A 45,529-nucleotide genomic window follows, 5' to 3' on the forward strand; every position below is an offset into this window, starting at 1 on the left:
GGGAGCTTTTGGGGTTCTTAAAGAGGACATGGGCTTTCGGCGATTTTTGATGCGTAGTCAAGTTAAAGTGCATACTGAATTTCTATTGCTGTGCATGGCATACAACCTAAAGAAACTCCACAACAAAATCCAAAACGGTCGTTGTGGAAGTTATTTGCATATTCCCAAAGCGTCCTGATAACGGTATATAATTTTTTTGAAGGGAAGTCGATTCCTCTGTTTTGTTATGCCCATAATCTAGCTACGACTTCTTTTTTTCTTCCGATCAACAAGAGATTTCTGCTTTTTTATTAAAAAAGAGGCGTACCGCAAAACGATTTCAATAAACGTTTTGCGACACGCCCTTTTAGCATCATATAATATGAGTTACAATCCTCTAGCAGCCAATTCATGTTCTGTGCTAACTAGCTTCACGCAAAGTACAACCAATTCCATTGCCAGCCTTAACTCTGACAATGGAGGGAAGGTAGGTGAAAGGCGGATATTTTTATCCTCAGGATCTCTGCCATAAGGGTAGGTAGCACCAGCAGGAGTGAGTAAAACGCCAGCAGCTTCAGCTTTTGCTACAATTTCTTTTGCACATCCTGGAAGAGTATCTAGACTAATAAAGTAGCCACCTTGGGGCTTACTCCAGGAAGCAATGTATTTACCTCCTAGTTCGGATTCCAAAATATCCAAGACTAAATTAAATTTCGGCTTAATAATTGCTGCATGCTGTTTCATAAGTGCTTTTATACCAGCCTCATTTTTAAAGAAACGGACATGACGCAACTGGTTTAATTTATCAGGTCCAATCGTTTGTATATTGAGTTGTTTTTTTAGCCAATTAATATTTTTGGGACTACTGGCTAGCATGGCAATTCCAGCACCTGGGAATGTGATTTTGGACGTTGAGGCAAATTCGAATACGCGATCAGGATGACCCGCAGCATCGCAAGTTGGCAGAATATTGAGCAAGGTGTCTGGAGTATCTGTAAGGTGATGGACGGAATAGGCATTATCCCAAAAAATACGAAAATCAGGTGCCTTAGTCGGCATTGCCGCCAAACGTTTTACTACTGCGTCTGAGTAGATAATTCCAGTTGGGTTGCTATATTTAGGTACGCACCAGATTCCTTTAATTGCGGAATCGGCAGCTACGAGACTTTCAACTTGATCCATATCAGGACCATCATCCTGATAGTTGACTCTAATCATTTCAATCCCTAAGTGTTGACAGATCGCAAAGTGGCGATCGTAACCAGGACTTGGGCAGAGAAATTTTACCTTTGGCAGTTTACACCAGGGCATTTCACTTTCTGGCAGACCGTGCAGCATAGCTCGAGAAAGTAAATCATGCATCAAGTTTAAGCTGGAATTACCTCCAATAATGATTTCCTCAGGCTTTGCATCTAAAATCCAGGAAAGAAGTTTCTTTGCTTCGGGGATACCGTCGATTCCTCCATAGTTTCGGCAATCTGTTCCATTTGAGGCTTTATAATCACTTTTACTGAGACAATCTAAAAGATCAGCAGAAAGATCTAATTGCTCAGTGCAAGGTTTTCCCCTAGACATATCTAATTTAAGGTTTTGAGCCTGAAAATCTTGATAGCTCTTAGATAATTCAGCATAATACTCCTGTAATGCTGTGTTACTCATGTCTTTTAATTTACTCATTTTTACATCGCTCCTTCACATTCTTTCATTATATTGGAATTAGTAAGTCAAAGGCAATAGGTTTTCACAAAACGAGAGAATGTATTCTGAATACGTTAGGAGGGGAAATTTTATTCCTGGTATTAAAAGCAAAAAAAAACTTACTAGTGTAAGTAAGCAGTCTAACATTCAGTTTGATATTTTTCTTTATATACCTGTTTATTTTGGGCAATTTCACTTAATAAATCAATGAAGAGATCAATTTCATTGCTATTATTATATAAACCTAGGCTTAGCCGTACTAATCCAGGGAAAGGAAGCTCAGGTTTCTGGTGATAATAGGCTAACTTTTGAGGGGTTAACCCCAAAAGCTTTTCTACATAAGGATGAGCACAGAATAAGCCGCTTCTCACTGCGATACCCCCTTCATAGGAGAGTATCTTTGCTAATAATTCATGATGGAGACCTGGAAGATCAAATGAAATGATGCCTAGTCTATCTTCATTCTTTGCAGCGCAGCAATATAATTTTAGATCCGGAACGGAGGTTAGTTTATGAATGGTGTAGTGGATCAGCTCTTGTTCGTATTGATCAATGACATTCATGCCGATCGACATTAAGGTTTTGATTGCCGCTGTTAATGCGACTACACCCATAACATTTGGAGTGCCTGCCTCCTCTTTATGGGGAGAAAGAGACCATTCAATAAATTGGTGGGAAACTAATTCTACTGCGCCCCCGCCTTTACAGAAAGGCTCTTGCTTTTGGAAGGTTTCCTGTGGGCCAATGAGGACTCCAATACCAAAAGGGGCGTACATTTTATGAGCAGAAAATACTAAATAGTCAATGTGCTCTGGAGATTCATGGCCTTTCATATCAATAGGGCAATGAGGTGCTAATTGTGCTCCATCTACAAGAATTTTTGCACCATGTTGATGCGATAATCGGGCAATTTGATGAATTGGATTTTTATAGCCAGTTACATTGGAGGCTCCAGCAACGGCTACCGTTTTTACCCTTCCATTATAATGTTTTAACTTCATTTCTAAATCTTCTAAAGAAAACATGCCGTATTTATCGATAGTTACATAATCAATAGCAAATTTATCTCTCCAGGGCAGATCATTCGCTAAATGTTCCATATCGGAAGCGAGAATGACCTGCTTATCGTCTTTTTCTGCTAAAACATAAGACAGCAAATTGATAGATTCAGTAGTATTCTTTGTATAAATAACAACATCTTTCTGCTCATCTGCATTCACGAATTTTTTAATTATGTCTCTTCCTTCTTCATAGATATCAGATGAAAGCAGAGATTTGTATCCTGTACCGCGGTGAATGGATGAATACCAGGGAGAAAAATTTATGATTTCATCCATGACTGCATGCATAGGAGGAGTAGTTGCTGCATTATCAAGATTAATATAAGTAACACTGTTGCCGTTACTCAAGGGGACTTTTTCTTGTACTCCGACTATCAAATTTCTAAAAGCTGAGTGTAGTATCATCTTGTGTCCTCCAATCTGATATTGGATATTCTTCATAAAGTATTTACACTATATTTTATTCTATGCATAATCCAAAAGGTTTTACACAAGAGAGTAGACAAAAAACTAAAAAAAGTGATAAATTTTTCTGGAGAATAGAGGAAAATGATTGAAAAGAAAGAATAGTGTCTTTACGTAAAATGATTAGAATGTAAAGGGGGCTGTTACGGTCATGGTAAAATGGGAAGACAAATATAGTCTGGGAGTGGAATCAATTGATGCACAGCATCAAGAACTATTTCATATAGCAAATCGAATATATGAGCTTTTAAAAAATGAAATGATCTTGGATAAATTTGATCATATTATGGAAATTATTGATGAGTTAAAAAACTATACAGTCGATCACTTTAAAGATGAAGAAGAGTATATGAAAAGTATCGGCTATAAAAAGTTTCTGTCCCACAAGGTTGCTCATACTGACTTTTTAGATAAAATGGAAAGTATCGACGTTAATAAAATTGATAATGGACATAATGAATATTTGCTAGGCATATTAGATTTTGTTTGTGTTTGGCTTGTAGAGCACATTATGAAAGAAGACAAATTAATCGTAGCCTAGTTAATTTAAAAAATTCCTAGAAGAACAGCGTTCTTCTAGGAATTTTTTAAATTATGGATTATGTAAAAGCCGCATATTAGTCTTCTCATTTCAAGCTATTTTACGATTGTAATTACACCCGATTTTCTTGGTGAGGGTTTAGGATTGCTTCTTCCCGGGAAGCCTAAAGCTGCAGAACCATAGATCTTATGATCGAGGGGAACACCTAGTGCAGTCAAATGATCTTTAATTTCCGGTAAATCCGAAATGAGTACTAGTAAATGAATCCAGCAGGAGCCAATACCTAAAGAGTGAGCTGCTAAAAATATATTTTGCAAAGCTGCTGTACAATCTGATTGTGGGGCAGCAGAAGCAGAATTGATGGAGTTAGTAGCGATAACAAGAGTCGGAGCATGGTAAAAAAAATTAAAGTTTGGTGCCTCAGCCATATTCTTCAAGAAATCGATATAGGGCATGCCCGGATCAGCACCCGGATGTGTTACCAGCACTTTTTGTACAAGCGAATTGAGTTCTGCTAATTTTTCTTTACTATGTATTGCAGTAAAGTGCCAAGATTGTGCATTCATACCTGTAGGAGCAAAGGTTGCCGCTTCTAAGATTATGTTTAAATCAGATTCAGGGATTTGTTCCTCCTTAAAGACTCTGATACTTCTTCTGGTCAAGATGTTGTTGATGATCTCATTCATTCAGCATTCCTCCTAATAATCGAGCAGTAATCTTTCAAAAATAAGTATATCTAGTCATAAGCACTAAGCGTTCCATTTCACGCATCTCTTAACGTCATCATATACCATTAATTAACATTATAATAGGCAATCGGTTTTTCGCAAACCCTAAATCATAAGATTGCTGCCATGACCACAAAAGTTTTTGCAGGATTTCTGCTTTTTAGTGGTAAATACGATATAAATAACGAGGATTGTCTGTTCATTCAATTTTAAATGAAATGAGAGGTTATGGAAATGATAGAAAAACTAGAGTTTGCACAGGAACTTATTGAATTTATTTATGAAAGTCCAACGGCTTTTCATGCTGTGGAAACAGTAAAAAAACGACTGCTCCAATGTGGTTTCATAGAAATTCAGGAAGAGGAAACGTGGAACCTTAAAAAAGGCGGAAAGTATTTTGTAACTAAAAATGATTCAGCAATAGCTGCTTTTGTTCTTGGAATGGGAAATCCAGAGGAGTGGGGCTTTAAAATTATAGGAGCGCATACAGATTCGCCAACGTTTAGAATTAAACCAGCACCGGAAATGATTAGCGAAGGAAACTATGTTAGGCTTAATACAGAAGTATATGGCGGTCCTATATTAAGTACCTGGCTTGATCGGCCGTTAAGCGCAGCAGGTAGAATTACGGTAAGAAGTGAAAATATCCTATATCCAGAAACTAAGTTTGTAAATATAAAAAGACCGATTCTTATCATTCCCAATCTTGCAATACATATGAACAGAGAAGTAAATAAAGGGATTGAATTAAACCCGCAAAAAGACACATTACCGCTTTTATCTCATATAAATGAAAGCTTAGAAGCGGGAAATTATCTGCTGAATGAGATCGCAAAGGAGTTAGAGGTAGATCTATCTAGTATTATTGACTTTGATTTATACCTTTATGAATACGAAAAGGGAAGTATTATAGGTCTTGCTAGTGAGTTTATATCTTCAGGAAGATTAGATGATTTAGCTATGGTTCATGCAGGTATGGAGGCACTCTTAAGAGTTGATGCAGTACAAGCAACAAATATACTGATTGCCTTTGATAATGAAGAGATCGGCAGCAGAACCAAGCAAGGAGGGGATTCTCCATTTCTTGCTAGTGTGTTAGAAAGGATTCTAATTTCTCAGGAAAAAGGACGAGAAGAGTTTTTCCGTTCCCTGGCAAAATCCTTCATGATTTCAGCAGACCTTGCCCATGCTGTACATCCCAATATAGGAGAGAAGCATGATCCGGTAAATAGACCGATATTGAATAAAGGACCTGTGATTAAGATTAGCGCTAAGCAAAGCTACACCACGGATAGTAATTCTGATGCAGTATATGAGGAAATATGCAAACAAGCAGGTGTACCTGTGCAAAAGTTTGTGAACCGATCTGACTTAGCAGGCGGATCTACTATTGGACCTATTTCATCGTCTCATTTAGCGATACGCTCTGTAGATATGGGAACCCCTATACTTGCGATGCATTCAATACGAGAATTAGGCGGGGTCTTAGATCATACGTATGTAACAGCATCATTTGAAGAGTTTTATAAATTGTAAGAATCAAAAGAAGGATGCTATTGTGTTCTGATAACAATAAAATCTTCTAAATCATAAAGCAGCCTATCACTTACATATGAGAAGTGATAGGCTGCTTTGGTTATTTTATTTAAATCGAGCTGTAAATAAGTAAAAGAAAAAGCAGCTATAGTTCGAAGAAAAATTGACATAATAAAAGCCTTTGATATCTGCATAATTTTTGATTTATTATGGATATTGTCAAAGTAGCAATTGGCAATATCCTTTTCCTTGATTATTACCTTGCAAAGAGCAACTGTTTTAGGAATATCGGAAGATCATATTATCTATGAGGAAGCTAGTATTAAGGCACAAGCGGATCAATTGGCTTTATGTAGGATGGCTAGCTGAAGGAGTGAAGAGGTTTGGGTTATGAGACATCTAGTAGCGGGCCTTTTTTGCGAGAAGAGGTAATTTACTGCATCACTAAATTGTGGCTCTTATAACTTATAATTTAATACCTACACATAATTCAGCTTGTATGTACGGATAAAGAATGAGAAATAAATTCACATTTGGTAGTTTAATTTATAAGTTGCTACGGAATGTAAGTTAGTGAAAACCGATATACAGGATACACGCATTGGAAATAAGAGGTTCTTGGCTATGTCGATTTTAAAATATTATTAATTGGAGGAGTATAACATGGCAACTATAGGAAATCAATTATTGCAGCCCGAGAATGGCTGGAAAAGGTACAGTAATATGGATTCCAATATACTCTATATTGGAAGTTGGATCACGTTAGCAGATGATGCTAATTTCTGGTCCAGGGAACATCATGATTTAGAATCTTCAAGTGGTGGTCAGATACAGTTTAAATTTAAAGGAACTAAAATAAGGTTAATCGATCATCGGCATCCTAATCGTTGCTCAACATTAAAGGCGATAATTGATGGAGAATTATTTGATTTTTCGGAGTATGGAACCTCACAACATCGAACAATTGTATTTGAAAAGATAGGATTGGAAAATACAATTCATACAGTTGAATTGATTCAACTGCCGAATTCCACAGGGATCTTTGTTCTTGATGCAATCGATATTGATGATACCGGTGAACTCCTTCCATACGCACCGACAGCACCTATCAATCTAATAGCAATCGCAGGTGATTCTCAAGTTGCTCTTTCATGGACTGCAATTACCGGAGCAACCGGCTACAATGTAAAACGTTCTACAGCTGCGGGTGGTCCATATACAGCTATTGCTACCAATATAACTGGCACAAGTTATGTTGATACTACAGTAACCAATAGAACTACTTATTATTACGTTGTAACTGCAGTAGATAGTAATGGTAACGAAAGTTCAAATTCAAATGAAGCTTCTGCAACTCCAAAGGCTACAAGTGGGCATGGGTTGTTACGAGTTACCATGAACGATTCAAGCGAACGCGAATATGAATTATCAGATGATGCAATTAACCAATTTATAGAATGGTGCAACCGTACTGTTGGTACTGGCAGTTCTCTGTATACTTTCAATAAAACATATAACGTTGGTGAGTTCAAAAGCAGAAAAGAATATTTACTGTTTGAGAAGATTATTAGCTTCGAGGTTATGGAACTTACGAAGTAGAACTGCAACCGTCTTACCTTAAATAGATTGAGGCAGGTTTAATACCTGCCTTTTTTATATGTTGATGTGCAATTATTAGTATTGGTTTTTAACTATTTGAAAACAAGTGTCACTAAATTGGCATAAGAAAAGCCTTTGCATAGTTGCAAAGGCTTAATTTACATGGTGACCCCGGAGGGATTCGAACCCCCGACTATTGATTCGAAGTCTGGATTTATGAGTTTGTTAACATTTTATTATGTTTGCAAAGCATTGTATTTAAAGGATTTATAAGTTTTAGCCTTGGTAGTCGTTGGTGAATAATAAGGGACATTTGCAAGTGATAAGGGACAATTTAAGGGACAACTTTTAAACGTCAAAGTATTGGTTTTCCTATAATTATTAAACCTATAAGGGACAAAATATAATTGTCCCTTATTTCTTCGATATTATGTATCTAAATGGCAGTGCGTCATATCATTATATACCTTCATATTAACCATGTACGCTTCTTTAATTTATTCTTGAAGGTAATCATTACCATAACTATTAAGATGCTTTAAAATGCGAATATAGAGGTAATATAAAGAAGCAGGTGCTAATTCGCCTGCTTCTTTTGTTTCTGTTTTGCTTTTTCTTTACTGGTTTGAATAAATGTTTCCATCATATCAGCCGTTTCATTTTCAGCAGATTTCACAAGATGGCTATATATTAATTGGGTAGTAGTCGAATTAGCATGACCTAATTTTCCTGCTACAGTACGTAGATCGACACCACCAACGATTAAATAAGTTGCAGCCATGTGTCTAAAGCTGTGTGGCGTAATATGTGGTAGATCATTCTTTATAGTGAATTTTCGTAACCATGTATAAAAACTGTCGGGGTGTGCTGGTTTTCCGTCCCATGTAGTAAAAAGTCTATTGCTATCTTGCCACTTACTACCCAGTTTGAGCCGTTCTTCATTCTGTTGAATTTTGTATTGCCTTAATAATTCTATTACCGACAATGGGATTGTGATAGTCCTATTACTATCTTCTGTTTTAGTTGATGTTGTGAATATGCCGACTTTAGGTAGATATTGACTTGATTGACAAATATGAACGGTATTAGCTGTAAAGTCAACATGTGACCATTCTAGACCGTATAATTCGCCTTTCCTCATGCCAGTGGATAGTGCCAGCATAGCTAATAAACGATATTTTAATTCTTCATTTTGTAGGAGTAGAAGAAATTTACCTGTGGTTTCTTCATCATATATTTTCTTATGGGTCTTTTGTGCTTTAGGCGGTTCTACTTTGTCAGCAGGGTTATAGGCTATTAATTGCCACTGTGTAGCCTTCTCTAAGAGTGTATGTAGTAATACGTGATATTTGCGAACAGTGTTAGGTGAAAGAGTGCTTTTTAATGGTTTATTTTCGGTAGTGGTGATTATTTTACGTCTGGTAGCATTGGGGTCTTGACGAATACCAACTTCCGCAAGGTTAGCGTAAAAGCTTAGTAGGTGTTTAGGAAGAATTTTATCAAGCCTCATATGTCCCATCGTTTCACTTATTCTCTTGAATAGGTTTTTATTATATACAAGAGTCTTTTCTTTATGTTGCCCTTTGGCATAATTGTCTTCCCAGTATTCGAAAAATTGTTTCAAGGTCATTTTGCCAGAAGTGGAAATTTGACCTTTTTCTATTTCTGCTAAGAATAAGCCATATTGTTTTTCAGCTTCGCGGGGGCTATTGGCGGTGACTGTCTTAGTATGACAAATTTGCTTACCTTGTCCATCATAACCAGAGGCAACGGTTAATAAGTAGGAATTTTCTCCACGTTTCTTAATCTTTGATGGCATGTTATTTTCCTCCTATTTCTTGTAGGATGTATTTCTTTATTGATTCATATTTTGGATATGAATTTGTTTTTTTAGCATCATTACATTCGACTTTGGCTAATTCAAGTGCTTTTTCGTACTGCTCCTTAGAAATTTTTTGGTTGTAATACTTACTCCTAAAGTATGACGATAACTTCGGATATGTTTTTTTGCAATATTCTCTTTGATATTCTTTTTTATCGTACTTACTAGTGTTTGGTTTCAAGCATAAAAGCTGATATGCTGTGGGTGAATTAATAATTCCAATAAAATGTATTTTTGCTCCATCAGTAACAGTTTTTAGTTTAATTTTACGTTCAATGTTTCTGACTATGCTTTGTACGGCAGATATCCTTAAATCGTCTATAAACATATCATAAGGTTCATGGGTATCTTCTGCTTCTTCATATTCTTCTCTAATGTATTTAAGCATTTGCATTGTTACTGGGAATGTAAAGTATAATCCCAGTTTCTCAATGTCTAATTCTTTAGTCCCTGCGACAACCATGCGATTGTTTTGAAATAAACAATAGTAGGTTGAATCTTTTTTACATGAAGTATAGTTTTTTACTGCATTAACAAGGTTGTTGTATATGCTAGGGAAAGTAACCTTATCTTTTATATTTTTTGACATTATATCACTGATGATCATTGCAGTATTAATGTGGTCTATTAGCAAGTTAAGTGAAGAGCAATTTTTAGCGTCATGATTAATCCATTTCTCTGCAATCATTCCGTATGTACTAGCGAAATCAAACAATGGTTCTAAATTAACGTTTTTACCTATTGTAAGATTATTGCCTAACTTGTAATAATTAATTAAATCAGCTATAGCTTTTTGTATTTCGGAATCTGTGACTTTGCAGTTTTCTTCCCCTGTGTATTCCCAAGAAATATTTACAAATTCGGCAGCTATATTGCTTGGCAAGTCAGATAAATTTTCCTTATCTGAAAGATATATTGCTGGTGCCCCTAATAGTGTTTTGCTATTAGTATAATCATAATAGTAAACTTTAAAATTTGTACAAGGTTTAGCTATAAATTGAATGTTTAAATCTGAATGAATCATTTTTTTGCCTCTTTTATACTCGTTTAAATATACTCGTTAATTTATTTTAGCATTACAATAACGATAGATCAAGAAGAACAATAATGCAAATAAATTTTATTCCTATTAGATTGCTCTTTGAAAATTTAATATTCTGCTGTCGAGCGTTAAAACGTTGTGTGGTATTAAAGGACACGTAAAGGCTGGGGCAAGAGCGAATCATAGAATTTGCGAAGAGGGCAGTCCTGGCGCGGGGAAACCGCCACGCAGGTAATCAAAAATGAAAGAAGGAAAAATAAAATGGCTAATTCAGATATTCGAGAAAGAATACAGAAGTATAAAGGTACGGTCAAGAATTGGCAAATTGCTGATCATTTAGGAATAGCTGATACTACTTTCTCAAGGTGGCTTCGTAAGGAACTAACGATGGAAAAGAAAGAATTAATCATGTCAGCTATTGAAAGGTTGGCGAAAGGCGAGTGCCGATAATGAACAAACAACGAATTGAAAATTGGAATGGTTTTAATATAAGGTTTATAGAAAAAGAAATTGGCGACTGGTGGGCGGTAGCTAATGATATTGCTCATGCTTTGGGATATAGAGATTCTTTTAATATGACAAGAATTTTAGAACATAGTGAAAAGGATACTCTTAATGTGAGTACCCTTGGCGGCGTTCAAACTATGGCAATTGTATCAGAAATTGGGATATATGATGCTGTTTTTAATAGTCGTAAATCAGAAGCCAAGAATTTTAAAAGATGGGTATATGAAATTATTAAGAATATACGTACTGCATCAGGGTTAGAAGGCTTTCAGATATTCACTATGTTAGATAAAACACATCAACGTGAAGCAATGACAAAATTAAGAGACGGATTAACAATACCTACTCGTATAAATTTTATTAAGGCTAATACTATCGCAAATAAAGCTGTTTCTACAATAAATGGTTACGGTAAAATGCTTAAAAAAGGCGATATGTACCCTGAAATGCTAATACAACGCCAAGCGATACTGGATAAAACAGTTGAACTAATGACTGTTAAAGAAGAATTTGGGTTAGAGGTTTCTGTTTCAAAATTGATCAATAATAAATTTGTGAACAGGGGTGTAGAACATGGCTGATGCACAGACACAAAGACAGCTTGAAAAGCAAAATACGGTTTTAAATGATAAAGAACTTGCAAAAGTATTAGATCCAACAGGGAAGATTGTTACACCTTGGAGCATACGAAATTGGCGTTTGCAGGGCGGGTTACCAAGTTTCAGAGTAGGTAATAGAATATTTTTTCGATTGGAATCAGTTCTTACTTGGATGGATAACAAGGAAACAGGCATACAAAAAACAGAGACCATGCAATATGGCACGTTAAGAAAAATTGATTGAAAATTCAAAGATAACATTAATAGGGGGTGCTAACTTATATGTCGCAGGGTAAAAATATAACGGTTTGTAGCAGGTGAAATAATGGGATATTGTACAGATATATGGTGTATTGAAGGGATTAGCTTCCATGCAAAAGGAATTTATTGTTTACTTGCAAAGTTCGTCAACAAAGAAGGTACTTGTTGGCCGACTATAGATACAATGCAAAAAATATCAGGTTTATCAAGACCGACAATAATAAAATCAATTAAAGAGTTAGAAACAAATGGAGATATAAAGGTAACAAAAAGATTCATTAATGGGATGAAATTTAAAAGTTTGTACTATCTTGTAAATCTAGATAAAAGAGAAGTAAAAGAGATTTACAACGTAGTAAATGACGTTGACCATGGTAGTAAAGGGGATTTACCTACCGTAGTAAATGACGTTTACTCTAACTTATCCAATAATAACTTATCCATTAATAATGAGGAACAAGTAATAATTGATTTCTTACAAGAGGTTCAAGGATATCCTTTCAAAATAGAAACGGACTTAAATTTTATTAGAGAACTTAAGAAAGACTTTCCTATGATAAGCATCATTGAAAAACTTAAAGATTGGAAAGTGTGGCTAATAAAAAAACCATTGACTAAGAAATCAAATGCACGTTCTCAAATTAGAAACTGGATGAAGCCTAAAAAGTGGGAAGGAACACAGGTTAAAAATGCGCATTCAGCATTTAAGAAGGAGGAATGGGGTTATTAATGATAGATTTAGAACTCGAAAAGAATCTTTTAGGTAGCATGTGTCAGAAAGAAGAATGCTTAATTGCTGGCATGGCACGAATTAAAGAGGAATATTTTAGTGATTCATTTAATAAAAAGGTCTTTAATTTGATTAGTGATATGTATAACAACGATCAGCATGTAAGCGTGGTGACAGTAGCACAGGAAGGCAAGGCAATGTTCACTCATAATAGCTTTTCATGGTTAGCGATTAAAGATAGTTATATGCCAATTGCTGCCTTTGAACATTTAGTAGATAGATTGATTTCTACGTATCAGTCAAGAAAGTTGCATAGTATTGCTAGTAAAATTGTTTCTATGATTAATGAGAAAGATGATCCAGAAGAAGTAATCAAGCGAGTTGAGCAGGACTTATATACTGTGCTCGGTGATTCAAAATTAAATGTAATAACTCCAAAAGATCATGCCTCTAGAATGTTGGATACTATGTATAAGCGTATAGAGAATAAACATAATGGCGGTATAAGAACAGCATATGGAGAGTTAAATAAGGCGTTAAATGGAGGATTTGAAGCGGGACAGTTAATTATAGCTGCTGCTAAGACTGGTAAGGGTAAAACGGCTTTTGCTATGAATTTAATGAGAGATATAACGATTGCTCAAAAGATACCAGGACTATACATAAATACTGAAATGAATGAAGAACAAATGGATATTCGATGGATGACTATGTTGAGTCAAATAGATCATTATTTAATAGCAATCGGCACAACTACAGAAGAACAGCAAAATAAAATAGTCAGTAACATGAATAACATGCACACAGGCGGGTTTTATTCTGTGACTGAGCCTAGTCTAACAATGAATAAATTAATAAGCATTTGCCGAAGGTTCACAGCGCAAAAGAAATGTAAATTTATAGTAGTTGATTATATTGGTAGGATGGATACACTGGATCCTAAATTGCAAGAATGGCAAGTACTTAAAGTAGCAGCTAAAAAACTTAAGACGTTAGCGCAGCAATTAGGCGTAACAATACTGATGCTTGCGCAAGTGAATGATGAAGATAAACTAGAAGGCTCTAAGGGAATGAAAAATGAGTGTGATATGTATGCATATCTTAGACCTTTAAATGATACAGAAAGAACAGAAATAATAGGATTTAATTATTGTTTAGATGTTGAAAAAAATAGATCAGGGCCAACAAAAAAAATCCCATTAAGTTTTCATGGTGAGATATTGACCTTTAAAGGGCGGGACATTAATGGATAATATTGAATGTAAAGTGTATATGGGATGGCTTGACAGTAATAAAAATAGAGCTGCGATAACTAGAATACACAAACTTCGCTTTAGGATGGTGGTAGATGCTTTAGAAGGAAAAAGAGATAGGCAGTTATGTGGTCATATCATTGCAAGGTCTAATAAGCTAATTACAAAGCTCTACCATAAAGGGGTGTAAGGGGAGTTTATGCGATCGGTAATACTGAAACGTAAAAGCAACAATCAATTTGTAATTATCATTGAAGCTGATGGTTATAGGAGGGAATATGTTGAAGGTAATTTTGAAACAGCTAAAGCTAGGGCGATACGATTAAAGCTGATATTAGGTATTAAGTAAAATGTAAAGGAGATTAATACATGGGTAAGACTATAAATTTTCCATCAACCAATATAGCAGAGGAAGAGGCTACGATAGAAACTCAACGTTCAGAAAAATTTCACGCATCGACTAGGATTATTAGTGACTTTATCTGCAATCTTTCTTTGAGTGTGGATGATAATAATCATTTGATTGCCTTATTAGTTGAGCAATTACAAGAAGCGGAAAGGACAGCATTTTTACAAGGCTTTGATATGGGATGCAAGACAACAAAGGCCTATCTTTAAAGGGGTGGCATATGGAATTACTAAATCAGCAAGTTATTAAATGGTTAAGAGAAGTAAAAGAGAACGGTGAAAAACCTGAGATATTAACGGAGGAAATAGTTCGAAAATTGATGGAACAATTACAAGCCAATAATTCTCGAATAAAAGAACTTAGCAACAAGCAGCGAGAAACTGATAAACGACTTGAAGAATTTATTGAACATTGACATGGTAATTATTGAAAAAAATAATGTGTTGGCTATCTCTTTAATTAGACATTACTATCGATATATATTTTTTGTATTTGCCCCACTAGTGTTGGTTATTCAGTTTTGGCAACTAACATTTTTTGTTGTATGGCTTTAAAAATAAGGGGGTGGGGGTGGGGCGTACCCCAAAATTTTGAGTCTGGAGATTTTATGTATACCCACACACAAATTTTTTCATAAAACGCGAGGTTGTTTCCAAATTATAACATTCTAATATTCTATCTAACAATGAGAAGAAGACCAAAGAAAAAGAGAGACGCTTAACAGTCTCTCTTTTTACCAGTTTTCTCGGTTCGCCCCACATAATAATACAATTACCAAGCATGAAAAATATATCCATGTACTAATTTCCCACGTACGAGGATCATAGTAATATTTTGCTTGTAAATAAAAATATCGTAATCTTTCTTTAATTGATACTTCCGCTCCACTTATAGTATCTTTATATTTAATTCCATAACGATGTAATGTTATAACATCATCACTGGTGAATTCCGTTCTTAATATAAATAAAATAAGACCAATGTTAAAGACAATAAATATAGAAAAGATGCTTTCGAATAAAAACAATACTCTATCCAAAATACAACACCTCCCGACTTTTAACTATATTATACCAGAATCTAACAACATTATTAACAAGAGAATACATTTGTACAGTTTCTATTTTATTTAAGAAGGCATTCACATAGGTAAATTAGATGTAAATTATATTGAACTTATAGAGGAATATATTACCCGATCAATAAAGCACAGGCATTTAATATAAAGGCCATGCTCAATTCAATCAAGAGAAAGAATCAAGCATGGCTATTTTTATAAGATTATATCAGTAAGAATCCTAATAAATCTATGAGAGAACGTCATGTACAGTTATAGTTTGCCAAGGTGAAGTTAAGAATACGTAGCTAGAGCCGATTGTACTTTCTCTATTAGAGCATCAAATTTGTTTATCTGTTTTTCTTGCTTAGTCAATTCTTCTTTATGTTTATTTATTTCAGCACTCAAAGTATCTATTTTAGCATCAGTTCTTTTTCCGATTTTTTCCACCGTTAAAATTCGGATAATTTCTTTCTTGGCATCATCTAGCTGTTTCTTTTCCTGATATACAAGCATTAGATATATTTGTTTAGCTTGCCTAAGAGAATCTTCTATTAAGGTTAGTTCTTCTTTTGATAATTGCATAATATTCACCCTCCAATACAGCTACTCTAACAGATCGTCTTCCTGGGCGGGTACATATTCGATCATATCCGACAACTTACACCTAAAAGTATCACATAATTTAAATAATGTTTCTAATTTTAGTGTTTCGATATCGGTTTCCCTGTAGAGCTTATTAATTGAATTACGGCTAATACCAGACAGTTTCATGAGCTCTGTAATATCATCGATTTTATGATCTGCCATTAATCTACGTAGATTACAACGTATCAAACTAATCACACTCCTTATAGTTAATATGTTATCATGCAAGGTTATTTGTTTCAATAATAATAGCAAAAAATAATTTTATAGAGTTAAAGAATACTTGACCAATACAATTGTAAAGTAATATAATGACCTTGTAGAGTTAATTTGTAACTTTTAAGGAGGTCGATGTCATGCTTAAATCAACAACAACGCCTATCAAAAGCATTATTTCAGGTCAGACAATTCCAGCAGGTGATTTTGAAGAAGGATGGCAAGAGCTTGTTTTAAAACGACAGGTTATGATTAATGAAAAGTTAGATGCTGTAGGCTTGTCTACTGACTGCTTAGTGGAAATGTTAGAGAAATCAGCAAGTAAAGAATTAGCGGAAGATATCAAGGATACTATATTCCATCTGCAAACTAGCGTTACTTATACGCACTACAATAAAGGCTTTCTTGATGGCATAAAGTTTGCAATGATGGCGGGACAGTTATAAGTTTAATCGTTCTATGTATTATGTGAAGAAATAGTTAAAGGGGTGTATTTTAATGACAATCCATGATCAAATAAAAGAGCAGCGAAGTAGTGAATGTTTTACGCTTATGGATTCGATTAATAATTTAACTGCTAGCCAAGCTGATAATATAGTACTGAAAATAGTTTCTTTCATAAACAAGCAAGCTGAACCTGATGATCTCTTAAGTGGTGAATAATATTTTATTGTAAGAGGTAAATTATAGAAAATAATATTATAGGAGTTGTTATATATGAAAGGCTATGAAAGACTTCAAACAATAATTGGTCGTGAAATTAATGGTGATGAATTATCTATGGTGGCTACAATTTTTAAGACAAGTATGGAATTCTTCTGCCAGGAAGAGTCTATAAGTCCTTGGATAGTTGAACCAGAACCGATTGGTGATGCTGAACATTTTAGCCCCATTGAAATGATCAATTGCGCGATTAAAAAGTATGTGGATTTAGTACCTCTATTTATAACAAGTGATGAGCAGCAAATATTTGATATGCCTAATAGTGGAGAAACAAGAGAATATCAGATTGTAGATTTTAAAGGATATGTTGAATGGGCTAGACGTGATGATGGTAAATATGCCGTTGATCCAGAATTTATAGATAAGTTTTTAAAACTTTATCCTGATGCTATGAAGATGAAGCTCATTGAGATATCCTGAGAAGGTACAGGATAATTGTAGGTGAATTAATATTCCATAGTAAATTCTAAGGGGGATAACTATGGACGAATATTTAACACCAGACGAAGTAGGCAAGATACTAAAGGTAAATGAAAAGGTTATAGGAGATTTATTGAACTCGGGTGATATTCCAGGAATTAAGATCGGACATTTATGGCGAATACCTAAAGCTAAATTTGAAAAATGTTTCGAATCAAATATAAAGCCTATTAAGGCTATAAATAATAATTTATTTGTGCAATCAGAAAAGTTTGATATAGAAAAGACTTATGATTGTGATGAAGTTGCCGAAAGATACAGAGTCAAGAAGCTTACTGTATGGCAATGGATTCGAGACAAAAAACTGAATGCGGTTCAGACAGGCAAAAATTATCGTATTCGACAAGAAGATTTGAAAGAGTTTGAAGATGCAAGGAGTACTAAGTGGTAATCCCCTGTCATTAAATTAATGGCAGGAGGAAGAAGTTTTAAAAAATTATGAGTTAAAAAGCAGGGGTTAATACTCCTGCTTCCTTATTTGTTGAAGTTATGGTATAGATTTGCTGTTATATTATTGTGACTTATATGTAGAATGGTGAGCAGGAAATGCAGGCGGCGGTGGAGAAGTTAAGTTTTACATAGTTATCAGAGGAGATACAATTTTATGGCATCTGTTGTTTTAGAGTTACAGGCTGAATTGATTAAATCTGATTCTCGGCTTAGCGATTTATTGCGTAAGGGTTTGCTTATTTCTAAGAAACTTCACTTGAAAGATTTTGAAACATGGATTTTGAATGAGTTGGAAGGCTATAATGTTTCGACACCTCTTCCCGAATATAGGATTCTTTATGGAAAGTTATATACATTTAACGCATTAGTAGGAAAACGAATAATGTCAATTTCTGATAAATCCTTTGAAGAACTACTTTCAAAACGACCAATGCATTATCCTATGCCCGAATTAGAAAAAATGATTGAAGATAGCACTAATCAAAATACTTTAGAGTTTGTCTTTTCTGGTGAATTTCAATCTAAGTTGCAAAATCTCTGGGGGCGTGAATATCGATTTTCTTTGCACCTTGAACAATATCAATTAGAAGGAATTGTTGGTGCGGTTAAAACTGCTCTTCTTAAATGGGTACTTCAACTAGAATCTGATGGTATTTTAGGAGATGGTATAGTGTTCTCAGATAAAGAAAAAGAATCTGCAGCCTTGCGGCACCACACTGTTAATAATTTCTATGCACCTGTCCAAAACTCTCAGATCCAGCAGCACACGCAAGGATCTACACAGTCATTGACTGTAGAACAGGTGGATTTCGGAAAAATTAAAGAGACGGTTCAAGATATACTGACTAAACTCGATACTATAGATGTAGTGGACAATCAGAGAGAAGATTTAGGGGTTGAACTGCAAACGATGATTTCTCAACTTAAGTCTTCTAATCCCAAAATTGGTGTTTTGAAGGAATGTTGGGCGAGTGCAAGAAATATATTAGAAGGAACAACCGGAAGTTTAATAGCAAGTGGACTTGCAGCTAAGATTCAATTTTTATCTGAATTACTTAAATAATTTAGAGCCGTAAGTCTCTTATCTTTTTCACCTTTATTTTATTTATACTATCTAAATTTTCTCTTTTATGTACGGATAGAGAATAAGAAATATATTACGCTCAGTAGTTTAATTTATAGTTGCTACGGAATGTAAATTAGTGAAAGCAAAATTCTTAAATGGTAATTTTAAAATATTTATACAATGCAAATATATAACTTATGAGTATTCCGATTTATAAAAAAACTAAATAATTAGCTAGTTCTTAGCAGGAATTTATTAATTTTAATAGAAGAAATTAGTAAAGAAAAAAGTATGCTTTTCGGAATAGAATGGAAAAATTTGTTGACAATTATTTATAATGTGATATTGTTAGTTAAGATCATTCCTGATTTTAGAGGAAGGGGAGTTGGGTTTATGGCAGCTAGTTTACGTGAGTATCCCACAATCAGCGGGAAGGATGCTAAGAAGTTTATGATAAAAGTAGAGAAAAATCAATATAATATGCAGAGGGTAGTATCACTAAAATCTCCTAACCCTATAAAGCATGGTAGAAGTTAACTTTAACCCTTCAAAATTAAGTTTGAGGGGTATTTCTTTTTCTGATTTTAATTGTACTAAGCAATTTAGGTGTAGCAATACTACAATGGATGATTTTCTAATATATGAAGCATATGTTGCTCATCTGCAAAGAGATGCAAGTACTACACTTGTTTTTTATGATAATAATTTAGCGGCGTATTTTACTTTACAAAGAAATGATATAACAATATTAACTGAGAATTCCGAAGCTATAAAAGTCCAAGCATTGGCGTTAGCTAGGCTGGCTGTTTCTAAACAATATCAATGTAAAGGTATTGGTACTTTTATAATTGAACGAATTAAAGAAATTGCTTACATGACGAATGAACGATTTATAAAGACTGATGCAGTATTTGAGAAATGGAAATGGTATGAAAAGAGAGGATTTCAATATGCTATTGAGGACGAAATTAACCCTGAGACAACCGAAGGGTTAGTATATATGATAATGGACTTGTATGATGAAGAGCTAATTAGTCAATATTTTGAAGAGTAATAAAAAAATAGTTATTTATAAGTCTAAGCAAAAATGGGCATGAATATAATAGACTACAGTGAGGTGATATTTTTATGCCTGTGAAGTTTCGTGAATATCCAATTATTAGAGGCAAGGATGCAAAACGATTTATTAAACGGCGGGAAAAAACTGACCGACATATTGAATTTAGGAAAAGCAAATTCTTAGAAAAAATGATTATTACGATTAATGTAAAAAAATAATTATAGTTTAACACTTTTATTACGTGTTGAATATAATAAAGGGTCAACAAAAGTACAAGCTACTAACGCCTGTACTTTTGTTGTTTATTGGCGTTGGTTTCTAAGTCTTAAGGGACAAAATAAGGGACAGTTGACATAAGAAAAGCCTTCGCATACCTGCGAAGGCTTAATTTACATGGTGACCCCGGAGGGATTCGAACCCCCGACCTATTGATTCGAAGTCAAGTGCTCTATCCAGCTGAGCTACGGAGCCACTTAAGTCACATATTCTATTGTAGCGAATGATAGGTGAAATGTCAAATCTTTATAAGTATATGAGAAGTATCTGATGATTAACTATTTTAATAAGTCCCATATGAAAAGTAGTACTGCAAAGAAATGAACTAAGACTGATAATGAATTTAAAACTCGATTTGAATCGTAGTCGTCTTTTAGGATTTTTTTAGCGAATCAAAGAAATAATAATAATGTTGCATCTGATTACTAAGAGATTCATTATAGTATGTTTCTTTCGAGGATGAAGTACCAGATGATATCAGAAAGCGAGGCGATATAATGGATGGACGCGGACCGATGATTATATCTACTGAAGATTTATGGTTAATCATTATTGCAATCGCAATGGGAACAATGGCAAGGCTGCTTGTATTAAAAGTCGATTATAAACAATATCCTTCTTACCCCAATGGAGTTCTTATCCATATAGTGCTGGCGTTTGTAGCAGCATCAATCGGAGCTGTTGCCATTCCAGCTATTAAGTCCAATAATTATACCGCTGTAACTTTTCTTGCATTGGCTGTGCAAAATTTTCGTGATGTGAGAAAGACGGAGCGCGAGAGCTTAAAAGATTTGGAAGAGACCGAATATACCCCTCGTGGAAATGCGTACATAGATGGAATCGCCAAGACTTTTGAAGCAAGAAATTATTTTGCATTAGTTGTTTCTCTAGCGTCGGCGGCTTCGATGGAGATTGTTGCAGCATTGCACATCGGTATCATGTTCCAAGTGGTGGCAGGGGTGATTGCCGGATCTATTGTTTATCAGGTAATTAGCAGATTTTCCAAGGGGAAAAGTGTTGGGGATGTTGCAGAGGTTCGTCTTGCCGAAATAAAAGTAGAAGGTTGTGAAGTTTTTGTTGAAGGTACCTTCGTAACCAATCTTGCAGGAACCGAGAACGCTCAGAAGATGATTGAGAAGGAAGGCGTAGCGGTTATTATTGAGCCCAGCCAGAAGCATTCTGCTATTGCACTTCATAATTTTGGGCAGCGAAAGGCAATTCTTTTTGAAGCGACTCGGACACTTGGGGCTAAGCGGTATAATTTCACACGCAAAGACTATGAAACTGGAAGAATCATCATATTATTTGTACCTATCGTTAGAGATCTTGAGAAACTGATTGATGTTGTTAAAAATACACCACTATTAGAATCTGTTAAAAAGAGTCATGCTGTACTACGGTCAAAAGCAGTGGAGGATTAATTATGGGAAATGAAAGGTCACAAAGGCAGACCGCAGCAATCATTGCTGTTGTCACTCTCTCAAATCATAAAATAGTAAGTGCAGGTGAAGCATTCGTCCTAGAGGCTAAGAATGAAGAAGAACAGCAAAAACTAACACTTGAGATCGCAAAGACGGTTAAAGGTGATGTAACACAATTAAGCAATGGGATCTATTTAATTCTTAGAAGTTAAAAATAGTACAGCATAAAATGGGTTTATGCTGTACTATTTTTTTTATCATTAGCAACTAATTTTTTAAAAACGTCATCTTCTGAGCGGGAATCTTCAACTTTGTTTTCAATCGGTACTGGAGGGGGTTCAGCGGGAGACTCATTTGAATGACCGTTTATAGACTTTTCGATGCTTGCCAAGCGATCCAGCAGGCGTTCAAATTCCCAGCGGTCAACAGGCTGTAGTTCATCCTTGAGTATAAATCCAAATCGGCCGTTAGGTTCAATGGTTCCCCATTTTACATCCGATACTTTCGATATACTTGCTTGACGAAGTTCCATTTCTAGTTGTTGAATTGTCATTCGAACTTGTTTGAGCCTTTCGCGCTTCATTTCTCCATTTTCAATGAGCACTACAGGATGTCCAGTGAAAATTTTCTTTAAAAATGGAAATCTGATTTCAGAGTATTCAATTGCGATAAGAGTAAATACTGCAACTGCAACTAACACAAAGGTATCGATTAGCTCAGATCCTACAAGCGGCTCAATTAAAACAGTGCCTACTGCTAACATGACTACTGTTTGCGCCACTGTCATTTGTGCCAGAGATTTACGTCCTGCAATGCGTAAGATAAGTGTACCGTAAAGTATGGTAAGCAAGGTTTTCCAAATAAGGGAAAAATCAAGAGAACCCACTAGTAAAAGGGCCTTACACTAAATTTGTAGCTCTGCAAAATAGAAATGCTAAGCTGGCGCCAAGCATAGGACCTACGATGGGAATCCAGGCATATCCCCAGTTGGAGCTGCCCTTACTGGCGATAGGCAATATCGCATGAGCAATCCGGGGACCTAGGTCGCGGGCAGGATTGATGGCATAGCCCGTGGTTCCGCCCATGCTCAGACCAATACCCCATATTATCATCGCAATGATATAGATATTAAGGCCAGTACCGAAACCTGGATTACCTTGTACGGCTTTACTCGCAGTTGTGAAAAATGCGATTAGTAAGAAAGCAGTCGCTAAAAGCTCAGAAAGGAGGTTTGCCATAGGACTATTGATAGCAGGACCCGTGGCGAATACGCTTAGTTTCCCTTCTTTGCTATCTGTAGCTCCCCAATGAGGAAGAAACATCAGCCAAGTGACAGTTGCACCTGCAATACCGCCAAGTATTTGAACAAGCATAGTAGGAATGGCTTGTGCAAAGGTGTATGTACCTGCAAAGGTCTTGAAAAGAGTAACAGCTGGATTGAGATCTGCTTGAGGAGCACCTAAGGAAATGGCAGTAAATGCACCAATCATAACACCGAAAGCCCAGCCAGCACTTGTGCAGATCCAGCCAGCTCCATTGGCGTAAGATTTTGCTAAGGTTAGATTTGCATTTACGCCGCAGCCAAAAGAAATTAGAACTAAAGTACCAAAAAACTCGCCAAATAAATTTGTCATAATGTCCTCCTTAAGATAATGTGATGATTTTTTTAGTAATCTGCAAAAATACGCATTAATATACGCATTACTTTATTTGCTATACAGATTAACTCGTAATGTGTGTCAAGGAAGGGCAAACTGTTTAGCAGAGCTTTGGTAGACAAGTAGTTTAAAGTGTATATAATGAATAATAAGGGAGGTGTTTTTTTTGTGAGGCAAAAATTGAACTTAATTACCTTAGGTGTTAAAGATCTAGCCGTATCCCTTGCGTTTTATCGGGATGGACTAGGCTGGAAACCTTCCAATGCGAGTCAAAATGATATTGTTTTTTTTGATTTAGGCGGGGTAGGATTAGCCTTGTTTCCTCGAAAATTACTTGCAGAAGATGTAACGGTAAATGCTGAAGGAACAGGGTTTTCTGGTATTACGTTAGCACATAATGCGAAGAGTGTGGAAGAGGTTGATGCAGTTTTATCGAAAGCCGAAAAAGCAGGTGCAACGATTGTCAAAGAAGCCCAGAATGTTTTCTGGGGTGGTTATAGCGGTTACTTCTCTGATCCGGATGGTCATTTATGGGAAGTAGCTTGGAATCCTATGATCGGCTTTGATGAGAAAGATGCCTTACTCTTGTAGCATACCTTGGAAACTGTGCTAATACAGTTTAACTTATTGTAATTGAGAAATAGGATGCATTACGATATAATGATAAAAAGATTTTACTATCAAAAAAATTGATGGGGAAGAGTACATGTGCTTCTAACTCATTTCTAGTAGGTGATAATTTGTGAAACTAATTGTATCTGATTTAGATGGCACATTTCTGGATTCAAATCATGAGGTGATTGAAGAAAATGTTGCAGCCCTTAAGATGGCTCAAAGTAAGGGGATAGAAATTGCGATTGCAACAGGCAGGAATTATGGAAATGTCTTGGCACTATGTAAGCGGGCGAATCTTAAGCCTCATGTAATTTCAAATAATGGTGCGTTTGTATATGATAACAATGGAAAACAGATCAAAGCGATTGGTTTGGATAAAGATCATGTAAGAGAAGCACTTGAGTGGCTTAACTATCGTAATTATTTTTATACGTTATGTACGGATCACTCTGCATACATGCCGGCTAATGCACATACGATCTTAACCCGTGATTATGAAAATGCAGTTAACCATGTTAGAAAAATGACACCTGAGAAGCTTAAGGAAGGCATTGATGTGTTCTTAACCTTAGATAGTGCAGTATTTGTTAGTAATTTTAATGAAGTTTTAGAGCAGGATTTTGTTTTTGGTAATATTTCAGCGATTACTTTAGATGATGATAAGTTACGTCATGGGCGAGAATATTTTAGTAATTATGCAGGGATGTCAATGACCATAGCGGGGAAGGATATTTTTGAAATGATTCATCCCTTGGCATCAAAAGGTAATGCATTAGAGGCTTTGACAGCACATTTAGATATTTCATTAGATCAGGTAATGGCATTCGGTGATAACTATAATGATATTTCTATGCTGCAAAGAGTTGGTGTGAGTGTAGCAGTAGAAAATGCAGAAGATGACGTTAAAGAAATTTGTAAGCATGTATCTCTTTCAAATGATGATAAGGGTGTTGCTTATATGATTCACAAGCTTTTGGGCTAACGATTATTTTGCTGCTGCAAAGACGCAATGCCGTTATAGCAGCATTGCGTCTTTGTAGTTCAAATTTTAAGGTTTTATTGTAATCGTATATGGTTCTAATCATAAAATAAAAGCCTTGCACAATTCTAACAAAGAATTAGCGAGGCTTTATAAGAGAAGCAACCATACTACAGTCCCCATTTAGTGATGTCGATTTTTTAAAAACAGATTATGAGCGGCTTCGATTACTGCACAAAGTAAGAAAAAGATACAGACAATAGTTCCCGAAAATTTGAGGACATCCACTGCAATGGAGCAAAACAGATGCCATGAGCCAATAATTGGTGCAATAAGATAAATACCTAAGAAGATTGTTGAGGATAATAGTAATAAATAAGCTGATGGATAGTTATTAAACATATTATCATCTCCTTGGTTTTATTATATCACTCGGAATTGCCAGAGTCTACATATTAAGCTGAATATTTAGAAAATTTGGAGAAAAATAGTTAAGCTTTCGTTACAGTATAGTATGACTTAGAATCTAAAAAAGGTAGGAAAGAAGAAAGTATACATGAAAAATAGAGGGCACTAAAGGATATTGAGAAACCTTAGTGTCCTCTATTTTTTTTTATGGACTAAGATCCTATGATTTTATGAAGAATTTACCTTAGTCGAAAGGAAACTGGCAATGATGTATAGCATGAGACTGTTTTGCCACTATCGCGATCTTTCGCAGGTATAAATCTCCATTTTGCAACTGCAGCTACGGCCGCATCATCTAAGGAGGAATGCCCAGTTGATTTGCTTACAGAAATTTCTCCGGGACGGCCATTTGCTAGAATTTGTACTCTTAGCTCGGCAGTGCCTTCCAAGCCAGCCTGTCGGGCCTCTGCCGGGTAAGATGGATCTACTCTTGATAAGATACCTGGTGCCGCGATACCGCCGCGTGAACCGCCGCCACTTACCGCAGCGGGCGCTGCAGAACTACTGGAACTGCTAGCTTCACTGGAGGAAGATGAGGCGGAGGAGCTTGGGGCTTCCGCTTCTGTCATGGTCAAATCACTGGTTGTAACAACAGCCTCTGAGTTGACAACAGGAGTACTTGTTTTTATTTGTTCTAGTGGCGTTGTTTGCGTGGGAATTGGTTTGGGTACATCAGGGAAATGTTGAGGATCAGGTAAAGAGGGACTATTGCCAGCCCGATCTGCCGGGTCACTCATTAAATCCATTTCCAGAATGACCTCTTCTTGTATTGGCAATTTAGCTGTAAATCCTGAAGCGATATAACCTGCTGTCACTAATAGGATCATATGAAGAAAAAAGGATACAGCCATGGCTTTACGCCAATGAAATGCATAGGACATAGCCGATTTACCTCGCTTTCTCTGCCGCTACCGATACTCGGTGAGCTCCGGCTAACTTAAGTTCATCCAAAACAGCGATTACTTGACCGTATGGTACTTGTTTATCGCCTCTCAAGACAAAAATATTATCCGGCTGTTTCCCCAATTCTAGACTGACTCGCTTAGCCAGTAAGTTCAGCGGTATTTCTTCCTGATTAAACATTACACTGCCATTATCCATAACTGTAATGTTTATACTGCTAGGTTTATCCTGCTGAACAGATGCTGCCTGAGGCAGATTTACAGGAATGGTGTGCTGCTCTACCATATACAAAGTGCTCATCATAAAAAATACTAATAAAAAAAACATAATATCAATTAGAGGGATAACCATCAATTGTGGCTGATTCGCTACTCGTAAACTACGCAATCTCATGTGTTTCTCTCCGTGCTGCTTTTTTTAATGGCATATAGCTGATAATTAATGCAGCTGTTTGCTCAATATCACTGATCATACGATTAACTCTTCGAGAAAAGTAACTGTGAGAGACAAGAGCCAAAGTTGCAACACTAAGACCGGTTGCAGTCGCAACAAGTGCTTCTCCAACACCGCCTGTAATAGCCATAGGCTGTCCGGATTGTACATTAAATACGCTAAACGAATCGATCATGCCAATAACAGTTCCTAATAATCCAAGCAGTGGGGCTAGCGTAACAATTGTGCTCAAATCATCAAGGCGTTCTCGCAATCGATCTGCTGCCAAAGTGGCACTGCTTTCTAAAGCATTTTCTACTTGACCATTTCTTTGAGAAGCCAATAGACCAGCTAAGGCTACTTGTGAAAGAGTATGGGGTTTCTGCTCACATAATTGAATGGCATCATTTAAACGCTGCTTTTCCAATAAAGGCTGTAATGCTTGATGAAAAGCTTGTGTGTTGGCAAATGCATTTTTGTAATATAAAACGCGCTCAACGGCAATTGCTACCACGGATAGAGAGCAAATTGCTAAAAGATACATAACAGGTCCACCCTTGTGAAACAAGTCAATTGAATGATTTAAAAATTCCATAGTTATATTAGCTCCTTATAAATAATTTTGATAAGTTTTTTACATTTAAAATTTATTGCAATAGTAAAGCAGTGGTGTAAGACTGCTTACCATGTAACAGGAAGCATACCAGTAACTCGCAGCAGATGTACCCGGCATTTGTGGTAATCATAGAGAGTATTGATATGATTTGTTTTAGCTTCCGTTAGTGTGCTATAGGAATTTAGCAAATCTTCGTTGGTGGTTTTGCCAGATTGAAATTCCAAAACAGCCACTTCATAGTCCTCTGTAGATTTAGCGAGGAATTGAGCAGCTTCTTTCATTACAATATCAGCTTGTTGAAAGTAATAAAAGGCTTCTCTGGTTTCTTGAGTAATCTTCTCAATTTTCTGTTCTAAGTATTCTTGTGATCTCGCTTCTTCTAAACTGGCCTGGCGGACTTGTATGTTAGACCGGCCAGCATCAAACAAATTGGTGGATACACTAACAGTGGTGTACCAATACTGCTCTGGCAGCCAGAGGTCGCTGGCAACAAAAAGTAAATAAATATTAGGACGCTTATTGCTGGCTGCGACTTTTATACCCCATTGAGCCACGGCTTGTTCCTTACGGGCTTGCTTTAAATCATTACGCTGCTGTAGAGCAGTCTGAATAGCAAGATCTAATGTTTCAGGGGTAGACTGTCCAGGTATTTCCGACAAAATCAATTCCTGATCTGGCTGAATCTGCAAGAGACTTGTTAGCTGGCTTGTGACCAGTTGGCGCTCATTATGTATGCGAATGTAATTTTGCCGGGCTTGCGCCAATTTGCTTTCGATTCTCAGCACATTTTTCTTAGAATCTGCCTTGGCAGGATCTTGAAGTTTAGCTTGTGCTAAATGCTGATTTAGGTTTTCTACAATTTGGTTTGCTAGATCCTCACGACTTTTAGCTTGCAATACATTATAATAAGCCAGCATCGTATTGGCAGTTACCTGCTGTTTGGTGTGTTCCAGATTATCAGCGGCTCCCTCATAGAACTCTTGTGACTGCATCACCAAGCTTTTAGTCCGGCCTCCATCAGACAAGGGAAGTTTAGCCGTCAAATAGTTGCCATACTCCGGTTTGGGTGATTTTTCAATTTGAGTATGCTCATGTGTCATACTGACGGTAGGCCAATAAGTAGCCTTATTTCTCTTAATTTCCAAGGAGGCTTTGGCCGCATCTAGCTCCGCTATTTTTACTGCATGACTGCGGGTTAGCGCCAAATGTATGCTCTCAGGAAGGGTGAGGGCAAGAGGAGCAGCATAGCCCCAATTTGGTGCGCCCCAGCAAAGAAGAGTGATGCCGGCACAAAAAAAAGTCCGACGAAAGTTCATACATTGCTGTCTCCTTACATTTTAATATGCCACCAGTACCAGATGCACCCACTGGATGGCATAGATAGCAGGGGAGCAAACATGCCAAATGGTGATCAAGTTTAAAATACCTACATCTGACCAAATGACTGATGATCTGCTTAATATTGCGGTATATGACTAACCACAGTGGGCGCATCTGCACTTGTCTATGGTGCAGATGCCGATACAACCGTCTCATTCAACTCCTTTATGTTTTTTAAAAATTGTTAGATGTGAGAAGAATGATATAAATAATCATTCTCGATACAGCTAAATGGCAAATCGTAAGCACGAGTTAAGCGATGCTTTCTAAAATGATATTAACTTGTGTTGAAAACCATTATAGCAAGAAATTTTAATAGATGTCAATCATTATAGAACGTAATTATGAGAGGTCTGAAAAAAATTTAGATTGTCATAGCGTGAGAACGAATCTCACGTTTTAAGGTATTTAAGTAGTATTTTCTTTGCTAAAAAGGAGCATTTTTAAATCAATTTGGGTTAGTATACAAATTACAAAATGTAGACGGAGCATTATATAGAAGGATTTTGCAATTTTAAGCTTCTATAACTATTTTTGTTTGCAATAGGTTCGTACAAGAGATTCTGTCTATTATAGTTATTGATAAAATAAATTGGACAGATAGTCAATGGCTTCATCTACCCGGCTGCCGGGATTAACAGCAAACAGGCAGTATGGCAGCTGGTAGACCCGATTTTCTTGTACGGCTTTTAGCTTTCTCCAGCTAGGGTGAAGTGCCAATTCATTGCGAATTTGATCACCGACCGTAGTGTCGTAGCTATGAGTAATTAGCAAGATCAAGTCGGGGCTGGTCTGAAGCGCAATGTTGAGGCTAAGGGGGGCATATCCCATGGCATTGCCGCCTGCGTCTTGAACAATATTTTTTGCATTAAGGCGATGGAGCAGGTCACCAATAAAACTGTTTGGCAGTGCCATATGAAAACTTTCAGCAGATCCCCAGACAACGAGAACCTTTGGTGAGGGCTTATTCTTGCTTTTTGCTTGAACCTGCTGCAATTTGCTGTCCAAACGATGAATCACCTGAGAAGCTTGCTGAGAATGATCTGTCAATTCACCATAAAAGCGCAGGGTTTGGCTAATCTGCTGGTAATTATTTAATCTTTGAAGGTATACTAAGATCCCTGCTTTTTCTAGTGAGGTGAGGATTGGCTGACGCAAATGAATATCAGTAGTTAATACTAAGTCGGGTTTCAAAGCTATAATCTGATCAATGTTGGGAGCTGGTGTTTCGCCTATAGATGGTACGTCTTTAATTCGCTCCATCAGATCCGACGATAGTGCCATAGTACTGGGGCGGCCGATTAATTCTCCGCCAACGGCATAATATAAATCAACATTAGAAGCATTGAGAGCAATAAGCCGCAGCGCTCGCCCCTTTTTAATTGTTTGTATTAAACTGCATTTTGGACACTGAATTTCAATATACTTTACCTGTCCTTTGAATAGTAGTCTGTTGCATTTTGAGCAGCGACATTCATTTGAACTAGTGTTGTTTATCATCGTATGACATGCTTTCATGATATTCCTCCATTAACAGGAATTTAAGATATAAATAAAAAACTCCGTGCGAAATTATGATTTCATCACGGAGCTCTAGGCCCTCTAGTATATAGTTCTTATAATGATAACTATTATCATTATAAGAATGAGATGCAATCTTGTCAAGAAGAACTCATGCAAGAGTAAGGGGCAGATGACTATCGATACCATTTTATAAAATTAAATTGACTTTGATAATGATTATCAATATACTAAGTAGTAAAAGTTAATCCTTCCTTATTTTACTATGGGGAAAAAATCATGCGCCACTATGGCAGTTGATGTTTAAGATCGATAATTTGGAGTGATGCACATGGAAATAAGGGATAAAGAATTGCGGCATGCAAGACCAAAATGGCCGGAAGTACGCTGTATTCAATGTAATCGTTTATTATTTCGTGGAATTGTTGAAGATATGGAGATTAAATGCTCGCGGTGCGGCACAATTCAGCATATCGGTGAGTGCAAACAAGAAGAAAAAATGAACGTTTGTAATCGATAAGCTGGTTTACAAAAAAGGTGTTGACTTTGAGAATTGTTATCAATATACTAAGGATCAATACTAGTATTTGTAAGCCGATGCTGGCTTTGCGCTAAATTGAATAGAATGGTTAGCAAAATAACCGATTAGAGAGCCTAGAGCTCCGTGCCAATAGTATTATGCACGGAGTTTTTATTTATTTTAAGAAAATTGCAGCTACGCGCAGCTGCTTTATTACTGGCTTAAGTAGTCTTGATGTAAGAGCCGTACGTGTGAAAATAAGAAGTGAGGTGTAAATATGAATAGAGTAACAAGTATACTAATCGTTTTATTATTGGCTGTCAGTAGTATTTTCTTGTTTAGAGGGCAGTCAGAACCGGTAGTAAATCAGTCAAATCGCTATAGTGTAACTGACAGTGCCGGCAGACAAGTGGAAATCCCACGGCAGCCTCAACGGGTGATTGTGTTAAATGCTTCGAATCTGGAATTATTCTATGCAGTCGGTGGAAAGGTAATTGGACGTCCTACTACAGAGGCTTTGCCACAGGCTGTTAAGGATGCTGTTCAGCAAGTGCCGACTGTTGGCATTACACCTAACCCTAACATTGAACAGATAATAGGACTAAAACCTGACTTGATTTTAGGAGTTAACATGCCGTTTCATCATAATTTGATTCCAGTGTTAGACAAAGCGGGCGTTCCCATTTTGCTGCAATCCCTTGAAAACTATCAACAAATTATTGATACGCTGCATTTTTATGGCGAATTAACTGGAAAACCGGATCAGGCAGATGCGCAAATCAAGCAGATTCAGTCCTGCTACGAAGAGATAATGAGTCAGAATAAAGATCGTATGGCTCCTAAAGTGGTAATTGTATGGGGATCATCGGAGAGCTTCCATATGGCAACATCCCGCAGCTTTAGCGGCGACTTGCTGAAACGCCTAGGGGCAGTTAATATTGCTGACCAGGGAGATGACGGTGGTGGGCAAATGGGCTATGTACCATTAAGCATGGAATATGTTGCGAAGCAAAATCCGGATATGATTTTTTTGATTACCCATAGTTCTGATGAGAAAATTAATGAGAAGTTTCGCAATGAATTGGCTAATCATCCTGCATGGCAGGGACTAAAAGCTGTCAAATCCAATCAAGTTCATCAGTTGCCTTATCGTTTATTTGCTGTCAACCCTGGTACACAGGTAGGAGAGGCCTTGACCGTTTTAGCTGGTTTTTTATATCCGGAGGTGGCAAAGCAATGAGAGAAATTGTAATTGATCCTCGCGGGGCTTGGCGAACGGGAATCAGTATAACCGGACTAGTTGCACTGGTGGCGGCCTTATTTTGGGGGATCAGAGTGGGAGCTGTACCCTTTAGTACTTATGATATATGGAATGTTTTTATTGCTCCGTCCGCCAATGAAGCCTATCAAATTATCTATAATATCAGGGTGCCCAGGGTATTGGTTGGTGCGTTAACCGGGATCAATTTAGCCTTAGCCGGCTGCATCCTGCAAGGGGTGTTGCGCAATCCTTTAGCCGATCCTGGAATTATTGGAGTCTCAGCGGGAGCTGGTCTGGCAGCTATGTCCGTAATGATTTTGTGGCCTGGGCCTATGGCATTAGTACCGGCCGCTGCTTTCCTTGGAGCTCTGCTGGCTGCTGGAATTGTATTTTTATTGTCCTGGGATCGGGGAATTCAGCCTCTGAGACTGATCTTGGCTGGTGTAGCTCTGGCTGCCTTCTTTGGCGGCGGCATGAGTGCTCTTATGGTCTTTCATTCCGATAAAGTACAGGGGACGGTCAACTGGATGGCTGGAGGATTTCAGGGGCGCAGCTGGAATCATGTGCAGATGATTCTGCCTTACAGCTTGATCGGAGTTTTAGGGGCTATGCTTTCTTACCGTCAGTTAAATGCATTGCAGCTGGGTGATGAAGTTGCCAAAGGTTTGGGGATAAGAGTGGAAAAAGCACGTTTTTTCCTGGTTATTTTGGCAGCCTTGCTGGCAGCTTCGGCAGTCAGTGTGGCGGGTCTCCTAGGTTTTGTTGGACTTATTATCCCCCATATTGCCCGCATGCTGGTCGGTTCGGATTTTGAATATCTGATGCCCTGTGCAGCCGTACTGGGAGCTACGATTGTAGTGGCCGCAGACACCGTCTCACGTACTATATTCAGTCCGGTGGAAGTACCAGTAGGAATTTTTATGGCCTTTTTAGGAGCTCCGTTCTTTCTTTATTTACTGCGAAAGGGGATGCAGCGATGAATCATACCATTAAAGCCCAATCCATTACACTTGGCTATGGCGGTAAAGTGATCATTCCTAAAATGGATATTGTAATCGACAAACCGGAAATCATCTCCATTATTGGACCCAACGGGTCAGGAAAATCCACCTTATTGAAAGCATTAAGCCGTTTATTGGTTCCTTTGGCTGGCTGCGCTTTACTGGATGGAAAGGATATTTATCAATTACAGCCAGGGCAAGTAGCTAAAATCATGGCAATCTTGCCTCAGACCGTACATGCGCCGGGAGACATGACAGTTTGTGATTTGGTGGCTTACGGGCGTATGCCTTATAAAAAAATCTTTGAGAAATTGGCTAGTGATGATCAAGAGTGTATAACAGCAGCAATGGAAGCCACTGGTATTCAGCAAATGCTGCACCGACGTCTAGACAGCTTGTCAGGAGGGGAAAGACAGCGGGCTTGGCTGGCTATGGCCTTGGCCCAGGAGCCTCGTATCCTTTTATTAGATGAACCGACAACCTATCTGGATATTCATCACCAGCTGGAATTAATGAAGCTGGTTCGCAAACTGCATCAGGATATGCAGATTACTATTATTATGGTTCTGCATGATTTAAACCATGCAGCGCGCTTTAGCCACCGTGTGATTGCGGTCAAAGATGGTCTGTTATTTGCGGATGGGCCAGTGGAAGAAGTATTTACGGTAGAAAACTTACGGGCTTTATACGGAGTCGAAACAACGATTATGACCATTGACCAAGGAGGAAGTTCACATCTTGTCTGTTTTCCTCACGACAGCTGCCTGAAAAAGGAGGATGGCTGTGCACCGGCTGTACGATGAATAATAGCAGAGTGGTAAAATTAGATTTTTTAAATAGGAGGTATTTCAATGCAAACGCTAATTGTTTATTCCAGTCTTACGGGCAATACCAAGAAGGTGGCGGAGGCGATCTATAAAGTCTTTGGTGAAAAGGCTGACTTGTTACCAGTTGAGATGGCACCGGCACCGACAGACTATGATTTTATAATAGTCGGCTTTTGGGTTGACAAAGGAACAGCTGATAAAAAGACCCAGGAGTATCTCAAAATCATTCAGGATAAACCTGTTGCTTTATTTGCTACATTAGGAGCCTATCCTGATTCAGAACATGCTGCCAGCAGTCTCAAAAATGCAGCTGCATTTCTGAATAGTAGCAATCAATTGGCGGGAACTTTTATATGTCAGGGGAAAATAGATCCGAAGCTAATTGAACAATTTAGAAACATGCCGGGAAATCATCCTCATGCTGCTACCCCAGAAAGGATGGAACGCTATAAGAAAGCTGCCAGCCATCCTGATGCCAGCGATCTAAATGCAGCTCAGGCTGTTTTTACCGATATAAAAAATAACTTCGATCAAATTGCGAGGCAAGGGAAAGGTAAGGTGACGACCTCTTGAAGGGAAGTAGATTAAAACAAATTCTGACCAACATGAGTCCAGAGCAATATGCCTTGACCGTCGGCACGGCAGCTGAAGAGTCACTGGTAGAAGCCTTTGTAAAACGCCGAGTTGTTCATGCCGGAGTTAGAGGAAAACCGATCATGCCGGGAGATTGGCAAGTGACATGGCAGTCTTTACAGGGACAAAGCCAAGAAAATGAACAACGTGTGGCATATATCCATATTCCCTTTTGCCGGCATCGTTGTCTATATTGCGGCTTTTTTCAAAACTACTCAGAAGAAGAGTCAGAAGCGGTTTACATTGATCATTTAATTAAAGAACTGCAGATGAGCAGAGATAGTCCTTATTTATCCAGTGGACCGGTTAATGCCGTATTTATCGGCGGCGGGACTCCCAGTACTCTGGCACCTCAGCAGGTTGCCAGGCTGCTTGATGCCATCCGGGACTGTTTGCCCCTAGCCAATGATTATGAATTAACGTTAGAAGGGAGGGTTAATGACTTAGTTCCATCTAAAATAGAAGCTTGGCTGGATCATGGGGTAAACCGTGTATCGATTGGTGTGCAGTCCTTCAATCCTGAAGTACGGCGAGGGGTTGGCCGGCTGGATGATACACAGACCATTCTTAAAAGGCTGGAATTATTGACAAGTTATAACCAGGCTGCCGTTATTATTGATTTGATTTATGGTCTGCCGAACCAGACGAATCAAATTTGGGCCAATGATATCAGCCTATTGAAAACGGCAGCCATTGATGGAATGGATTTGTATCAGTTAAACATTTTTGAAAACAGTGCCTTGCAGCAGGCGATCCATGCCGGTAAGCTGTCGCCAGCTGCTACAACGGCCCAGCAAGCTCGAATGTTTGCTGCAGCCGAAGCGGAACTGTCCGCTCCTATATTTTCTCGGCTCAGTATTTGCCATTGGAGGAAGACCAACCGTGAGAGAAGTATATACAATACCCTAACGAAAGCAGGTCACAGTGTAATTCCCTTTGGTGCCGGTGCCGGCGGTAGTATTGGCGGTGTGGCTATGTTTTTAAATCGGGATGTCGATAACTATATGAAAAGTGTTGAGCAAGGTCAGAAACCATTGGCTGGCATGATGATGCAGCCAGCTGACAGCGGATTGCACAATATGGTTATTGGGCAACTCGAACGGGGTTATTTACAACTTAGTGTCTTGGCAGCCTGCTATGGACCTGCTGCTTTGGAATTAGAATCATTGCTAGAAATTTGGCAAGGACGTGGTCTTCTTGAAATTGGTCCGGCAGCTGCTCGCCTGACAGTAGCTGGTCAGTTTTGGTATATGAATATCGCCCAATCAATATTAGAATGCTTGCATGCTCTGCTAGATGGTGAACATTCAGTGGAAGTGCAGCCTATAGCGGCCCAAGGCTAATTGCCGGGCCATTTTAGAGAGCCTGTGAGCTCCATGACGGTCTATTGCCGCATGGAGTTTTGTTATTTTCTGTTTCTAATCACGCAAGGTAGTGAAAGGCGTCGATTATGAACCCCAGTTAGCTCTTAGATCAAGGTATCGATTTTACTACAATATAAGAAAGGAAGATCGTATATGAAAATAAGACAATATCGGACGAAAAGCAAAGTCGCGTTATTAAGTCTTGGTATTATGGCGGCATCGATTCTGCCAGCTTACGCCGAGGAGGAACCTTACCAGTTTAGTGAGGTAGTGGTTACGGCCACCCGGACCAAACAGAATATAAAAGATATACCAGCTAGTGTTGAGGTTATCACTCGGCAAGATATCGAAACCATGGGGGCTGACAGTGTAGTAGCAGCATTGAAGCTGGCCATGAATTTAAATCTTTCTGAAGCGGGAATGACAGGTAATCAGGTTAGTTTGCGTGGTATGAATACGAATCAGTCCCTAATTTTGATTGATGGTCGGCGTATGGCAGGGGAAGATACAGGATCAACCATGAATTATTACGAGTTAAACCGGATTAATATTAATAATGTGGAACGGATCGAAATCGTACGGGGGCCAGTTAGTTCTCTTTATGGATCAGATGCTTTAGGCGGCGTCATCAATATTATTATGCGTAAATCGGAAAAACCACAGACTACCGTGGGCTTGTCGAGCGGCAGCAAGCAGCAAAACGCTTCATTCCGCTTTGACTTAGGTAAAGAAGGAAAATGGGCATGGGTAGTGGATTCACTATTTACCGAGATTAAAGAGAGGTCACGAACTGATAGTACCAATATGTATGGTCCGCGCCAGTTCTATAATATCAGTGGAACATATGATATATCGCCCGATAAGAATCTCGATGTTTTTTATGAAAGAATGAGTGAACATTTGAAATCAGGATTTACGGATGGCAGCAGAGATTATTATACCAATGCGAGAAGTTCCTACGGCATTAATTATCGTGGTATCAGTTCACGAGGTAATTATGAATTGCGGACTTATTTTAATCAGCTGGAAAAAAATAATGATACATTGCTTGAAAGTGGAACATATAGTGACTTTGACAGAGCAAAGTATAAAACCTGGGTAGTTGATGGAAAAAATACAGTAAAATTGGATGATGAGCATGTATTGACATTTGGTGGTGAATATCGGTCGTCTTATTATCGGGGGACCCGGCTGGAAGACAATGGCGATCACGCTTCGACGATCATTGAGCATGGAATAAGCAAACCCATATCAGAAAAAGAAATAAAATATCAGGCCGCCTATATACAAGATGAGTGGGCTGTTAATGGCAAACTTTTAATTATTCCATCCTTGCGCTATGATAACAGTAATAAATTTGGCGATGATTTTAGTCCTAAAATCGGTATGACTTATAAAATGGATAACAACTATCGTTTTAAAGCAAATTTTGGAAAAGGGTTTAAAGCACCCACTGTCAGTGAGTTATATATGAAAATGACTCATCGCCCGATACCCAACATGACTGTTATTGTTGCTGGGAATCCAGATTTAAAACCGGAAAAATCGACTAATTATGATGTAAGTTTTGAAGGCGAAAGAGGAAATGATTTTGGAAAAGTAACCTACTTTTATAACGATGTTACCGACCTGATTGGAACAGATGATACAATGAGTTACATTCCAGGGACTGGGATGGTTTATAACTCAAAATATGTTAATATTGATAAAGCTAAGATAAGAGGCATTGAACTTGAAGCTGGAAGGCATCTGAACGATAAGTTTACTCTAAAATCCGCTTATAATTATCTGGACGCTGAAAATTCCAAAACTCATGAACGTCTGAGCAGCAGGGCAAAAAACAGGTATTCGCTGCAGCTGCATTATGATGATATTCAAAATACAGGAATCAGTGGTATTCTATGGCATGAATGGGTGCGTGATTATCGCTATGTTGAGACTGATTATAACTATAATACATTAAACTTTGTGATCAACAAAAAATGGAATGATAAGTATGACTCTTACTTTGGTATTGATAATATTCTCGATAAAAAAATCGATGCTTTGATCCTCGAAGGCCGTTTGTGGAGATTTGGCATGAGTATCACAATATGAAGTTAATGATGAGATCAATTACATTGTTAATTGCCATATGGATGACTTTTTTCTCTCTTATGGCAGAGGCGAATGCAGCTGCTTATCAGTGCTATGAGACCCGTTCTGGGAAAGCTATGTCAATAGATGATATAAGTCATCTAGCCAGGGATTACAATGTCGTGATATTCGGCGAATATCACGATAATCAGGCCCTTCACCGCTTGGAAGAAGAGCTGCTGCGAGTTGTTTATGCCCAACATTCCAAGCTGACCATCTCTTTGGAAATGTTTGAACGCGATGTACAGCAGCCGTTGAATAACTACTTGACCGGTGACATCAATGAAACCACTTTCTTAGCCCAGTCCCGTCCCTGGGCAAGCTACCAAAGCGATTACCGGCCCTTAGTTGAGTTTGCTAAAAAGAAAAGACTGCAAGTGCTTGCCGCAAATATTCCCCGACCGATGGCCGCTCACTATGCGAAACAGGGTTCAATGGAAGAGGCTGATGAAGAGATGCGACAGTATCTGCCTGCGGTTCACCTAACTCCTGACGGCGAATACAAGCAGCGTTTTTTTGCCCAGATGCAGTCCATAAAGGCTATGCCCAAAGAGCAAATGGAGGCTTTTTACCGAGCCCAGTGCCTGAAGGATGATACGATGGCCGAAAGCATAGTAGAATATCACCGCCTCTATCCCGATAGAAAAATTATCCACTACCAGGGAGATTTCCATAGTCGCTATCGGCTGGGTGTCATCGAAAAAGTCCAGGCACTGGAGCCGGGCTTGAAGATTCTAGTTATCACACCTGTCCTTGTGGATGACTTTGGGGACGAGGCGGCCAAAGCCAGGAATCTGCAGGCCGATGGTGACATCGTGGTATTTGTTAAAAAGACAGCACTTTAAGAAGGGAATTAAAATAAAAAACCAGGGATACCGCAAGTGGTAGTCCCTGGTTTTTTGGGTTACGATTGTCTAAGGACTTTTCCTACCAGCGATGGGTGGCAGTCAGCGTTACTTTGCGCCCGTTGTCGACATAGTCATAATAGGCCCAATAATCATTAGATGAGACGACATAGTGCTTATCAAAGACATTCGTTACATTAAGAGCATAGCGCCAGCCATTGGTGTCGTAGCGGACCATGGCGTCAGTTAAGACCGAACCGCCGAATTTGCGGGTGTTATAGTAGTTGTAGCGGGAACCGATATAACGCAGACCGCCGCCGAAGCTCCAGCCTTCTGCTGTATCACCGGGTTTGACCGTATCCAGCCATAAAGAGGCACTATGCCGGGGGACGCCTTCGGTGTGACGGCCTACTTTAGCGGAATCGTTGTCTTTGGTGGTCTTATTGTCTAGTAAAGTATAGGCCAGAGTTAGGTTGACTCCTTTGAAGGCCTGCATATTGGCTTCCAGTTCCAGGCCTTTAGAAGCTACTTCTCCAGTTTGAATTTGAAAAAGGGTATCTACAGGGTCAGTAGTGAGGACATTTTGCTTGCGCAGGTCAAAGATCGCTGCAGTAAAGCGGGCATTCATCTTCTTTGGCTCATACTGTATACCTAGTTCATATTGTTGACCAGTAGTTGGCTTGAAAGCCTTGCCAAGTCGGTCAGATCCAGGCTGGCCCTGAAATGATTCATTATAGCTGACATAGGGCATTACGCCATTACCGGCATCATAGACGATACCAGCGCGTCCGGTAAAGGCATTTTGGTCAGTAATAGTAGTGGTACTACCGGAAATATTTCTAAAAATATTGTCATAGCGATCATAGCGTCCGCCCAGTACAGCGGTCCATTTTCCGCCAAATTTAAGCTGATCCTGCAGATAATAGCCATTTTGTTTAGTTTTACCGGCAGTAATGTAGGAATAAGCCGGCGCGGTGATGGTCTGTCCGTAATTCATAGTAGATAAATCTAAGGACGGAGCCGACCCGCCTCCCCAGCGCCAGTTGTAATCGCCTTTCTGATAATCAAAGCCCAGCAAGGTGGTGTGGGTGACTGCACCGCTGGACCATTTGGCCTGAAAGTTAGTGTCGATGGAATCGGAACTGCCGTATCTGCCGGTTGCCTTAGTGGAGCGGCTGATTGTTTGGGTAGTAGAATCCAGAGAATCTGCCTTTACTCCTCGCTGAGTCATTGAGGTATGAAAATGACTGGCGGTTTGGGTCACAGACCAGATATCATTGATTTTATGTTCTAAGATATAGCCGACTTGGCTTTGATTTCGAATGGCGCGGTCAAAATCCCGCTCACCAAAATAGGTTTTGCTGGAAATACCGGAGCCGTAAAAAGAATTGCCAGGCAAATAGACTTTTTGGTAGGATTCTTCAGTAGTTCCTTTTAAATCATCTTTTTGAAAATAGGTTAATAAGGTCAGGCTGGTGCTTTCGGTAGGTTTCCAGGTCAAGGCCGGGGCGATAAAGGAATGTTCCATGGTGCTGGAATCGGTATATAAGTCTTCTTTGGATTTCAGCGCGGTCAGACGAAACAGCAGTTTGCCATCTTCGGTGACCGGACCGCCAAGATCCAGCGCACCGCTGAACTTGTCACTGCTGCCAGCCTGCAATTGAATCTCTCGCAGCGGCTCAGTTGTAGGCCGTTTGGAAACATTGTTGATGATGCCCCCAGGGCTGCCCGCGCCGTAGAGTATTGAGGCCGGACCTCGCAGTACTTCAACCCGCTCCAGGCTGTACATGTCAAAATTACTGCCATAGTAACTGCCTAGCCGGCTGGAGCCATTGTTATAAGCGCCGTCATAACTAAAACCCCGGATGTTCAATCCATAAGTTTGCCCCTCTCCGGAATAAACTAAAGAAGTCACTCCTGGGGTATACCCCAGAGCTTCGGCAAAATTAGTAACGCCGCGATGATCCATTTGCTCTCGGGTGATTACGCTGATGGACTGGGCAGTTTCGCTTAACGCGGTTTCGGTCTTCGTGCCAATCGAAGTTCGTGTGGCGATGTATCCTTCCTACAGCCGCTCATCAGTAACTTCGATGCCTTCCAGGATAAATTCACGTTGACTGCTGTCTGCCTCTATTGCAGCCTGTTCTGGAGGTGAGACTATGTCATCCGCTGCATGAACGGCCATCGGCAAGTGCCAAAGCAGGCTGCTGCTTAGCAAGGCAGAGAGCAGACTTTTCCGAGTACGGGAGATTGTTTTCATACCATCCATCCTTTACTATTTTATGATATAGTGAATGCTTCCGAAAGTGAAATTGATAAAAAGAATCAATTTCACTTAAAAGCAACAAGTTAGTCATAGCAACGAATTCTTGATGACTAGCCTGGGCACATTATAGCAAGGTGATTTCAGTGGAGTCAACGCCTGTTCATGGTAGAAGAGAGAGGTTTAAAGAATAGGCTATTATGTTGTCAATAGAGAAATATTATCAATTATTAAGGGATAAAAAGAGGAAAAATTGCGATAGCAATGTGCAGCCTTATGTCAATTTAGGGCAGGAATATAGAGTCTGGACTGGTTCTGTTTCGATAAGATTCGTGCTATCATAAGTAATAACAGCAAAATCGCCGGGAGTGGTAATTGCAGAAGACTGAAAGAAGGGGGCGGGCAGTGAATACTGATGAATATTTGACAGGAAATGCTGGGTTGGCCGGGCAGCTAAACTGCAGCAAAAAAGACTTTGGCAATGGTGTAATTTATTGGCTGCCGCCGCAGAATGGCAATAGCTGGCTGGTTGATATTCATCCGGCAGCAGGGCTGTTTTTTACGGATGTTTACTTCACACTGCTGGAGCCGCTCGTTAGGGAATACCAAATGGAGCATCCTGGTTTATGGCTGTGGTCAGTAACTGGGGGTGACCTAACGATTATCGAAAATGGTAAAAAAGCACATAAACTGAAGCCCGGCATTCATGTATTGGTTAATCAGGGGAAGCCATTCAAAATTATTTACGGAACCGAACCGATACGCTATACCAGTGTGCTGGTGTTTGATGACTGCCTTACTCGTTATCTAAAGGCTGAAGCGGCCTGCTGGAAGCCGTTTCAATACAATACTCCCGATGTTGTCATGGTGTTCGAACAGCTGAAATATGCTATCCGCAATGGAATTGCTCCACCACCGTTTATGTATTATGAAAGTAAGCTGGGTGAACTGTTGTCGCTCATTGTGCGTAATATGCAATACCCGCATTTATGGGAAGACTATTTGAAGAAAAACCGTAATCAGAAACATCTGACGTATCAAAACAGAAAATATATCTGGAGGGTTAAGGAAGAGATCGATAAAAATATTCTCCAGCCGCCTTCCATGGAGCAGCTTATTGCCCTTGCTGAAATGGGGGCAACCAAGCTGCGGCAAAGCTTTAAGCTATGGTATGGAATCACCATTGCCGAATATATTAGGCAGGAAAAATTAAAGCATGCGCTGCGGCTGTTGTCCGTTGACGAGTTAAGCATCAGTAATATTGCTGCAACTGTTGGCTATGAGAGTGCCAGCAAATTTGCGCTGGCATTTAAGAAAGTCTACCATGTTACTCCGAGTGAGGTCAGAAAATCATTTTTAATTTAGTAGTTTTGACTATGTGCGGCGGGAGAAGATGAACTATGCCCTGCGCCTGTTATGGAATGATGAAATGAGTATCAAAAATATCAGTTCATTTCTTGGTTATGCAAGGTCGAGCAAGTTTACCGCAGCATTTAAAAAGGTGCACGGTATGACCCCCAGAGAGGTGAGGAAGTCGTTTAATTTGTAACAATACCTCATAAGCATAAAAAGGCGCAAAGGCTTTAGCTTCCTTTGCGTCTTTAAAATTTAATTTCGTATTAAGTAGTCGAATGCACCTAGTGCCGCATTCGCACCGGACCCCATGGAAATAATAATCTGCTTATAAGGAGAATTTGTGCAGTCTCCCGCTGCAAATACTCCCGGTACATTGGTCGCACCGCGGCTATCTACAATGATCTCACCGCAGCGGTTGCGTTCTACGGTTCCATTCAGCCAATCGGTATTGGGAATAAGACCGATTAGTATAAATACCCCGTCAAGTTTCAGATGATGTACGTCTCCTGTACTGCGATCAACATAAGAAAGACCATTGACCTTATCCGTACCAGTAATTTCTTTCGTTTGAACATTTTTTAAAACTGTCACATTCGGCAAACTAAAAAGTCGTTGCTGCAATACAACATCAGCTTTTAGTTCCGGTAAAAATTCCAGTACCGTCACATGCTCAACAATACCAGCCAGATCAATTGCCGCCTCAATGCCAGAGTTGCCTCCGCCAATAACGGCTACAGGTTTTCCTTTAAATACAGGACCATCGCAATGAGGGCAGTAAGCTACACCTTTATTTTTAAACTCCGCTTCTCCTGGTACACCAATATTGCGCCAGCGGGCTCCTGTAGAAAGAATGACTGCTTTGCTCTTTAAGACAGCGCCACTTTCCAATTCAACTTCGATCAGCTCTTTTTTCTCCAAGCGTTTGCCGCGCTGCAGCTTCATCACATCAATCGGGTATTCTTTCACGTGTTCCTCGAGACTTGCTGCCAGTTTAGGACCTTCAGTATATCGTACCGTTATAAAGTTTTCAATTCCAAGTGTGTCCTTAACCTGACCGCCAAATCGTTCCGCAGCAATCCCGGTACGAAGACCTTTTCTTGCTGCATAAATAGCTGCACTAGCTCCAGCCGGACCGCCTCCCACAATAAGAATATCGAAAGGCTCTTTTTCTTCCCATTGGGATACCGTAGAACCATCATTGAGTTTGGCAAGTATTTCTTCTGCCTCCATACGACCGCTGCTAAAAAATTCACCATTCAGATAAACCGAAGGTACCGACATAATTTCTTTGGTCTGCACTTCTTCTTGAAAAGCAGCACCATCAACCATGGTATGGGTAATATTCGGATGAAGGACACTCATCAGATTGAGCGCTTGAACAACCTCGGGGCAATTATGGCAGCTCAAGTTGATATAAGTTTCAAAATGATACGTACCCTTAATTGCTTGAACCTGATCGATTATTTTTTGCTCAACCTTTGGTGCTCTGCCGCTGACCTGCAGCAAGGCCAGCACTAAAGAGTTAAACTCATGTCCCAAAGGGATACCGGCAAAGGTGATTCCACTATCTTCTCCTGCACGATGCAGACTAAAACTTGGTGTTCTTGGCAACTTGGTTTTCTCAACTGTGATTCTGGGAGACATAGAGGCGATTTCATCTACTAGAGCAATCATGTCACTAGATATAGTATCGCTGCCTGCGCTGATCTTAATCAGCACATCGCCTTCCATCAACTGAAGATATTGAGATAATTGATCTTTGATATCCTGATCTAGTAACATTAACCCCACCTCTTAAATCTTTCCTACAAGATCCAGGCTTGGTTTCAGTGTGGCAGAACCTTCCTGCCATTTCGCCGGGCAAACCTCGTTAGGATTTTTCCGTATATATTGTGCAGCTTTAATTTTATTAACCAGTGTGCTTGCGTCACGACCGATGCCGCCGGCATTGATTTCCACTGCCTGCACGGTGCCATCCGGATCGATGATGAACGTTCCGCGATCAGCAAGGCCATTTTCTTCAATCAGCACATCAAAGTTTCTTGATAATGTATGAGAAGGATCGCCAATCATTATGTAGGTAATCTTCTTGATGGTTTCTGAACTGTCATGCCATGCTTTATGAGTAAAATGAGTGTCTGTGGAGACCGAATATACTTCTACGCCCAATTCTTTTAAAGTAGCATATTGATTTTGCAAATCTTCAAGCTCTGTCGGGCACACAAAGGTAAAATCTGCAGGATAGAATAAGACTATGCTCCATTTGCCTTTAAAAGCCTCTTCTGTAACTTCAATAAACTTTCCATTGTGATAAGCCTGTGCTTTGAATGGTTTTACTTCAGTACCGATTAATGACATAATAAAATTACCTCCAGATGTTAATTTTTATTAACAATTAGTGTTTTGATGATAGAATCAACTAAACGATAATTATTATCTCTTGATTGATATTATCCTACCTATTTCCTAAAATGTCAATAGCAATATTAAAATTTTATAAATGAAATTACAAAGGCTAAAGAGCGAAGATAAGATGGGGCTGCATCCTTTTTACTATTTCACAGAACCTACTTTTTTATCCGTTATCTGTCATTTAATTTTTCCAAGCAGGTCTTGTGGAGCAGGGGGATGAATATGTTGCTTCTGCGCTTGTTCCTGTTGGTACTTGCGATCAACCCAGGAAGGGTTTCATTAGCAACAGGAAAAACAGAGAAAGGTTAGGGAGATCGAGGTATAGATAAGTTCTTAGGTATAAATAAAACCTGCTGATATTCTCTGAACTGAGCCCCTTGTATTGGACATTTTAGAAAAAGTCCAATACAAGGGGTATTTTTGAGTTTATAATCAATAGTATTAAATCTTTCGGAGGATAATAATGAGCAAGATCTTGTACAACAATTTAGAGCAAAGCCTATTACTGAAAAATTCGAATGTGATTAAAGTATCTGACCGTTCCATATCCTATCATACTGATTTTAAAGTTAAAGCTGTTCGAGAGTATTTAACCGGAAAAACACCTAATCAAATTTTTATCGAAAATGGATTTAATCTTGAACTTATAGGA

At 38.7% G+C, this 45,529-nt stretch carries 55 protein-coding genes, 1 tRNA gene and 1 pseudogene; 36 read left to right on the forward strand and 21 right to left on the reverse strand.

The window, feature by feature from the left end:
• On the forward strand, positions 1-178 hold a 178-nt coding region (locus BMZ99_RS18885), incomplete at its 5' end, for a transposase (RefSeq protein ID WP_139214801.1).
• 188 nt (positions 179-366) lie between these two features.
• Here BMZ99_RS18885 and BMZ99_RS18890 read toward each other — a convergent pair.
• Positions 367-1,656 carry an aminotransferase class I/II-fold pyridoxal phosphate-dependent enzyme gene (locus tag BMZ99_RS18890; RefSeq protein WP_090941094.1) on the reverse strand — a complete coding sequence of 430 codons (1,290 nt, stop codon included), beginning with the start codon at positions 1,654-1,656 and terminating at the stop codon, positions 367-369.
• Positions 1,657-1,817: 161 nt separating this feature from the next.
• A complete protein-coding gene (locus tag BMZ99_RS18895; RefSeq protein ID WP_090941097.1) occupies positions 1,818-3,143 on the reverse strand; it encodes an aminotransferase class V-fold PLP-dependent enzyme in 1,326 nt (441 codons plus the stop codon).
• A gap of 211 nt (positions 3,144-3,354) precedes the next feature.
• Between BMZ99_RS18895 and BMZ99_RS18900 the strand changes: the two genes are divergently transcribed.
• Positions 3,355-3,744: a bacteriohemerythrin gene (locus BMZ99_RS18900; RefSeq protein ID WP_090941101.1), complete on the forward strand. Its 390-nt coding sequence runs from the start codon at positions 3,355-3,357 to the stop codon at positions 3,742-3,744.
• Between the two features lie 95 nt (positions 3,745-3,839).
• On the opposite strand, the gene BMZ99_RS18905 is transcribed toward BMZ99_RS18900, so the two are convergent.
• Positions 3,840-4,430 (reverse strand): nitroreductase family protein, encoded by a 591-nt coding sequence (locus BMZ99_RS18905; RefSeq protein ID WP_090941103.1) that lies wholly within the window; start codon positions 4,428-4,430, stop codon positions 3,840-3,842.
• A 276-nt stretch (positions 4,431-4,706) separates the two neighbouring features.
• Between BMZ99_RS18905 and BMZ99_RS18910 the strand changes: the two genes are divergently transcribed.
• Both BMZ99_RS18910 and BMZ99_RS18915 read left to right on the forward strand, forming a co-directional pair.
• On the forward strand, positions 4,707-6,008 hold the full coding sequence (locus BMZ99_RS18910; RefSeq protein ID WP_090941107.1) for a M18 family aminopeptidase: 1,302 nt from the start codon (positions 4,707-4,709) through the stop codon (positions 6,006-6,008).
• A gap of 663 nt (positions 6,009-6,671) precedes the next feature.
• Complete coding sequence (locus BMZ99_RS18915) at positions 6,672-7,607, forward strand: hypothetical protein (RefSeq protein ID WP_090941111.1); 936 nt, start codon at positions 6,672-6,674, stop codon at positions 7,605-7,607.
• Positions 7,608-8,184: 577 nt separating this feature from the next.
• On the opposite strand, the gene BMZ99_RS18920 is transcribed toward BMZ99_RS18915, so the two are convergent.
• Entirely contained in the window at positions 8,185-9,426 is a 1,242-nt protein-coding gene (locus BMZ99_RS18920) for a site-specific integrase (protein WP_090941114.1), read from the reverse strand.
• Position 9,427: 1 nt separating this feature from the next.
• Positions 9,428-10,513: a hypothetical protein gene (locus BMZ99_RS18925; RefSeq protein WP_090941117.1), complete on the reverse strand. Its 1,086-nt coding sequence runs from the start codon at positions 10,511-10,513 to the stop codon at positions 9,428-9,430.
• 279 nt (positions 10,514-10,792) lie between these two features.
• Between BMZ99_RS18925 and BMZ99_RS18930 the strand changes: the two genes are divergently transcribed.
• The 9 genes from BMZ99_RS18930 to BMZ99_RS18965 all read left to right on the forward strand — a co-directional run bounded on the left by BMZ99_RS18930 (position 10,793) and on the right by BMZ99_RS18965 (position 14,705).
• The gene (locus tag BMZ99_RS18930) at positions 10,793-10,981 is read left to right on the forward strand and encodes a hypothetical protein (protein WP_090941120.1); all 189 of its coding nucleotides are present in this window, start codon (positions 10,793-10,795) and stop codon (positions 10,979-10,981) included.
• On the forward strand, positions 10,981-11,619 hold the full coding sequence (locus tag BMZ99_RS18935) for a BRO-N domain-containing protein (RefSeq protein ID WP_090941123.1): 639 nt from the start codon (positions 10,981-10,983) through the stop codon (positions 11,617-11,619). Before BMZ99_RS18930 ends, BMZ99_RS18935 begins: the two co-directional genes overlap by 1 nt.
• The gene (locus tag BMZ99_RS18940; RefSeq protein WP_090941127.1) at positions 11,612-11,881 is read left to right on the forward strand and encodes a helix-turn-helix domain-containing protein; all 270 of its coding nucleotides are present in this window, start codon (positions 11,612-11,614) and stop codon (positions 11,879-11,881) included. Before BMZ99_RS18935 ends, BMZ99_RS18940 begins: the two co-directional genes overlap by 8 nt.
• Positions 11,882-11,962: 81 nt before the next feature.
• A complete protein-coding gene (locus BMZ99_RS18945; RefSeq protein WP_090941130.1) occupies positions 11,963-12,628 on the forward strand; it encodes a helix-turn-helix domain-containing protein in 666 nt (221 codons plus the stop codon).
• Positions 12,628-13,881 (forward strand): replicative DNA helicase, encoded by a 1,254-nt coding sequence (locus tag BMZ99_RS18950; protein ID WP_217645115.1) that lies wholly within the window; start codon positions 12,628-12,630, stop codon positions 13,879-13,881. Before BMZ99_RS18945 ends, BMZ99_RS18950 begins: the two co-directional genes overlap by 1 nt.
• A complete protein-coding gene (locus BMZ99_RS18955; RefSeq protein WP_090941137.1) occupies positions 13,874-14,071 on the forward strand; it encodes a hypothetical protein in 198 nt (65 codons plus the stop codon). The genes BMZ99_RS18950 and BMZ99_RS18955 overlap by 8 nt, the downstream gene beginning before the upstream one ends.
• A 9-nt stretch (positions 14,072-14,080) precedes the next feature.
• Entirely contained in the window at positions 14,081-14,230 is a 150-nt protein-coding gene (locus tag BMZ99_RS26475; RefSeq protein WP_175490622.1) for a hypothetical protein, read from the forward strand.
• A gap of 20 nt (positions 14,231-14,250) precedes the next feature.
• A complete protein-coding gene (locus BMZ99_RS18960) occupies positions 14,251-14,499 on the forward strand; it encodes a hypothetical protein (protein WP_090941140.1) in 249 nt (82 codons plus the stop codon).
• Between the two features lie 11 nt (positions 14,500-14,510).
• Positions 14,511-14,705 (forward strand): hypothetical protein, encoded by a 195-nt coding sequence (locus tag BMZ99_RS18965; RefSeq protein WP_090941143.1) that lies wholly within the window; start codon positions 14,511-14,513, stop codon positions 14,703-14,705.
• Positions 14,706-15,023: 318 nt separating this feature from the next.
• Here the strand turns inward: BMZ99_RS18965 and BMZ99_RS18970 are convergent, their stop codons facing one another.
• The 3 genes from BMZ99_RS18970 to BMZ99_RS18980 form a co-directional block, all read right to left on the reverse strand.
• The gene (locus BMZ99_RS18970; protein ID WP_090941146.1) at positions 15,024-15,329 is read right to left on the reverse strand and encodes a hypothetical protein; all 306 of its coding nucleotides are present in this window, start codon (positions 15,327-15,329) and stop codon (positions 15,024-15,026) included.
• Between the two features lie 312 nt (positions 15,330-15,641).
• Positions 15,642-15,932: a hypothetical protein gene (locus tag BMZ99_RS18975; protein ID WP_090941149.1), complete on the reverse strand. Its 291-nt coding sequence runs from the start codon at positions 15,930-15,932 to the stop codon at positions 15,642-15,644.
• A gap of 21 nt (positions 15,933-15,953) precedes the next feature.
• The gene (locus BMZ99_RS18980) at positions 15,954-16,184 is read right to left on the reverse strand and encodes a helix-turn-helix domain-containing protein (RefSeq protein ID WP_090941151.1); all 231 of its coding nucleotides are present in this window, start codon (positions 16,182-16,184) and stop codon (positions 15,954-15,956) included.
• Between the two features lie 167 nt (positions 16,185-16,351).
• Between BMZ99_RS18980 and BMZ99_RS18985 the strand changes: the two genes are divergently transcribed.
• From BMZ99_RS18985 to BMZ99_RS26490, 8 genes are all read left to right on the forward strand, one after another.
• Positions 16,352-16,657 (forward strand): hypothetical protein, encoded by a 306-nt coding sequence (locus tag BMZ99_RS18985; protein ID WP_090941155.1) that lies wholly within the window; start codon positions 16,352-16,354, stop codon positions 16,655-16,657.
• Between the two features lie 52 nt (positions 16,658-16,709).
• Positions 16,710-16,874 carry a hypothetical protein gene (locus BMZ99_RS26480; protein ID WP_175490623.1) on the forward strand — a complete coding sequence of 55 codons (165 nt, stop codon included), beginning with the start codon at positions 16,710-16,712 and terminating at the stop codon, positions 16,872-16,874.
• 54 nt (positions 16,875-16,928) lie between these two features.
• Positions 16,929-17,354, forward strand: a complete 426-nt coding sequence (locus BMZ99_RS18990) for a hypothetical protein (RefSeq protein WP_090941158.1) — start codon at positions 16,929-16,931, stop codon at positions 17,352-17,354.
• A 61-nt stretch (positions 17,355-17,415) separates the two neighbouring features.
• Positions 17,416-17,805, forward strand: a complete 390-nt coding sequence (locus BMZ99_RS18995; protein ID WP_090941159.1) for a helix-turn-helix domain-containing protein — start codon at positions 17,416-17,418, stop codon at positions 17,803-17,805.
• Positions 17,806-18,018: 213 nt separating this feature from the next.
• The gene (locus BMZ99_RS19000) at positions 18,019-18,927 is read left to right on the forward strand and encodes an AbiTii domain-containing protein (protein ID WP_090941162.1); all 909 of its coding nucleotides are present in this window, start codon (positions 18,019-18,021) and stop codon (positions 18,925-18,927) included.
• A gap of 396 nt (positions 18,928-19,323) precedes the next feature.
• On the forward strand, positions 19,324-19,467 hold the full coding sequence (locus BMZ99_RS26485; RefSeq protein ID WP_175490624.1) for a hypothetical protein: 144 nt from the start codon (positions 19,324-19,326) through the stop codon (positions 19,465-19,467).
• The gene (locus tag BMZ99_RS19010; protein ID WP_090941169.1) at positions 19,454-19,984 is read left to right on the forward strand and encodes a GNAT family N-acetyltransferase; all 531 of its coding nucleotides are present in this window, start codon (positions 19,454-19,456) and stop codon (positions 19,982-19,984) included. The genes BMZ99_RS26485 and BMZ99_RS19010 overlap by 14 nt, the downstream gene beginning before the upstream one ends.
• Positions 19,985-20,058: 74 nt before the next feature.
• The gene (locus BMZ99_RS26490; RefSeq protein WP_175490626.1) at positions 20,059-20,208 is read left to right on the forward strand and encodes a hypothetical protein; all 150 of its coding nucleotides are present in this window, start codon (positions 20,059-20,061) and stop codon (positions 20,206-20,208) included.
• Between the two features lie 176 nt (positions 20,209-20,384).
• Here BMZ99_RS26490 and BMZ99_RS19015 read toward each other — a convergent pair.
• Positions 20,385-20,461, reverse strand: a tRNA-Arg gene (locus tag BMZ99_RS19015).
• 302 nt (positions 20,462-20,763) lie between these two features.
• Here BMZ99_RS19015 and BMZ99_RS19020 point away from each other — a divergent pair.
• Positions 20,764-21,687, forward strand: coding sequence for a YIEGIA domain-containing protein (locus BMZ99_RS19020; protein WP_090941172.1), 924 nt, complete (start codon positions 20,764-20,766; stop codon positions 21,685-21,687).
• Between the two features lie 2 nt (positions 21,688-21,689).
• The gene (locus tag BMZ99_RS19025) at positions 21,690-21,899 is read left to right on the forward strand and encodes a capping complex subunit for YIEGIA (protein WP_090941175.1); all 210 of its coding nucleotides are present in this window, start codon (positions 21,690-21,692) and stop codon (positions 21,897-21,899) included.
• A 23-nt stretch (positions 21,900-21,922) separates the two neighbouring features.
• On the opposite strand, the gene BMZ99_RS19030 is transcribed toward BMZ99_RS19025, so the two are convergent.
• Both BMZ99_RS19030 and BMZ99_RS19035 read right to left on the reverse strand, forming a co-directional pair.
• On the reverse strand, positions 21,923-22,573 hold the full coding sequence (locus tag BMZ99_RS19030; protein WP_090941178.1) for a DUF421 domain-containing protein: 651 nt from the start codon (positions 22,571-22,573) through the stop codon (positions 21,923-21,925).
• Positions 22,574-22,586: 13 nt separating this feature from the next.
• Positions 22,587-23,321 carry an MIP/aquaporin family protein gene (locus tag BMZ99_RS19035; RefSeq protein ID WP_090941181.1) on the reverse strand — a complete coding sequence of 245 codons (735 nt, stop codon included), beginning with the start codon at positions 23,319-23,321 and terminating at the stop codon, positions 22,587-22,589.
• Positions 23,322-23,513: 192 nt separating this feature from the next.
• Here BMZ99_RS19035 and BMZ99_RS19040 point away from each other — a divergent pair, with 192 nt between their 5' ends.
• Both BMZ99_RS19040 and BMZ99_RS19045 read left to right on the forward strand, forming a co-directional pair.
• Positions 23,514-23,936 carry a VOC family protein gene (locus tag BMZ99_RS19040; RefSeq protein WP_090941184.1) on the forward strand — a complete coding sequence of 141 codons (423 nt, stop codon included), beginning with the start codon at positions 23,514-23,516 and terminating at the stop codon, positions 23,934-23,936.
• Positions 23,937-24,087: 151 nt separating this feature from the next.
• A complete protein-coding gene (locus BMZ99_RS19045) occupies positions 24,088-24,942 on the forward strand; it encodes a Cof-type HAD-IIB family hydrolase (protein ID WP_090941187.1) in 855 nt (284 codons plus the stop codon).
• A gap of 180 nt (positions 24,943-25,122) precedes the next feature.
• On the opposite strand, the gene BMZ99_RS19050 is transcribed toward BMZ99_RS19045, so the two are convergent.
• The 6 genes from BMZ99_RS19050 to BMZ99_RS19075 form a co-directional block, all read right to left on the reverse strand.
• Positions 25,123-25,341, reverse strand: coding sequence for a hypothetical protein (locus BMZ99_RS19050; protein ID WP_090941190.1), 219 nt, complete (start codon positions 25,339-25,341; stop codon positions 25,123-25,125).
• Positions 25,342-25,586: 245 nt separating this feature from the next.
• The gene (locus BMZ99_RS19055; RefSeq protein WP_090941193.1) at positions 25,587-26,288 is read right to left on the reverse strand and encodes an energy transducer TonB; all 702 of its coding nucleotides are present in this window, start codon (positions 26,286-26,288) and stop codon (positions 25,587-25,589) included.
• 7 nt (positions 26,289-26,295) lie between these two features.
• Positions 26,296-26,703 carry an ExbD/TolR family protein gene (locus tag BMZ99_RS19060; protein ID WP_090941196.1) on the reverse strand — a complete coding sequence of 136 codons (408 nt, stop codon included), beginning with the start codon at positions 26,701-26,703 and terminating at the stop codon, positions 26,296-26,298.
• Positions 26,690-27,337: a MotA/TolQ/ExbB proton channel family protein gene (locus BMZ99_RS19065; protein ID WP_090941200.1), complete on the reverse strand. Its 648-nt coding sequence runs from the start codon at positions 27,335-27,337 to the stop codon at positions 26,690-26,692. Before BMZ99_RS19065 ends, BMZ99_RS19060 begins: the two co-directional genes overlap by 14 nt.
• 86 nt (positions 27,338-27,423) lie before the next feature.
• Positions 27,424-28,674 (reverse strand): TolC family protein, encoded by a 1,251-nt coding sequence (locus BMZ99_RS19070; RefSeq protein WP_090941203.1) that lies wholly within the window; start codon positions 28,672-28,674, stop codon positions 27,424-27,426.
• A 640-nt stretch (positions 28,675-29,314) separates the two neighbouring features.
• Positions 29,315-30,256 (reverse strand): helical backbone metal receptor, encoded by a 942-nt coding sequence (locus tag BMZ99_RS19075; RefSeq protein ID WP_090941206.1) that lies wholly within the window; start codon positions 30,254-30,256, stop codon positions 29,315-29,317.
• A gap of 334 nt (positions 30,257-30,590) precedes the next feature.
• Between BMZ99_RS19075 and BMZ99_RS19080 the strand changes: the two genes are divergently transcribed.
• The 8 genes from BMZ99_RS19080 to BMZ99_RS19115 all read left to right on the forward strand — a co-directional run bounded on the left by BMZ99_RS19080 (position 30,591) and on the right by BMZ99_RS19115 (position 38,846).
• Positions 30,591-30,779, forward strand: coding sequence for a Com family DNA-binding transcriptional regulator (locus BMZ99_RS19080; RefSeq protein ID WP_090941209.1), 189 nt, complete (start codon positions 30,591-30,593; stop codon positions 30,777-30,779).
• 277 nt (positions 30,780-31,056) lie between these two features.
• Entirely contained in the window at positions 31,057-32,019 is a 963-nt protein-coding gene (locus BMZ99_RS19085; RefSeq protein WP_090941211.1) for an ABC transporter substrate-binding protein, read from the forward strand.
• The gene (locus BMZ99_RS19090; RefSeq protein WP_090941214.1) at positions 32,016-33,020 is read left to right on the forward strand and encodes a FecCD family ABC transporter permease; all 1,005 of its coding nucleotides are present in this window, start codon (positions 32,016-32,018) and stop codon (positions 33,018-33,020) included. Before BMZ99_RS19085 ends, BMZ99_RS19090 begins: the two co-directional genes overlap by 4 nt.
• Positions 33,017-33,844: an ABC transporter ATP-binding protein gene (locus tag BMZ99_RS19095; protein WP_090941216.1), complete on the forward strand. Its 828-nt coding sequence runs from the start codon at positions 33,017-33,019 to the stop codon at positions 33,842-33,844. The genes BMZ99_RS19090 and BMZ99_RS19095 overlap by 4 nt, the downstream gene beginning before the upstream one ends.
• Before the next feature lie 48 nt (positions 33,845-33,892).
• On the forward strand, positions 33,893-34,441 hold the full coding sequence (locus BMZ99_RS19100) for a flavodoxin family protein (RefSeq protein ID WP_090941219.1): 549 nt from the start codon (positions 33,893-33,895) through the stop codon (positions 34,439-34,441).
• On the forward strand, positions 34,438-35,844 hold the full coding sequence (hutW, locus tag BMZ99_RS19105) for a heme anaerobic degradation radical SAM methyltransferase ChuW/HutW (protein ID WP_090941222.1): 1,407 nt from the start codon (positions 34,438-34,440) through the stop codon (positions 35,842-35,844). Before BMZ99_RS19100 ends, hutW begins: the two co-directional genes overlap by 4 nt.
• 174 nt (positions 35,845-36,018) lie before the next feature.
• Complete coding sequence (locus BMZ99_RS19110; protein ID WP_090941224.1) at positions 36,019-37,962, forward strand: TonB-dependent receptor plug domain-containing protein; 1,944 nt, start codon at positions 36,019-36,021, stop codon at positions 37,960-37,962.
• Positions 37,959-38,846: a ChaN family lipoprotein gene (locus BMZ99_RS19115; RefSeq protein ID WP_090941227.1), complete on the forward strand. Its 888-nt coding sequence runs from the start codon at positions 37,959-37,961 to the stop codon at positions 38,844-38,846. Before BMZ99_RS19110 ends, BMZ99_RS19115 begins: the two co-directional genes overlap by 4 nt.
• A gap of 82 nt (positions 38,847-38,928) precedes the next feature.
• Here the strand turns inward: BMZ99_RS19115 and BMZ99_RS19120 are convergent, their stop codons facing one another.
• Positions 38,929-40,902, reverse strand: a complete 1,974-nt coding sequence (locus tag BMZ99_RS19120; RefSeq protein ID WP_322787905.1) for a TonB-dependent siderophore receptor — start codon at positions 40,900-40,902, stop codon at positions 38,929-38,931.
• 9 nt (positions 40,903-40,911) lie between these two features.
• On the reverse strand, positions 40,912-41,106 hold the full coding sequence (locus BMZ99_RS27110; RefSeq protein WP_245755053.1) for a hypothetical protein: 195 nt from the start codon (positions 41,104-41,106) through the stop codon (positions 40,912-40,914).
• Between the two features lie 408 nt (positions 41,107-41,514).
• Here BMZ99_RS27110 and BMZ99_RS19125 point away from each other — a divergent pair, with 408 nt between their 5' ends.
• The gene (locus BMZ99_RS19125; RefSeq protein ID WP_090941231.1) at positions 41,515-42,474 is read left to right on the forward strand and encodes a helix-turn-helix transcriptional regulator; all 960 of its coding nucleotides are present in this window, start codon (positions 41,515-41,517) and stop codon (positions 42,472-42,474) included.
• 13 nt (positions 42,475-42,487) lie between these two features.
• Positions 42,488-42,658 carry a helix-turn-helix domain-containing protein gene (locus tag BMZ99_RS19130; RefSeq protein WP_281246845.1) on the forward strand — a complete coding sequence of 57 codons (171 nt, stop codon included), beginning with the start codon at positions 42,488-42,490 and terminating at the stop codon, positions 42,656-42,658.
• Positions 42,659-42,717: 59 nt separating this feature from the next.
• Here BMZ99_RS19130 and ahpF read toward each other — a convergent pair whose 3' ends face one another.
• Both ahpF and ahpC read right to left on the reverse strand, forming a co-directional pair.
• Entirely contained in the window at positions 42,718-44,247 is a 1,530-nt protein-coding gene (gene ahpF / locus BMZ99_RS19135; RefSeq protein ID WP_090941237.1) for an alkyl hydroperoxide reductase subunit F, read from the reverse strand.
• Between the two features lie 12 nt (positions 44,248-44,259).
• The gene (gene ahpC, locus BMZ99_RS19140; protein WP_090941240.1) at positions 44,260-44,823 is read right to left on the reverse strand and encodes an alkyl hydroperoxide reductase subunit C; all 564 of its coding nucleotides are present in this window, start codon (positions 44,821-44,823) and stop codon (positions 44,260-44,262) included.
• Between the two features lie 517 nt (positions 44,824-45,340).
• Between ahpC and BMZ99_RS19145 the strand changes: the two are divergent.
• Positions 45,341-45,529: pseudogene (locus BMZ99_RS19145) on the forward strand (IS3-like element ISBsp3 family transposase); the annotation flags it as partial.

It is taken from the genome of Pelosinus propionicus DSM 13327, assembly GCF_900114615.1.
Lineage (GTDB): Bacteria > Bacillota > Negativicutes > DSM-13327 > DSM-13327 > Pelosinus > Pelosinus propionicus.

Excerpts from the sequence above, each read along its gene's own strand:
- BMZ99_RS19100 (WP_090941219.1), top strand. The coding sequence starts at position 33,893 with ATGCAAACGCTAATTGTTTATTCCAGTCTTACGGGCAATACCAAGAAG.
- BMZ99_RS19010 (WP_090941169.1), top strand. The coding sequence starts at position 19,454 with ATGGTAGAAGTTAACTTTAACCCTTCAAAATTAAGTTTGAGGGGTATT.
- BMZ99_RS19060 (WP_090941196.1), bottom strand. The coding sequence starts at position 26,703 with ATGAGATTGCGTAGTTTACGAGTAGCGAATCAGCCACAATTGATGGTT.
- BMZ99_RS18910 (WP_090941107.1), top strand. The coding sequence starts at position 4,707 with ATGATAGAAAAACTAGAGTTTGCACAGGAACTTATTGAATTTATTTAT.
- BMZ99_RS19065 (WP_090941200.1), bottom strand. The coding sequence starts at position 27,337 with ATGGAATTTTTAAATCATTCAATTGACTTGTTTCACAAGGGTGGACCT.
- BMZ99_RS19085 (WP_090941211.1), top strand. The coding sequence starts at position 31,057 with ATGAATAGAGTAACAAGTATACTAATCGTTTTATTATTGGCTGTCAGT.
- BMZ99_RS18935 (WP_090941123.1), top strand. The coding sequence starts at position 10,981 with ATGAACAAACAACGAATTGAAAATTGGAATGGTTTTAATATAAGGTTT.
- BMZ99_RS18940 (WP_090941127.1), top strand. The coding sequence starts at position 11,612 with ATGGCTGATGCACAGACACAAAGACAGCTTGAAAAGCAAAATACGGTT.
- BMZ99_RS19080 (WP_090941209.1), top strand. The coding sequence starts at position 30,591 with ATGGAAATAAGGGATAAAGAATTGCGGCATGCAAGACCAAAATGGCCG.
- BMZ99_RS18985 (WP_090941155.1), top strand. The coding sequence starts at position 16,352 with ATGCTTAAATCAACAACAACGCCTATCAAAAGCATTATTTCAGGTCAG.
- BMZ99_RS18920 (WP_090941114.1), bottom strand. The coding sequence starts at position 9,426 with ATGCCATCAAAGATTAAGAAACGTGGAGAAAATTCCTACTTATTAACC.
- BMZ99_RS19020 (WP_090941172.1), top strand. The coding sequence starts at position 20,764 with ATGGATGGACGCGGACCGATGATTATATCTACTGAAGATTTATGGTTA.
- BMZ99_RS18915 (WP_090941111.1), top strand. The coding sequence starts at position 6,672 with ATGGCAACTATAGGAAATCAATTATTGCAGCCCGAGAATGGCTGGAAA.
- BMZ99_RS18900 (WP_090941101.1), top strand. The coding sequence starts at position 3,355 with ATGGTAAAATGGGAAGACAAATATAGTCTGGGAGTGGAATCAATTGAT.
- BMZ99_RS19110 (WP_090941224.1), top strand. The coding sequence starts at position 36,019 with ATGAAAATAAGACAATATCGGACGAAAAGCAAAGTCGCGTTATTAAGT.
- BMZ99_RS19115 (WP_090941227.1), top strand. The coding sequence starts at position 37,959 with ATGAAGTTAATGATGAGATCAATTACATTGTTAATTGCCATATGGATG.
- BMZ99_RS19055 (WP_090941193.1), bottom strand. The coding sequence starts at position 26,288 with ATGTCCTATGCATTTCATTGGCGTAAAGCCATGGCTGTATCCTTTTTT.
- BMZ99_RS18895 (WP_090941097.1), bottom strand. The coding sequence starts at position 3,143 with ATGATACTACACTCAGCTTTTAGAAATTTGATAGTCGGAGTACAAGAA.
- BMZ99_RS19090 (WP_090941214.1), top strand. The coding sequence starts at position 32,016 with ATGAGAGAAATTGTAATTGATCCTCGCGGGGCTTGGCGAACGGGAATC.
- BMZ99_RS18945 (WP_090941130.1), top strand. The coding sequence starts at position 11,963 with ATGGGATATTGTACAGATATATGGTGTATTGAAGGGATTAGCTTCCAT.
- BMZ99_RS18925 (WP_090941117.1), bottom strand. The coding sequence starts at position 10,513 with ATGATTCATTCAGATTTAAACATTCAATTTATAGCTAAACCTTGTACA.
- BMZ99_RS19070 (WP_090941203.1), bottom strand. The coding sequence starts at position 28,674 with ATGAACTTTCGTCGGACTTTTTTTTGTGCCGGCATCACTCTTCTTTGC.
- BMZ99_RS26480 (WP_175490623.1), top strand. The coding sequence starts at position 16,710 with ATGACAATCCATGATCAAATAAAAGAGCAGCGAAGTAGTGAATGTTTT.
- BMZ99_RS19075 (WP_090941206.1), bottom strand. The coding sequence starts at position 30,256 with ATGAAAGCATGTCATACGATGATAAACAACACTAGTTCAAATGAATGT.
- BMZ99_RS18930 (WP_090941120.1), top strand. The coding sequence starts at position 10,793 with ATGGCTAATTCAGATATTCGAGAAAGAATACAGAAGTATAAAGGTACG.
- BMZ99_RS18905 (WP_090941103.1), bottom strand. The coding sequence starts at position 4,430 with ATGAATGAGATCATCAACAACATCTTGACCAGAAGAAGTATCAGAGTC.
- BMZ99_RS19050 (WP_090941190.1), bottom strand. The coding sequence starts at position 25,341 with ATGTTTAATAACTATCCATCAGCTTATTTATTACTATTATCCTCAACA.
- ahpC (WP_090941240.1), bottom strand. The coding sequence starts at position 44,823 with ATGTCATTAATCGGTACTGAAGTAAAACCATTCAAAGCACAGGCTTAT.
- BMZ99_RS18950 (WP_217645115.1), top strand. The coding sequence starts at position 12,628 with ATGATAGATTTAGAACTCGAAAAGAATCTTTTAGGTAGCATGTGTCAG.
- BMZ99_RS26485 (WP_175490624.1), top strand. The coding sequence starts at position 19,324 with ATGGCAGCTAGTTTACGTGAGTATCCCACAATCAGCGGGAAGGATGCT.
- BMZ99_RS18995 (WP_090941159.1), top strand. The coding sequence starts at position 17,416 with ATGGACGAATATTTAACACCAGACGAAGTAGGCAAGATACTAAAGGTA.
- BMZ99_RS19025 (WP_090941175.1), top strand. The coding sequence starts at position 21,690 with ATGGGAAATGAAAGGTCACAAAGGCAGACCGCAGCAATCATTGCTGTT.
- BMZ99_RS18890 (WP_090941094.1), bottom strand. The coding sequence starts at position 1,656 with ATGAGTAAATTAAAAGACATGAGTAACACAGCATTACAGGAGTATTAT.
- BMZ99_RS19000 (WP_090941162.1), top strand. The coding sequence starts at position 18,019 with ATGGCATCTGTTGTTTTAGAGTTACAGGCTGAATTGATTAAATCTGAT.
- ahpF (WP_090941237.1), bottom strand. The coding sequence starts at position 44,247 with ATGTTACTAGATCAGGATATCAAAGATCAATTATCTCAATATCTTCAG.
- BMZ99_RS18990 (WP_090941158.1), top strand. The coding sequence starts at position 16,929 with ATGAAAGGCTATGAAAGACTTCAAACAATAATTGGTCGTGAAATTAAT.
- BMZ99_RS18965 (WP_090941143.1), top strand. The coding sequence starts at position 14,511 with ATGGAATTACTAAATCAGCAAGTTATTAAATGGTTAAGAGAAGTAAAA.
- BMZ99_RS26490 (WP_175490626.1), top strand. The coding sequence starts at position 20,059 with ATGCCTGTGAAGTTTCGTGAATATCCAATTATTAGAGGCAAGGATGCA.
- BMZ99_RS18975 (WP_090941149.1), bottom strand. The coding sequence starts at position 15,932 with ATGCAATTATCAAAAGAAGAACTAACCTTAATAGAAGATTCTCTTAGG.
- BMZ99_RS27110 (WP_245755053.1), bottom strand. The coding sequence starts at position 41,106 with ATGAAAACAATCTCCCGTACTCGGAAAAGTCTGCTCTCTGCCTTGCTA.
- BMZ99_RS18960 (WP_090941140.1), top strand. The coding sequence starts at position 14,251 with ATGGGTAAGACTATAAATTTTCCATCAACCAATATAGCAGAGGAAGAG.
- BMZ99_RS26475 (WP_175490622.1), top strand. The coding sequence starts at position 14,081 with ATGCGATCGGTAATACTGAAACGTAAAAGCAACAATCAATTTGTAATT.
- BMZ99_RS18955 (WP_090941137.1), top strand. The coding sequence starts at position 13,874 with ATGGATAATATTGAATGTAAAGTGTATATGGGATGGCTTGACAGTAAT.
- BMZ99_RS19095 (WP_090941216.1), top strand. The coding sequence starts at position 33,017 with ATGAATCATACCATTAAAGCCCAATCCATTACACTTGGCTATGGCGGT.
- BMZ99_RS19035 (WP_090941181.1), bottom strand. The coding sequence starts at position 23,321 with ATGACAAATTTATTTGGCGAGTTTTTTGGTACTTTAGTTCTAATTTCT.